Annotated in this window: 45 protein-coding genes, 1 tRNA gene and 1 pseudogene; 24 read left to right on the forward strand and 23 right to left on the reverse strand. The window is 59.1% G+C overall.

Annotated features, from left to right (window positions below; translation table 11 throughout):
• A partial coding sequence (locus WAO69_RS13645; protein WP_422180041.1) for an IS110 family transposase occupies window positions 1-496 on the forward strand: 496 nt, incomplete at its 5' end.
• Window positions 497-822: 326 nt separating this feature from the next.
• Here the strand turns inward: WAO69_RS13645 and WAO69_RS13650 are convergent.
• Window positions 823-1,212 carry a hypothetical protein gene (locus tag WAO69_RS13650; protein WP_422180043.1) on the reverse strand — a complete coding sequence of 130 codons (390 nt, stop codon included), beginning with the start codon at window positions 1,210-1,212 and terminating at the stop codon, window positions 823-825.
• 632 nt (window positions 1,213-1,844) lie between these two features.
• On the opposite strand from WAO69_RS13650, the gene rimP reads away from it, so the two are divergent.
• Genes rimP through infB form a run of 4 tightly spaced genes read left to right on the forward strand, consistent with a single transcriptional unit; the run spans window position 1,845 to window position 7,180 of the window.
• A complete protein-coding gene (gene rimP, locus WAO69_RS13655) occupies window positions 1,845-2,420 on the forward strand; it encodes a ribosome maturation factor RimP (RefSeq protein WP_422180045.1) in 576 nt (191 codons plus the stop codon).
• 2 nt (window positions 2,421-2,422) lie between these two features.
• The gene (gene nusA / locus WAO69_RS13660) at window positions 2,423-4,036 is read left to right on the forward strand and encodes a transcription termination factor NusA (protein WP_422180047.1); all 1,614 of its coding nucleotides are present in this window, start codon (window positions 2,423-2,425) and stop codon (window positions 4,034-4,036) included.
• A gap of 22 nt (window positions 4,037-4,058) precedes the next feature.
• Complete coding sequence (locus WAO69_RS13665; protein WP_422180049.1) at window positions 4,059-4,694, forward strand: RNA-binding protein; 636 nt, start codon at window positions 4,059-4,061, stop codon at window positions 4,692-4,694.
• Window positions 4,691-7,180 carry a translation initiation factor IF-2 gene (gene infB, locus WAO69_RS13670; RefSeq protein ID WP_422180051.1) on the forward strand — a complete coding sequence of 830 codons (2,490 nt, stop codon included), beginning with the start codon at window positions 4,691-4,693 and terminating at the stop codon, window positions 7,178-7,180. Before WAO69_RS13665 ends, infB begins: the two co-directional genes overlap by 4 nt.
• Before the next feature lie 72 nt (window positions 7,181-7,252).
• Here infB and WAO69_RS13675 read toward each other — a convergent pair whose 3' ends face one another.
• The 4 genes from WAO69_RS13675 to WAO69_RS13690 all read right to left on the reverse strand — a co-directional run bounded on the left by WAO69_RS13675 (window position 7,253) and on the right by WAO69_RS13690 (window position 10,014).
• The gene (locus tag WAO69_RS13675) at window positions 7,253-7,387 is read right to left on the reverse strand and encodes a hypothetical protein (RefSeq protein ID WP_422180053.1); all 135 of its coding nucleotides are present in this window, start codon (window positions 7,385-7,387) and stop codon (window positions 7,253-7,255) included.
• Window positions 7,388-7,536: 149 nt separating this feature from the next.
• A complete protein-coding gene (gene mutT / locus WAO69_RS13680) occupies window positions 7,537-7,935 on the reverse strand; it encodes an 8-oxo-dGTP diphosphatase MutT (protein ID WP_422180055.1) in 399 nt (132 codons plus the stop codon).
• Window positions 7,935-9,161 (reverse strand): bifunctional glutamate N-acetyltransferase/amino-acid acetyltransferase ArgJ, encoded by a 1,227-nt coding sequence (gene argJ / locus WAO69_RS13685; RefSeq protein WP_422180058.1) that lies wholly within the window; start codon window positions 9,159-9,161, stop codon window positions 7,935-7,937. Before argJ ends, mutT begins: the two co-directional genes overlap by 1 nt.
• A 1-nt stretch (window position 9,162) precedes the next feature.
• The gene (locus WAO69_RS13690) at window positions 9,163-10,014 is read right to left on the reverse strand and encodes a foldase protein PrsA (protein ID WP_422180060.1); all 852 of its coding nucleotides are present in this window, start codon (window positions 10,012-10,014) and stop codon (window positions 9,163-9,165) included.
• A gap of 173 nt (window positions 10,015-10,187) precedes the next feature.
• Between WAO69_RS13690 and secA the strand changes: the two genes are divergently transcribed.
• Entirely contained in the window at window positions 10,188-12,884 is a 2,697-nt protein-coding gene (gene secA, locus WAO69_RS13695; protein ID WP_422180062.1) for a preprotein translocase subunit SecA, read from the forward strand.
• A 93-nt stretch (window positions 12,885-12,977) separates the two neighbouring features.
• Entirely contained in the window at window positions 12,978-13,373 is a 396-nt protein-coding gene (locus tag WAO69_RS13700; RefSeq protein WP_422180064.1) for a hypothetical protein, read from the forward strand.
• A 423-nt stretch (window positions 13,374-13,796) separates the two neighbouring features.
• On the opposite strand, the gene WAO69_RS13705 is transcribed toward WAO69_RS13700, so the two are convergent.
• The 7 genes and pseudogenes from WAO69_RS13705 to tsaD form a co-directional block, all read right to left on the reverse strand.
• Window positions 13,797-14,426: a polysaccharide biosynthesis protein gene (locus WAO69_RS13705; RefSeq protein WP_422180066.1), complete on the reverse strand. Its 630-nt coding sequence runs from the start codon at window positions 14,424-14,426 to the stop codon at window positions 13,797-13,799.
• 230 nt (window positions 14,427-14,656) lie between these two features.
• Window positions 14,657-15,262, reverse strand: a pseudogene (locus tag WAO69_RS13710) (sugar transferase); the annotation flags it as partial.
• The gene (locus WAO69_RS13715; protein ID WP_422180068.1) at window positions 15,259-16,086 is read right to left on the reverse strand and encodes an NAD-dependent epimerase/dehydratase family protein; all 828 of its coding nucleotides are present in this window, start codon (window positions 16,084-16,086) and stop codon (window positions 15,259-15,261) included. The gene WAO69_RS13715 and the pseudogene WAO69_RS13710, both read right to left, overlap by 4 nt.
• Before the next feature lie 156 nt (window positions 16,087-16,242).
• Window positions 16,243-17,487: a glycosyltransferase family 4 protein gene (locus WAO69_RS13720; RefSeq protein WP_422180070.1), complete on the reverse strand. Its 1,245-nt coding sequence runs from the start codon at window positions 17,485-17,487 to the stop codon at window positions 16,243-16,245.
• 18 nt (window positions 17,488-17,505) lie between these two features.
• The gene (locus tag WAO69_RS13725) at window positions 17,506-17,778 is read right to left on the reverse strand and encodes a YciI family protein (protein WP_422180072.1); all 273 of its coding nucleotides are present in this window, start codon (window positions 17,776-17,778) and stop codon (window positions 17,506-17,508) included.
• A gap of 2 nt (window positions 17,779-17,780) precedes the next feature.
• Complete coding sequence (locus tag WAO69_RS13730) at window positions 17,781-18,743, reverse strand: NAD(P)H-dependent glycerol-3-phosphate dehydrogenase (protein ID WP_422180074.1); 963 nt, start codon at window positions 18,741-18,743, stop codon at window positions 17,781-17,783.
• Window positions 18,740-19,837 carry a tRNA (adenosine(37)-N6)-threonylcarbamoyltransferase complex transferase subunit TsaD gene (gene tsaD / locus WAO69_RS13735; RefSeq protein WP_422180076.1) on the reverse strand — a complete coding sequence of 366 codons (1,098 nt, stop codon included), beginning with the start codon at window positions 19,835-19,837 and terminating at the stop codon, window positions 18,740-18,742. Before tsaD ends, WAO69_RS13730 begins: the two co-directional genes overlap by 4 nt.
• A gap of 72 nt (window positions 19,838-19,909) precedes the next feature.
• Here tsaD and WAO69_RS13740 point away from each other — a divergent pair, with 72 nt between their 5' ends.
• The 4 genes from WAO69_RS13740 to WAO69_RS13755 all read left to right on the forward strand — a co-directional run bounded on the left by WAO69_RS13740 (window position 19,910) and on the right by WAO69_RS13755 (window position 23,718).
• Window positions 19,910-20,626: a uroporphyrinogen-III synthase gene (locus tag WAO69_RS13740; protein ID WP_422180078.1), complete on the forward strand. Its 717-nt coding sequence runs from the start codon at window positions 19,910-19,912 to the stop codon at window positions 20,624-20,626.
• A gap of 106 nt (window positions 20,627-20,732) precedes the next feature.
• Window positions 20,733-22,040 carry a COG4223 family protein gene (locus tag WAO69_RS13745; protein ID WP_422180080.1) on the forward strand — a complete coding sequence of 436 codons (1,308 nt, stop codon included), beginning with the start codon at window positions 20,733-20,735 and terminating at the stop codon, window positions 22,038-22,040.
• A gap of 14 nt (window positions 22,041-22,054) precedes the next feature.
• A complete protein-coding gene (locus WAO69_RS13750) occupies window positions 22,055-23,584 on the forward strand; it encodes a heme biosynthesis protein HemY (RefSeq protein WP_422180082.1) in 1,530 nt (509 codons plus the stop codon).
• Between the two features lie 58 nt (window positions 23,585-23,642).
• Window positions 23,643-23,718: transfer RNA gene (locus tag WAO69_RS13755), tRNA-Thr, on the forward strand.
• 80 nt (window positions 23,719-23,798) lie between these two features.
• On the opposite strand, the gene WAO69_RS13760 is transcribed toward WAO69_RS13755, so the two are convergent.
• From WAO69_RS13760 to WAO69_RS13790, 7 genes are all read right to left on the reverse strand, one after another.
• The gene (locus tag WAO69_RS13760) at window positions 23,799-24,467 is read right to left on the reverse strand and encodes a sugar transferase (protein ID WP_422180084.1); all 669 of its coding nucleotides are present in this window, start codon (window positions 24,465-24,467) and stop codon (window positions 23,799-23,801) included.
• A 132-nt stretch (window positions 24,468-24,599) separates the two neighbouring features.
• Window positions 24,600-25,325, reverse strand: a complete 726-nt coding sequence (locus WAO69_RS13765; RefSeq protein WP_422180086.1) for a metallophosphoesterase family protein — start codon at window positions 25,323-25,325, stop codon at window positions 24,600-24,602.
• Window positions 25,326-25,585: 260 nt separating this feature from the next.
• The gene (locus WAO69_RS13770; RefSeq protein ID WP_422180088.1) at window positions 25,586-26,683 is read right to left on the reverse strand and encodes a tyrosine-type recombinase/integrase; all 1,098 of its coding nucleotides are present in this window, start codon (window positions 26,681-26,683) and stop codon (window positions 25,586-25,588) included.
• Window positions 26,684-26,931: 248 nt separating this feature from the next.
• Entirely contained in the window at window positions 26,932-27,534 is a 603-nt protein-coding gene (locus tag WAO69_RS13775) for an amino acid synthesis family protein (RefSeq protein ID WP_422180090.1), read from the reverse strand.
• A gap of 13 nt (window positions 27,535-27,547) precedes the next feature.
• Window positions 27,548-28,489 (reverse strand): flavin reductase family protein, encoded by a 942-nt coding sequence (locus tag WAO69_RS13780; protein WP_422180092.1) that lies wholly within the window; start codon window positions 28,487-28,489, stop codon window positions 27,548-27,550.
• On the reverse strand, window positions 28,486-29,286 hold the full coding sequence (locus WAO69_RS13785) for an alpha/beta fold hydrolase (RefSeq protein WP_422180094.1): 801 nt from the start codon (window positions 29,284-29,286) through the stop codon (window positions 28,486-28,488). The genes WAO69_RS13780 and WAO69_RS13785 overlap by 4 nt, the downstream gene beginning before the upstream one ends.
• Window positions 29,283-29,687, reverse strand: a complete 405-nt coding sequence (locus WAO69_RS13790) for a RidA family protein (RefSeq protein WP_422180096.1) — start codon at window positions 29,685-29,687, stop codon at window positions 29,283-29,285. Before WAO69_RS13790 ends, WAO69_RS13785 begins: the two co-directional genes overlap by 4 nt.
• A gap of 140 nt (window positions 29,688-29,827) precedes the next feature.
• Here WAO69_RS13790 and WAO69_RS13795 point away from each other — a divergent pair, with 140 nt between their 5' ends.
• From WAO69_RS13795 to WAO69_RS13815, 5 genes are read left to right on the forward strand one after another with little or no spacing between them, the layout of a single operon-like run.
• Window positions 29,828-31,309, forward strand: coding sequence for an aldehyde dehydrogenase (locus WAO69_RS13795; protein ID WP_422180098.1), 1,482 nt, complete (start codon window positions 29,828-29,830; stop codon window positions 31,307-31,309).
• 56 nt (window positions 31,310-31,365) lie between these two features.
• A complete protein-coding gene (locus tag WAO69_RS13800; protein WP_422180100.1) occupies window positions 31,366-32,448 on the forward strand; it encodes an aromatic ring-hydroxylating oxygenase subunit alpha in 1,083 nt (360 codons plus the stop codon).
• Window positions 32,449-32,473: 25 nt separating this feature from the next.
• Complete coding sequence (locus WAO69_RS13805; protein WP_422180102.1) at window positions 32,474-33,514, forward strand: LLM class flavin-dependent oxidoreductase; 1,041 nt, start codon at window positions 32,474-32,476, stop codon at window positions 33,512-33,514.
• A 4-nt stretch (window positions 33,515-33,518) separates the two neighbouring features.
• Window positions 33,519-34,322 carry a carnitinyl-CoA dehydratase gene (locus WAO69_RS13810; RefSeq protein WP_422180104.1) on the forward strand — a complete coding sequence of 268 codons (804 nt, stop codon included), beginning with the start codon at window positions 33,519-33,521 and terminating at the stop codon, window positions 34,320-34,322.
• Window positions 34,322-35,269: a 3-hydroxyacyl-CoA dehydrogenase NAD-binding domain-containing protein gene (locus WAO69_RS13815; protein ID WP_422180106.1), complete on the forward strand. Its 948-nt coding sequence runs from the start codon at window positions 34,322-34,324 to the stop codon at window positions 35,267-35,269. The genes WAO69_RS13810 and WAO69_RS13815 overlap by 1 nt, the downstream gene beginning before the upstream one ends.
• Here the strand turns inward: WAO69_RS13815 and WAO69_RS13820 are convergent.
• On the reverse strand, window positions 35,251-36,297 hold the full coding sequence (locus WAO69_RS13820) for a GlxA family transcriptional regulator (protein WP_422180108.1): 1,047 nt from the start codon (window positions 36,295-36,297) through the stop codon (window positions 35,251-35,253). The genes WAO69_RS13815 and WAO69_RS13820 overlap by 19 nt on opposite strands.
• Before the next feature lie 146 nt (window positions 36,298-36,443).
• Here WAO69_RS13820 and WAO69_RS13825 point away from each other — a divergent pair, with 146 nt between their 5' ends.
• From WAO69_RS13825 to WAO69_RS13860, 8 genes are all read left to right on the forward strand, one after another.
• Window positions 36,444-37,334: a 3-keto-5-aminohexanoate cleavage protein gene (locus WAO69_RS13825; protein WP_422180110.1), complete on the forward strand. Its 891-nt coding sequence runs from the start codon at window positions 36,444-36,446 to the stop codon at window positions 37,332-37,334.
• Entirely contained in the window at window positions 37,327-38,328 is a 1,002-nt protein-coding gene (locus WAO69_RS13830; protein WP_422180112.1) for an ABC transporter ATP-binding protein, read from the forward strand. Before WAO69_RS13825 ends, WAO69_RS13830 begins: the two co-directional genes overlap by 8 nt.
• Before the next feature lie 80 nt (window positions 38,329-38,408).
• Entirely contained in the window at window positions 38,409-39,515 is a 1,107-nt protein-coding gene (locus WAO69_RS13835) for an extracellular solute-binding protein (protein WP_422180114.1), read from the forward strand.
• Window positions 39,516-39,576: 61 nt separating this feature from the next.
• Window positions 39,577-40,425 carry an ABC transporter permease gene (locus WAO69_RS13840; protein WP_422180116.1) on the forward strand — a complete coding sequence of 283 codons (849 nt, stop codon included), beginning with the start codon at window positions 39,577-39,579 and terminating at the stop codon, window positions 40,423-40,425.
• Window positions 40,422-41,219 carry an ABC transporter permease gene (locus tag WAO69_RS13845; protein WP_422180118.1) on the forward strand — a complete coding sequence of 266 codons (798 nt, stop codon included), beginning with the start codon at window positions 40,422-40,424 and terminating at the stop codon, window positions 41,217-41,219. The genes WAO69_RS13840 and WAO69_RS13845 overlap by 4 nt, the downstream gene beginning before the upstream one ends.
• 17 nt (window positions 41,220-41,236) lie before the next feature.
• Window positions 41,237-42,391: an acyl-CoA dehydrogenase family protein gene (locus WAO69_RS13850; protein WP_422180120.1), complete on the forward strand. Its 1,155-nt coding sequence runs from the start codon at window positions 41,237-41,239 to the stop codon at window positions 42,389-42,391.
• Window positions 42,388-44,481 (forward strand): acetate--CoA ligase family protein, encoded by a 2,094-nt coding sequence (locus WAO69_RS13855; protein ID WP_422180122.1) that lies wholly within the window; start codon window positions 42,388-42,390, stop codon window positions 44,479-44,481. Before WAO69_RS13850 ends, WAO69_RS13855 begins: the two co-directional genes overlap by 4 nt.
• Entirely contained in the window at window positions 44,478-45,614 is a 1,137-nt protein-coding gene (locus tag WAO69_RS13860; protein ID WP_422180124.1) for a serine hydrolase domain-containing protein, read from the forward strand. Before WAO69_RS13855 ends, WAO69_RS13860 begins: the two co-directional genes overlap by 4 nt.
• 121 nt (window positions 45,615-45,735) lie before the next feature.
• On the opposite strand, the gene WAO69_RS13865 is transcribed toward WAO69_RS13860, so the two are convergent.
• From WAO69_RS13865 to WAO69_RS13875, 3 genes are all read right to left on the reverse strand, one after another.
• Window positions 45,736-46,770 (reverse strand): adenylate/guanylate cyclase domain-containing protein, encoded by a 1,035-nt coding sequence (locus WAO69_RS13865; protein WP_422180126.1) that lies wholly within the window; start codon window positions 46,768-46,770, stop codon window positions 45,736-45,738.
• A complete protein-coding gene (locus tag WAO69_RS13870) occupies window positions 46,763-47,110 on the reverse strand; it encodes an Hpt domain-containing protein (protein WP_422180128.1) in 348 nt (115 codons plus the stop codon). Before WAO69_RS13870 ends, WAO69_RS13865 begins: the two co-directional genes overlap by 8 nt.
• Window positions 47,107-47,574, reverse strand: a 468-nt coding sequence (locus tag WAO69_RS13875; protein ID WP_422180130.1) for a response regulator, incomplete at its 5' end; no start/stop codon positions are given. The genes WAO69_RS13875 and WAO69_RS13870, both read right to left, overlap by 4 nt.

Raw genomic sequence — 47,574 nt, forward strand, 5'->3', positions numbered from 1 at the left:
AACTCTGGCAAAACAAAACTTCAACGCACTCATCGCCGAGTTCGAAGCGCTGGACGAACGTATTACCGAGATCGACCGAAAGCTCGTTGCGATCTGCCGAACCGATGAACGGTGCAAACGCCTGGCAACTCTTCCCGGCGTCGGGCCGGTAATCGCTACCGCCTTGATTGCCGCTGTCGATGATGGACAACACTTCTCGTCAGGCAGGGCTCTTGCGGCTTGGATAGGGCTGGTTCCCAGGCAATATACGACGGGAGGCAAACCTCGGCTTGGTGGCATCGGCAAAAGAGGGAACCAATACTTACGCCGCCAGCTCATCCACGGTGCCAGATCGGTGTTGATCAGGATATCCGCGCGCAGTGACCGGCATGCCAAATGGGCCCAAGAACTACTTGTTCGCGCGGGTCACAACAAAACGCTCGTGGCAATTGCCAACAAAACAGCACGCATGGCCTGGGCGGTGTTGCGCAGCGGAGAAAGCTACAAAGCGGCATAGCTGGGGCGCAGGGCGCTTCGGCTTTCAAGAATGCGAGGTGGATGACGATGGTGTAACGGCAGGGGCCGCCTATTCACAGCCTGTAAGGAGCGATGGCCATCAAAGGCCGGTCATCTTAAAAGGCAATGAAATCAGCGGATCCCATCGAGGCCAGGAGCGAACGTGCTTCAAAGAAAGGCCGGATAGATTCACGCATCCAATGCCGTCAATGCTATCGTGAAAAACACCTTGCGCAGGGGGCGTCCATAGATTCGCTCCTTGGTGGCTGCGATGAACCAGAAATCCTCCGTTACGAAAACCTCAAATCTGTCCCACAGGCGCTGACGTCAGACACCCAACATGGTCATGCCGCCAGTGTTTTCCAGTGATCCGTTGTCGCCGATCACCAGGTTGCCATTTCCAGACAACGTCGTGGTGGTCACAGTCGTCGTGGTGGACAGTACAGTATCGTTGGGCAGTCCTCCTGCGGCACCATCGTTGATCACAACATTGTCGCCAGCTCCCGGGGCCGCGTCGCCAACCCAGTTGGTACCGGTTTCCCAAGCGTCGCTATCCGATCCGTCCCATTGCTGTGCTTGTGCTGTGCCGCCAATGGTCAGCATCACGCCCGAGGCCAGGACAAACACAAGCTCGGTGGCGCGCCCCAATCGGCAATGTTTGCGAAGACTACGTTGACGAATTCCAGCTTGTGCGACTGCTGTTCCAGATTTGATCATGAGGATACCCATTTAAACTTGTTCACTTCATTGAGGTGCGAAAACATCATTTTGCACCCGCTGCGAGAGCCACGCCTTAGGACGCGGTGAGTGTCTGGCAATTGCAAATGCTCGACTCAATACGAGTCAGGCCGCGCCAGCGGAAATTCATGCATTCGACAATCATGTTAACTGTCCCCAGGGAAAAAAGAACCGTATTATCTGCGCGAGAAACAACCATGTTCAAATCAATCAGGCAATGAATTCGGGAGATTTTTTCGTCTTTTACCAATTTATGTGTTGCGATTCCGCCATTTTTGCGCCGCATTTCCAGGGTTCGTTTGCTTTGGTTGAGGTTCTCTTTTTGTGACCCACAAGATATTGATCTGACGCGTACAGGTTTTCACGAAGCCAAAGGATGACTTCTTGCGGCTTGTTCAGTGTGGCGAAAAAATGCAAACGCATAGACCCTTGAGCAGCCACAAGCGTGCCTGTCCGCCCGATCGTTGAACAATCGACTTGCAGACTCGGGCTGCGCTGCGTATATCGTCCTCAACAGCGGCGCATCGGGGTCCAAACCTGATGCTCCACCGAAAGTCGAAACGGGCCGCGCGCCCGTTTTTTTGTGCTTTGATTTCTGAACTGAAAGACTGATGTCAAACGACCAGATCCCCAAATCCGCTATGGATCGCCGGATGGCCGAGATCATTGCCCCTGTCATCGAGGACATGGGGTATGAATTGGTGCGTGTGCGTCTGATGTCAGGTCAGACCAGTACGCTGCAGGTGATGGCGGACAAACCGGCCGGCGGGATCGAAGTGGATGATTGCGCCCATATCTCGAACGCCATCAGCGCTGTTCTCGATGTCGAAGATCCCATTCTGGATGCCTATACTCTTGAGGTGTCCAGCCCGGGTATTGATCGCCCGCTGACGCGGCTGAAGGACTTTGACATGTTCGAAGGCTATGAAGCCAAGCTGGAAACGGCCGAATTGCAGGGCGGGCGGCGCCGGTTCAAAGGCGTTCTCGCCGGGATCGAGGGTGACGAAGTGCTGATCAATGTCGAAGAAGGCACCATCGGGCTGCATTTTGACTGGCTGAGTGATGCCAAGCTGGTGCTTACCGACGATCTGATCAAGGAAATGCTCCGTCAGCGCAAAGCTGCCGGAACGCTTAACGAAGACGCATTTGACGAGATTGAGACAGATCAGTCTCAGCAGGAGGACTAACAATGGCAATTACCTCTGCAAATCAGCTTGAGCTGCTGCAAACAGCCGAGGCCGTGGCGCGCGAAAAGATGATCGAGCCCGGTCTGGTGATCGAGGCGATGGAAGAAAGCCTCGCCCGGGCGGCCAAGTCCCGCTATGGCGCGGAAATGGACATTCGCGTGTCGATCGACCGCAAGACAGGTCGCGCGACCTTCACGCGTGTGCGCACCGTGGTTGCCGATGACGAGCTGGAAAACTATCAGGCGGAATTCACCGTCGATCAGGCCAGGCAGTATCTGGAAGATCCCAAGGTCGGCGATCAGCTGATCGAAGAAGTGCCTCCTGTTGAAATGGGCCGGATCGCGGCACAATCAGCCAAGCAGGTGATCCTGCAGAAGGTGCGTGAGGCCGAACGCGAGCGCCAGTACGAAGAGTTCAAGGATCGCGCCGGCACGATCATCAATGGTCAGGTCAAGCGCGAGGAATACGGCAACGTCATCGTCGATGTGGGCGCGGGCGAAGCAATCCTGCGCCGCAACGAAAAGATCGGACGCGAAAGCTATCGCCCGAACGATCGCATCCGCGTCTACATCAAGGATGTGCGCCGCGAACCGCGCGGCCCGCAGATCTTTCTGTCGCGCACCGCGCCTGAATTCATGGCCGAGCTGTTCAAGATGGAAGTCCCCGAGATTTACGATGGCATCATCGAGATCAAGGCGGTCGCCCGTGATCCGGGCTCGCGTGCCAAGATCGCCGTGATTTCCTATGACAGCTCCATCGATCCGGTTGGTGCCTGTGTGGGTATGCGCGGCTCTCGGGTGCAGGCTGTTGTGAACGAACTGCAGGGCGAAAAGATCGACATCATCCCGTGGAATGAAGATCAGCCCACGTTCCTCGTAAACGCGCTGCAACCGGCCGAAGTGACCAAAGTGGTTCTGGACGAAGAAGCAGGCAAGATCGAAGTCGTGGTCCCCGAAGAGCAGCTGAGCCTGGCCATCGGTCGTCGCGGTCAGAACGTGCGACTGGCGTCGCAACTGACCGGTCTGGATATCGACATCATGACCGAGGAGGAAGAAAGCGCGCGTCGCCAGAAGGAATTCGAGGAACGCACCGGTCTGTTCATGGAGACACTGGATCTGGACGAGTTCTTTGCACAGCTTCTGGTTTCGGAAGGCTTCACCAGTCTGGAAGAGGTGGCCTATGTCGAACGCGACGAATTGCTGGTGATCGACGGCGTCGATGAAAGCACGGCCGAAGAGCTGCAGGCGCGGGCGCGTGATTACCTCGATGCCCGTAACAAAGCCGCTCTTGAAAATGCCAAAGCGCTTGGTGCCGAGGAAAGCCTTATTGAATTCGAGGGTCTGACACCCCAGATGGTTGAAGCGCTGGCGAAAGACGATGTCAAAACGCTGGAAGACTTCGCCACCTGTGCAGACTGGGAACTGGCCGGTGGCTGGACCACGGTAAACGGCGAGCGCGTCAAGGACGAAGGCCTGCTTGAGCCCTTCGATGTGTCTTTGGAAGAAGCGCAAAACATGGTAATGACTGCGCGTATCCTTCTTGGCTGGGTCGACCCTGCCGATCTTGAGGCCGATGAGGCCGACAGCGAAGAAACAGAAGAGGAGGCCGGGGCCTGATCTCAGGCCCTGGTGGTTCCTGATGGGACGCGGTGGCGCCTCGAAAGACCGGATAGACGGTCCTCACCGCAAGTGCATTGCGACAGGCGAGGTGCAGCCGAAATTCGGCCTGATCCGCTTTGTGTTGGGGCCGGATGCTCTGGTGGTTCCCGATGTGGCAGGAAAGCTGCCCGGTCGTGGTGTATATGTGGCTGCTGATCGAAGCGCGCTGGAAACGGCGGTGAAAAAGAAGCTTTTTGCGCGCGCTTTCAAGGCACCGGTTCAGGTGCCTGACGGGTTGGTGGACGAAGTCGAGCGTCAGTTGACGCGCCGGGTGATCGAATTGATTTCGTTGGCGCGCAGATCCGGTTCTGCGGTCGCCGGATATGAAAAAGTGAAAGACATGCTGGCCAAGGAAGAGGGTCAGGTTCTGATCCAGGCAGTTGATGGGTCAGCACGCGGAAAAACAAAACTTAGCACGCCGCATTTTGGCACCTATATCGGGTTCCTGACCGCGGATCAGCTGGGCATGGCCTTTGGCCGGGAAACTGTGATACATGCTGCGCTCGCCTCTGGTGGACTCACTAAACGTGTTGTAGAGGAAGCCCAAAGACTTAAAGGCGTGCGTCAAAAAGACGACGATGGCAGCGGCCATCGGGAAGGAAAAAGAGCTTTATGAGCGATAGTGACGGCAAAAAGACATTGGGTTTGCGCGGTGGCGCGCGTCCGGGAAGCGTAAAGCAGAGCTTTAGCCATGGGCGGACCAAAAGTGTCGTTGTGGAAACCAAGCGCAAACGCGTTGTGGTGCCCCAGCCGGGTGCCGGAAAACCTGCCGGTGCGGGCGCTGGTTCTGCGCAGTTTGGCGACCCGTCCAAGCGCCCCGCAGGGATTACCGATGCCGAGATGGATCGTCGCCTGAAGGCTGTTCAAGCCGCCAAGGCACGTGAAGTCGAAGAAGATGCGCAACGCGCCGCTGATGAAAAGGCGCGGGCAGAAGATCGTGACCGCCGCCGGGCCGAGGCAGAAGCCAAGGAACGCGAAGAGCGCGAACGCGAAGAAAAAGCCAAAGCCAAGGCCGCCGAGGAAGAGCGTCAGCGCGCCGAAACCGAAGAAAAAGCCCGCCTGGCAGCGACCGCTCCCGTGGCGGAACCCGCTGTGGAAAAGGACAGCCGGACCAAGACTGCACCCGCTCCACGTAAGGTCGAACGTGAGCGTGATGATCGCACGCGTGCCACGAAAGCACGTGCAGATGATGCCGGACGCCGGGCTGGCAAGCTGACCCTGAACCAGGCTTTGTCCGGTGGTGAGGGTGGGCGTCAGCGCTCGATGGCGGCCATGAAGCGCAAGCAAGAGCGTGCGCGTCAGAAAGCCATGGGCGGCGCGGTCGAACGTGAGAAGATTGTGCGCGATGTGCAGCTGCCGGAGACCATCGTGGTCTCTGAACTGGCAAACCGCATGGCCGAGCGTGTGGGCGAGGTTATCAAAGCGCTCATGCAAATGGACATGATGGTCACGCAGAACCAGACGATTGATGCGGACACTGCCGAGCTGATCATCGAGGAATTCGGCCACAAGGTTGTTCGTGTTTCGGATGCGGATGTGGAAGACGTCATTCAACATATCGAAGACGACCCAAGCGATCTGAAGGACCGTCCGCCAGTGATCACTGTCATGGGCCACGTTGACCACGGCAAAACGTCTCTTCTGGATGCGATCCGCAATGCGAACGTCACCGCAGGCGAGGCCGGCGGAATTACTCAGCACATCGGTGCCTATCAGGTCACGGCCAAAGACGGCCAGGTTCTGACGTTCCTCGATACGCCGGGTCACGCCGCGTTCACGTCCATGCGTGCGCGTGGTGCACAGGTGACAGATATCGTTGTTCTGGTGGTTGCAGCGGATGATGCCGTTATGCCCCAGACCATCGAAGCCATCAACCACGCGAAAGCGGCCAATGTGCCGATGATCGTGGCGATCAACAAGATCGACAAACCATCGGCCAACCCCGACAAAGTGCGCACCGATCTGCTGCAGCATGAGGTTGTCGTCGAAAAGATGTCCGGCGACGTGCAGGATGTCGAAGTTTCGGCCACGACTGGCCAGGGCCTTGATCAACTGCTTGAAGCCATCGCGCTTCAGGCTGAGATCCTTGAACTGAAAGCCAACCCCGATCGCGCCGCCGAAGGTGCCGTTATCGAGGCTCAGCTGGATGTTGGCCGCGGACCGGTTGCCACGGTATTGGTGCAGAACGGTACATTGCGCCAGGGCGATATCTTTGTCGTCGGCGAGCAGTGGGGCAAAGTCCGCGCGATGGAGAATGACCATGGCGAACGGGTCAAGATCGCCAGCCCGTCAGTTCCTGTCGAAGTTCTGGGTCTGAATGGAACGCCCGAAGCCGGTGACGTGCTGAACGTTGTGGCTACCGAAGCGCAGGCGCGTGAGATCGCGGAATACCGTCATCAGGCCGCCAAGGACAAACGTGCGGCTGCTGGCGCTGCGACCACGCTTGATCAGTTGATGGCCAAGGCAAAAGCGGACGAAACCGTTTCGGAACTGCCCATTCTGATGAAAGCGGATGTGCAGGGTTCTGCCGAAGCGATCGTTCAGGCGATGGAGAAGATCGGCAACGATGAGGTGCGTGTTCGCGTCCTGCATTCGGGTGTCGGTGCGATCACCGAATCTGACATCGGCCTGGCAGAAGCATCTGGTGCTCCTGTCATCGGGTTCAACGTGCGGGCCAATGCGTCGGCGCGGAACTCGGCCAATCAGAAGGGTGTCGAGATCCGTTATTACTCGGTCATCTATGATCTGGTGGATGACATCAAAGCGGCGGCCTCTGGTCTGCTCTCTGCCGAAGTCCGTGAGAACTTCATCGGCTACGCGTCGATCAAAGAGGTCTTCAAGGTCTCGGGCGGCGTGGGCAAAGTTGCCGGCTGTCTTGTCACCGAAGGTGTGGCCCGCCGCTCGGCCGGTGTGCGCCTGCTGCGTGACAACGTGGTCATTCACGAAGGCACGCTGAAGACCCTCAAGCGCTTCAAAGACGAAGTGTCCGAGGTTCAGTCTGGTCAGGAATGCGGAATGGCGTTTGAGAATTACGAAGATATCCGCCCGGGCGATGTCATCGAGATCTTTGAGCGTGAAGAGGTCACACGGACCCTCGCGTGATTGCAGCCGACAGTCTCCAAATGAAAAAGGGCAGCCCGCCGGCTGCCCTTTTTTCGTTATGCTCGTTTCATGTCAGGCCGCTTTGGCGACAGGATATCCTTTGTAGATCGTGTCACCCACCTGAACGACAACGCGACCGTCAGGAAGCTCCTTAACAAAGGTGCCCTGAACCGACACGCAGCTTCCTACTGTGATTGTCTTGAGCATGAAACTCCCCCCGGAATCAAAATCTGACTCCATAATACATCAAGAAATGTAAACAATTAACCACAATTTTTGAACAATCCGGTGGCGAGATGCACGAAAAACGGTCGATCTTGGCCGTAGCCTGCTTCAAATTGGCGAAATGCCGCCGGTCAGAGCCAATCCCGCAAAATCGGAATCAGAGGAATATCCGCTTCTGGCATGGGATATTCACGCAAGTCTTGAGCGCGCACCCATTTCAACGCCTGATTCTCGCGCGAGATCGGCGTTCCCTCCCATTTGCGGCAGGCAAAGAGAGGCATGAGCAGGTGAAAATCAGCATAGCTGTGGCTGGCAAATGTCAAAGGCGCAAGGCAGGAAGACCAGGTGTTGATGCCCAGTTCTTCCTCCAGCTCGCGGATCAGCGCGGCCTCGGGCGTCTCTCCCGGCTCGACTTTGCCTCCCGGAAATTCCCACAGCCCGGCCATGGATTTTCCTTCCGGTCGTTGCGCCAAAAGCACCCGACCGTCCACGTCTATCAAAGCCACCGCTGAGACCAGAACGACCTTCATCACGACCGGTAATCTGCGTTGATATCAATGTATCCGTGGGTCAGATCGCAGGTCCAGACAGTCGCTTGTCCAGACCCCAGGCCCAGATCCACGCGAATTGAGATCGCGTCGTTCTTCATATGCGCGGCTGCGTCTTCTTCGCGGTAGGTCGGGCTGACCCAGCCGTTCTCAGCCACAAGAGTGTCGCCGAACCAGATGCTCAGAAGATCGCGATCGGCAGTTGCCCCCGACTTGCCGATTGCCATGACCACGCGGCCCCAGTTGGGGTCTTCCCCGGCAATGGCCGTCTTGACCAGGGGCGAGTTTGCAATCGCCATCCCATGCACATGGGCTTCGCGGTCATCCTGCGCGCCGGTTACGCGTACTTCCACGAATTTCGTGGCACCTTCGCCATCGCGAACGACCTGATGGGCGAGGTCCTGCATGATGTTGTGCAATGCCTCTTCAAAGGCAGCATTCCCAGCGACATCGCAGCCAGAAGCCCCGGTGGCGCAGGCCAGCAGCGAATCCGAGGTCGAAGTATCGCTGTCTACCGTGATGCAGTTGAACGTCCGGGCATTCAGCCGACTGACCAGATTTTGCAAGTCAGGCTGGGCGATCTGAGCATCCGTAAAGATATAGACCAGCATCGTCGCCATATCAGGCGCAATCATCCCACTGCCCTTGGCGATCCCGGCGATGGTAATGACGGTTCCCTCGATCTCGACGGTCGCGCATGACCCTTTCGGGAAAGTGTCGGTCGTCATGATCGCTCGCGCTGCGGCTTCGATCCCCTGATCTGTCTGCCCGGCTTTCAGATCCGCGATCTTGGCGACGATCCGCTCATGGGGAAGCGGTTCTCCGATCACTCCGGTTGATGCCGTGAAAACGCGTTGGGCGGGAACGCCCACAGCCTCGGCCACTGCCGATGTCAGAACCTCGACCGATGTTTGCCCGTAATGGCCTGTAAACGCGTTGGAGTTCCCCGAGTTCACCAGGATTGCAGCCCCTTGGGACGGATCCGAGCCGAGCTTGGCCTGACAATCCAGAACCGGCGCGGACCGCGTCGAGGACCGCGTGAACACACCCGCGATGGATGTGCCCGGCTGCAACACGGCCAGCATGACATCCGTGCGCCCGGAATAGCGCACTCCGGCGCTGGCCGCGGCGAAGGTAACGCCTGAAATCCGGGGTAAATCCGGGAACCGCTCGGGTGCCAGCGGAGAGACTTTGTCGATCTTGGCCAAGTCAGTTTCTCAACAAATCTAGGTTCATGATTGATGCCGGATCCAGATCGCTCAGATCGGGGAGAACGACGTCTGCAGACGCCACCAGGGCCTCGATATGTTCGGTCACTGCGATCTGCTGCAATTCCAGCTGGATCTCATCACGCACCTCTTCCAACGCAGGCGCATCCACCACACGGGTTTCATTCAGGCGGATCACATGCCAGCCGAATTCCGTCTGAACCGGCCCCGAAATGGTTTCAGGTTGCAATGAAATCACCGCCGCTTCGAAGTCTGGTACCATGCGCCCTGGTCCAAACCAGCCCAACGCCCCACCGTTTTCACGGCTTGGGCCGATGGATTTTGCCTTTGCAACTTCTACAAAATCCGCCCCGCCATTCAATTCTTCGACAATGGCCAAGGCCTCTTCTTCGGTTTCCACCAGAATATGCGAGGCGTTGTATTCTTCACCGGCCGTGCCGTCAGCAAAGCGCGAGTCATAAGCGGCTTGAATATCGGCGTCGGATACCGCGGTGGCCATTGTCGCTTCGACCGCTTCACCGGCCATCACCGAGCGTTCCTCGTTCTCCAATGACAGGCGCGCGGCACGGCTTGGCTCACCCTCAAAGGATTGCGCAAGGGCGGTCTGGCGTACCAGCTGGTCGATGATCCCGGGCAAAAGCACATCGGGACCCAGCTGCTGATACTGGGCTGGCAGGGTTGAAAAGGCCACAATCACATGCCCAAGAGTAATGTCCGTGCCGTCGACGGATGCGACGACTGTATCGGCAGATGGGGTGTCCTGAGCGGTCACTGGGAGGGTTAATACTCCGGTCAGAGCCAGAGTTGTCAGGAATGTGACACCTTTGCGCATAGAAACGTCCTGTTTGAGGGCCATACAAGGGCACGGCGTTGACACTGTTTCGCCCGGCCCTTACATCGCTGGGAGGCTTGGGCAGAGCCGTCTTCACCAACGTTTCTACGGGCTGTGTGCGGGGGCGGCAAGATGGGCCCACGCAAGAATAAGTCAGATCGGCTGGAGAGAGCATGCTCGGATTAGGGACTATCGCCAAGAAGGTGTTCGGCACCCCCAATGACCGCAAGGTCAAGGCGACGCGGCCGCTGGTCGAAAAGATCAATGCACTGGAGCCGGAATTCCACGCGCTGAGCGATCAGGGTCTGATCGACAAGACGGCTGAATTGAAGAAACGCCATGCGGATGGCGAGAGCCTTGACGCTCTTCTGCCCGAAGCCTTCGCCAATTGTCGGGAGGGGGCCAGACGTACCCTTGGACTGCGGGCCTTTGATACGCAGCTGATGGGTGGGATTTTTCTGCATCAGGGCAATATCGCCGAAATGAAGACCGGCGAGGGCAAAACCCTTGTGGCGACGTTCCCGGCCTATCTCAATGCCCTGAGTGGCAAGAGCGTCCATGTGGTGACGGTGAACGAATACCTTGCCAAACGAGACAGCGAGTGGATGAGCAAAGTCTTTTCCGCCTTGGGAATGAAGACGGGCTGTATCTATTCCGACATGCCCGGCGATCTGAAACTGGACGCCTATAACAGCGATGTCGTCTATGGGACGAACAACGAATTCGGGTTTGACTACCTGCGCGACAACATGAAGTCAGATCTGTCGCAGGTGATGCAGAAGGATCATTACTTTGCGATCGTCGACGAGGTCGACTCGATCCTTATCGACGAAGCGCGTACGCCGCTTGTCATTTCGGGCCCCGCTCAGGACCGCAGCGAGCTGTATGTCTCGATCAATGCGCTGATTCCGCTGGTGGCAGACGATCATTTTGAGATCGACGAAAAGCAACGCAGCGTGAACTTTTCCGACGAAGGCAACGAGTTCCTTGAGGCCAAGCTTTTTGAGGCCGGGCTGCTGGAAGAGGGCCAATCGCTGTATGATCCCGAAAGCACGACCATCGTGCATCACGTCAATCAGGGTCTGCGCGCACACAAGCTGTTCCAGAGAGACAAGGATTACATCGTCCGTGACGGCAGTGTTGTTCTGATCGACGAGTTTACGGGCCGTATGATGCCGGGTCGCCGTCTGGGCGATGGTTTGCATCAGGCCATCGAGGCAAAGGAAGGTGTGTCGATCCAGCCCGAGAACGTGACTCTGGCCAGTGTGACATTCCAGAACTTTTTCCGCCTGTATGAAAAGCTTTCGGGCATGACGGGTACAGCGGCGACCGAAGCGGCCGAATTCTCCGAGATCTATGGCCTTGGCGTGGTCGAAGTGCCCACCAACAAGCCCATCGCCCGAGTGGATGAAGACGACAAGGTCTACAGCTCTGTGCGCGAAAAGTACGAGGCGATGATCAAGGAGATCCAGAAGGCCAACAAGAAGGGCCAGCCGGTTCTTGTCGGGACCACCTCGATCGAAAAGTCCGAACTGCTAAGCCAGATGCTGACCAAGGAAGGCATCCCGCACAACGTTCTGAACGCGCGCCAGCACGAGCAGGAAGCGCAGATCATCGCAGATGCAGGCAAGCTGGGTGCCGTCACCATTGCGACGAACATGGCAGGCCGTGGCACGGATATTCAGCTGGGCGGAAATGTGGAGCTGAAGGTTCTGGAGGCGCTGGCAGAGAATCCGGATGCGGATCCCGAAGCATTGCGCGCCGCAGAAGAAGCCAAGCACGCAGAAGAAAAGCAAAAAGTGCTTGAGGCGGGCGGGTTGTTTGTTCTGGCGTCTGAACGTCACGAAAGCCGCCGCATCGACAACCAGTTGCGTGGCCGTTCCGGTCGTCAGGGTGATCCGGGCCGCACGGCGTTCTATCTGTCGCTTGAAGACGATCTGATGCGTATTTTCGGCTCGGAACGGCTGGACAAGGTGCTCAAGACACTGGGCATGAAGGAAGGCGAAGCCATCATCCATCCGTGGGTGAACAAGTCTCTGGAACGTGCGCAGGCCAAGGTCGAAGGCCGCAACTTTGACATGCGCAAGCAGATCCTGAAATTCGATGATGTCATGAATGATCAGCGCAAGCTGATCTTCAACCAGCGTCGCGACATCATGGCCGCGGATGATATCTCGGAAATCTCAACCGATATGCGCCATCAGGTGGTCGAAGATCTGGTTGCGCAATACATGCCGCCAAACACCTATGCGGATCAGTGGGACACCGCCGGACTTGGTGAGGCTGTCAGCAACCAGCTTGGTCTTGATCTTCCCATCGTGGAATGGGCCGATGAAGAGGGCGAAGATGACGAGCATATGATCGAACGTCTGGTCAAAGCCAGCGATGAGCATATGGCCAAGAAGGCAGTCGATTTCGGCATCGAGAACATGCGTAGCATCGAAAAACAGGTGTTGCTCAATACGCTGGATACCAAGTGGCGCGAGCATCTTCTGACGCTGGAGCATTTGCGCTCGGTTGTGGGGTTCCGGGGCTATGCGCAGCGTGATCCTCTGAACGAATACAAGAATGAGTCCTTCCAGCTTTTCGAAGGCCTGCTGGACAGTCTACGTGCGGATGTCACGCGCGATCTGTCCCGGATCAGACCGTTGAGCGAAGAACAAAGGCAGGAAATCATCGCCCAGATGGCGGCCGAGCAAGCCCGTCTGCAGGCACCGGCCGCACCGTCTCAAGTTGAAGAACTGGCTGAAGATCCGCTGCCCGGCTTTGTTGAGGATGATCAATCGACCTGGGGCAACCCGGGCCGAAATGAGAAATGCCCCTGTGGATCAGGCAAGAAGTTCAAGCACTGTCACGGTAAGCTAATTTAACAAGCTAAATCAAAGGCTTACGTTTCACTTGCAAAGTATAAAATGTTATGCAAATGTTCTGCAAAACGGTGTTTTGCATAGGGTGTTGAGCATTTGTTAGGCGAAAAAGACGTTGGTTTTGAAGAGAAACTGATGGAAGGAAAGGTGCTGTTGTTCCTACGCAACGGCATCTTCCAAGTGCGTCTGTACAAAGGCAATCGCCAATACATCTATAAAAGCCTCAAAACACGCGACTTAGCCAAAGCAAGAGACTTGGCTATTCGAGCCTACTACGAGTTAGAGTTTCGTAAAGAAGAACAGCTGCCGCTGCAGATTAAACGATTTAGTGATGTGCTTAACGAGTATGAGCGACTGCGTGAGAGCCAAAACGCACGTGGAACATATCGCCACAGTAACAAGGCTAACCAACAGCAAACCAGCGACTTTAGGCGGCGATTTACAAGCACTGTGCCAGTGTCGTTGCCTTTCGTCTGTGCTGCACTCAAGTAAATAGTGTCACGTGGTTCACCGTTGGCTTCAAATACGTCTCCAATACGTAGTGCAGCTATTTCGCAAGCACGTAGTCCTGCGTAGAAGCTGAGTGCGACGGCTGTGTGGTTGCGTGTGCTGTGACGTAGACTATTGACGACAGCCGTTAAGCGTCGAAATTCCGTGTCAGTTGACAACTTGGCTTGTTTCACGTCTGTGCCCCATAATGTGTGGTTTTACTGCGTTTAAGTATAAACCCACACAATAGTTTGGACGACTGAAAATGCAGTCTCAGTTAACCAATTGAAATCGAATGCGATTGGGTGAAAATGTTAGAGATTACTAATTCTATAACATTTATACTTCAGCAAGTGCCAAGTGCTGTTCACGTAGGTAGCTACTGAGCAGGGCACTTACATGTGACAGTGAACGCTGTTGTTGAGGCTAAACTGTGGGAGCGTTTGCCAGCTTGGCGATTGTTCGTAAGCAATTTGCAGCTGTCAGAACGCTGAAATCTCTGCCCATGTGTCTTTGATAACTGTACCAGTTTGAGTTCTTGCCCACATAATCAGTGCTGAACTGCTCACGTGTGCGAACCAAGCCAGCTTCAGTGAAGCACCAACGCTCTACGCACACACCTTTGTCAGCTGCACGTCCAAACAGCACTCTGTCCAACTTGTGCCAATATGCACCGTACAGTGCTTCTGCTGTGCAGGCACCTATGGCTGTGCCCTTGTTGAACTTAAGAACACCAACTGTGTCGTAGTTGCCCTTCGCTAGTTCCTGCTGCAGATCGGTCATGATCTTGAACAGAGCGGTCTCACTCAGCTCATAAAGGATCAGACGCGAAGGACGGCAAGCCAGGATCTGGCGGGACAGTTCGGATCCGATTGAGCCGCCGGCCCCGGACACCAGAACACAGCGGTTTTCATATTCGGCCCGGGTGACCCGAGACTCCATCCTGCAAATCTCGCGAACGAGGAACATATGCTCGGGGTTGGGGTGTGGATCCTTGTCCGGGTTCCCTGGCCCTGATCGCGCGCCCGTTGACAGGGTGGTACCCGTCAGAAACATGGCCGCGCGATGATATGCCGATGCAAGGCGGCGCGCGCAAAGATGGCACTGGCGCGACCGCGCCGTGATGAACCGCCCAAGTGCCGCCCGAACACTGCCCGAACCGTTCATGCCTTCGCTTTCAAAGATTGATGTCCAAGCACCCGCCTGACGCGCAGTGGTTGTGGAAGCCTGAAGACATCACGGGGTCGGTACCGCGACACGCGGATTTGCGGATCCCTGGAATTGACGCGCGATGCCAGCTCTCCGATCGTTTGAAATGCCAGCGCGAAATCGTAGGCCAGCGACCAGTTTCGCTGATAGATGATGTCAAGCCGCGCCTTCCTCGGGATGCAGAGCCGGCGATAGACATCATCAGTCTGGCGAGCCGTGCGACAGTGCCGCAACAGATTTCCCTCATGTTTGTGAAAGGTGAGCGTCGCAAGCCCGGTCACACCGGGCCGTGAGGCCAGAACATCACGCTAAAGGTCGGGAAACTGGTCGACATACATGCGCAGGGGCGGACGCGGGCCGACAAAGCTCAGATCACCCATGAGAATGTTCCAAAGCTGGGGAAGCTCATCCAGCCGCTTGGCGCGCAGCCTTGCGCCAAGCCGGGTGATGCGCGCAGATTTGTCCGCACCCGAGACCCCTGAATCATTCTGCGCCAGGGTCATTGTTCGAAACTTGATCAACCCGAAGCTGTCAGTCGGGGTTTTCATACGTTCCCCCACATAAAAGATCGGGCGTCCCTGCATCACCAAAAGCAGCAGGGCAACCACCGCGATAACCGGAGCCAGGATCACCAAAAGCAGGGCGGCAAAGACCACATCCATGATGCGTTTGGCCGCTGTCATGCCCATGGCCTGACATGGTTTTTCCAATCCTGCACAATCGCCTGTGCCGGGTTTTCCAGGCTAGGCAGGGCGAGGATGCGGTTCAGTCTGCTTGTATCCAGCGTGACCTTTGGAATGATGGTTTCGCAGGGCCGTCGCGGCGACCAGGTCAGATCGGCCGCCCGCAACAGTGCACCCATGCGCACCGGCTCGGGCTGGGCGATGTTCAAAACCTCGGGCAGGGTGTCCTGACGCGACAGCAATGTCGCAAGGACATGGGCCAGATCATTCGGTCCGATATAGCTGCGCAAGGGTGTTTGACCGTCGGGCATTTGATCCAGTGCAAAACCCGGTACCCAGCCACCCAGTATAGCATCCGCTCCGGCGACGTTCCCTATCCGCAGGACACACAAACGCACCGAAAGCGCCCGGGCGAGCGCGATCGCGGCACGCTCCATCCGCAGTTTGGCAAGCCCATAGGCACTGATCGGATGGGTTGGACTGGTTTCGCGCCACATCCCGTCCCCAAGACCGTAGACAGCCGCCGAGGAGCACAAAAGCACCGTTGAAACACGCGCCGAGGCCGCTGCGCGAATGGCTGCCAGCGCAAGTTCTGAATTCAACGCCAGATCACCGCGACATTCCGTGACCCCGGCAAGAGATAGAATTGCGCGATGGCCCATGGCAGCTTCGGCAAGCCGCCCCTCCTCCCGCAGGGGATCAAGGCAGACAAGACCTGGTTTGCGCTGCCGCGATGCCCAGATCACGGGTCGGTCGATCCAGATGCGCTGTAACGCACGACCCAGTCGACCGGATGACCCCAGAACCAGAGTCAGGGGGAACATGTCATGGCCAGATGATGGGCCAGATGATGGGCCAGATGATGGGAATGAAGGCATGGAACCCGCAGATCAAGAAACATCTGCGACTCCTGCTAACAGCAAAGCTCTTATCGTTTGATTAAACCACGACGAAATTCAACAAGCACCCGAATGAAAATCCTAGAGGGTTATGGCTTTGTCCGGTGGTACCAATGCGTTGATATGATCCACCAAACCAGGCAGCGATTTGGTCAGGAAATCATAGTTTTCAACGACATGGTTGCGGGCAGCCGGGCCAAGGTGGGCATAAGCCTGCGGATTTTCCAATACCTCTGCAACCTGGGCGGCAAGTGCATCAGGGTCAAAGAAATCGACCAGAAGCCCTGTCTTGCCATGCGTCATGACCTCTTGCACGGGGGCGACATCGGCCGCCACAATGGTGGCTTGCATGGCCATGGCCTCCATCATGGACCAGCTGAGCACGAAAGGCATCGTCAGATAGATATGGCAGCGGCTGACCTGGATGATCTTGCAGAATTCGGGATAGGGCACGCGGCCAACGAAATGCACGCGGCTCCAGTCTATCAGGTGACCGACCTCGGCTTCCATCTCACCGCGCAATCCGCCGGGATGATCGCTGGCCTTGCCATAGGACGTCTCGCTGCCGCCAATCGCAATCACACGTGCATTGGGTCGCGCGTTGAGGATCTTCGGTAAAGCCCGCATGAATTGATGAAAGCCGCGCGTGCGCTCCATGTTGCGCGCGATATAGGTGATGATCTCATCATCGCGGCTCACATGGTGCTCCAGACGGCCAAGGCGCAGGCGCACGTCAGGATCGGGGAGAAGCTGATCGGTACGGATGCCATCGTGCAGAACATGCAGCTTGTCCTGAAAGCCCGGCGGAAAGCGGTCGTGCTGCCACTGTGTCGGCACGATTCCTCGATCCACCTGGTGCAAGGCCGCATAGGGAACGGCATTGCGCGCCTCAAGCAGGAAGGGCGCGTGCGCGTTCACGGGTTCTTCGGGGTCGAACCCGACAGGCCCGCCGGTCGCGCGATAGAAATATTCAAACAGCCCAAGAATCGGAACATCCGGCCAGATCTGTTTGAGGAACAGCATCTCGCCCCATCCGGTATGGCCGATGATGATATCGGGGCGAAACCCCTCGTCATCAAGCTTGCGCGCCGCGCTGGCGGCTCCGAATCCGGCACCGGTGGCCTCTTCCCATACCTTGCTCAGGCCAAATGCGTCCTGGGCGGGCTTGTGATGCGGCGCGTATTGGACTGTTCTGACGCCCCCGATCTTGGGGTTGTTGCGTCGCTGGGTCAGGAAGACGATCTCATGCGTGCCCTTGGCTCCAAGCCAACTGGCAAACTCCCGGTACTGGCCGGGCATGTTCTGATGGACAAAAAGAACCTTCACTGTACGTGCGCCCTGTGCCTAACCAATCACTTTGTTCCATGCATTGATCGCGACGCTCTGAAAGAGGTCTGCCTTGTTATATGGATCGTTTTTGGCCCAGCCTTGTGCCGTGGCCAGATCCTCGACCTCAAGCACGATAAGCGAGCCCGCCATGGCCCCCTCGGCATTCAGAAGCGGGCCTGCCATTTCGACGACGCCTGTCTCGCTTATATAGGCCAGATGCGCGTCGCGATTGGCTTTGCGCACCTCAAGGTGGTCGGGTTTGTCTGTGCAGATTAGGGCAAATAGCATTGTTATTCCTCTTTCAACGGGCGCGCCATGAGACCCGCTACGGCAGATTGCAGGTCTATCTCACCCGATACCAGTGCGGCGACGGTTTGTGTCAGCGGTAAATCCAGACCCTGTTCAATGGCAAGTTCGGCGACAGAGCGCGCAGTTGCAACGCCTTCCACAGTTGCGCTGGGCAGATCGCTGGAGCCCGCACCCAAAGCCAGCCCCATTCGATAGTTGCGCGATTGTGGCGATGTGCAGGTCAGCGCAAGATCTCCGAAACCGGACAGCCCTGACAGGGTGCGCGGATCTGCACCCTGAGTTTGTGCAAACCGGACCATTTCCGCAAAACCCCGCGTCATCAGCGCCGCCCGCGCGCTTTCCCCAAGCCCTGCGCCCATGACCGCACCGCAAGCGATGGCCACGACGTTCTTGAGCGCCCCGCCAAGTTCCGCGCCTATCGTGTCCGAGGTGGTGTAGAGCCGCAGATTCGCGCTTGTTAGAGCCTGTTGGATGGTTTTCGCCAGTGCGCCATCCGCGCAGGCAAGCGTCAGAGCGGTGGGCAAGCCCTGCGCGATGTCGCGGGCAAAGCTTGGGCCTGTCAGCAGGGCCGCGCGCGCTGTGCTGGCTTCATCCGAGAGAATGCGCATCGGGCCATGATGGGTGCCAAGTTCGACGCCTTTGCAGCAGGCGACCAGGGTTTTGTCTGCAAATGCTGCGCGATAAGTTTGCAGAAGCGCACGCAGCTGTTGCATGGGAACAGCCAGCAATATCGTGTCGGCCTGTGTCGCGATGTGAATATCATCCGTCACCGATACCGCGTCCGGCAGGGCGATTCCGGGCAGTCTTTCGGAGTTTTCGCGGGTTTGCTGCATCTGCCGGGCCTGATCGGCGCGACGAGACCACAGCGTCACTGGCCCGTTGCCGGACAGTGAAATAGCCAGCGCCGTTCCGAAAGCCCCAGATCCGATGACCGAGATGCTCATGCTTTGGCTCCTTTGCGACCTGATCCCAAAAGCGCCGGCTGTGAGCGATCCAGAGGCCAGCGCGGGCGTGCAGACAGCGTCAGATCGTCAGACTGCCCCGCCAGAAATTGCAGACCGCCAGCATATGCGATCATGGCCGCATTATCCGTGCACAACGCCAGCGGCGGCGCGACAAACCGGGTGCTGAATTCAACACAAACAGACTCTAATTTGGACCGAATTGCCCTGTTGGCTGCTACACCACCGGCGACCGCAAAGCTTGGCTCGCGAGGTGCTTCGTCACGGTAAATGGCCAGCGCCTTGCGCGTTTTCGCGGCCAGCACATCTGTAACGGCGGCCTGGAAGCCCGCACAGAGATCTGAGCGATCCTGCCGGGTCAGACCTTGTTTTTGCGCCACCAGACCATCCCGGGCCCGCAAAACCGCAGTCTTGAGGCCGCTGAAGGACATGTTGCAATCATCCCGGTCCAACAGCGGTCGTGGCAGGGTAAACCGCGCCGGATCGCCCCTGGCTGCTTGGGCTTCAACCGATGGGCCGCCCGGTTGTGGCAATCCCAACAGGCGCGCGGTCTTGTCAAAGGCTTCGCCCGGCGCATCGTCAATCGTGCCGCCCAACCGCGAGAAATCCTGATGCGAGCGAACGATCAGGAACTGGCAATGGCCGCCTGAAACCAGCAGCATCAGGTAGGGATAGCTCAGCCCATCCGTCAGCCGTGGCGTCAGTGCATGGCCTGCAAGATGGTTCACGCCGACCAGTGGCTTGCCAATTGCCGCGCTAAGCCCCTTGGCACACATCACCCCAGCCAGCACGCCCCCGATCAGGCCGGGACCTGCGGTAACCGCGATCGCGTCCACATCGGAAAGACGAATTTCAGCCTTTGTTAGAGCCTGTTTTATGCAGCTATCCAGCTTTTCCGTATGCGCCCGTGCGGCGATCTCTGGCACGACGCCGCCATAGGGTGCGTGCAGTTGATCCTGACCCGCCACAACCGACGACATGATCTGAGCCGGACCGGCGGCAGTCACCCGCACCACAGCGGCCGCCGTATCGTCGCAGCTGCTTTCCAGCCCAAGGATGATCGCCTGTTTGCCCACCAGACCCGCCGTTGCATCGCTTTGACCTCGCAGGTAACACCGTAAGGGTGCGCAAACAATCCCGGCGGCCCGATGTCTTTACCCAAACCAACGCTGTTGCTGACCCGTCCCGAGGCGGCCTCCCGGCGGTTCATAGGGCAGTTGGATCAGGAGATCATGGTGCAGGTAGAGGTCGTGATCTCCCCCTTGATTCGGATTGCTTGCCGCACAGATCCGATTTCCTTTGAAGGCATACGTGGCCTGATCTTTAGCTCGGCCAATGGTGTTTTGTCCGCAAAGAGCGTGACAGATCGGCGCGATCTGCCCTGTTTTTGCGTCGGGCCAGCCACAACGCGGGCTGCCCGGCAGGCGGGGTGGACGGCCCATCAGGCGGGTCAGGACGCTGATACACTGGTCGCGGCATTGTGCCGGGACAAGCCGGACGCTCCCTTGCTGCACCTGAGAGGCGAACATGGGAGGGGCGATGTTGCGCAACGCCTGACAGAACGGGGCCTGATCACGCGGGAACAGGTGATTTATGAGCAGCTTGCCGAACCGCTGACGCCGGAGGCGCAAAAGGCCCTGCAAGGATCCGGGCCTGTGATCGCTCCGCTTTTCTCACCGAGAACGGCCCAGTTGTTCGCCGCGCAGACCCCGCGGCGTGCCGTTACCGTGGCCGCCCTCAGCGCCGCGGTGGCGCAGGAGGTTGCGGGCAATGCATCAGTACGTGCGCATGTGGCCGCACAGCCCGATGCTCAGGCAATGGGCCAGTTGGTTGAAAAACTGCTGCAATCGACTCTGGCGGGTTGAGAGCCTTGTTTTGGGGCTCTAAAGTCGTGCAATGCGCAGCTGCGCAGAGATCAAGAATCAAGAGGGGTTCTGCGAGGTGTCTGGAAAGAAAACCAAAACCGATAGCGTGGAAAAAGACGACCAGGCCACGCTGGCGGACTCGGCAGCAGACACAGCGCTGTCCGGTGCCGACAGTATCGAGGCGGTTGAGACATCCGAACCTATGGAAGATACCGTTCCGGCGGAACCCTCTGAAGCGACTCCCGACCCCGGGGACGACACGATCACAGCCGACGACGCCGATCCTGTTTCGACCCAAGAGCCGGCGAACGATGGCGACGCCGCGCGCAATTCCGAAGATGCGGATGCCCTTCACGGCGACGACAGTGTCATCAGCGACGACAACATCCTGACTGAGATTGCAGAAACAGCCCCCGAGACGCCCGAACGCGTTGTCGAGCGGATCATCGAAAGGCGCAGCGTTTTTGTTCCTGCGGTGTTTGGTGGTGTGCTTGCCGGTCTTTTGGGCTTTGCAGCAGGTTCCAGCGATGTCCTGTCGTCGTATTTGCCGAGCCGCGCCGCGGCAGTGGATTACAGCGGCGATATCGACGCGCTGCGCGCTCAGGTCGGCGAGTTGCAGGGACAGCTCTCTGTTGTCCCCGCTGCACCGGATTTTTCAGCCGTGGAAACCCAGTTGGAGAACCGGATCGCGACGGTCACTGCGGCCTCTGTTGATGCGCAGACTGCTCTGATTGCAAGAGTGGATGCTTTGGAGGCGCGGCTGGGTGAGATGGCTTTGGCACCCGCAACCGGTATCGTGTCCGAAGAGGCTGTTGCGGCCTATGAAAAGGAACTGGCCGCCGCTCGGGCAGCGCTGGCGCAACAGCGCGCCGAAGTGGAAACGATGATTGCTCAAGCTGCGCAGATGGAGGCGGACGCCTCTGAAAGCGCGCGGCAGGCGCGGGCCCAGGCGGCGGCGACGCGGCTGTTCACGGCTCTGGACACTGGCAGCGGTTATGCGTCCGAGGTGAATGAGCTTCAGTCTCTGGGTGTCACCGTACCCGAGGCCCTGATGGGCGCATCCGGCGGCCTGGTGTCCTTGGCGGTCCTGCAGGCGGATTTCCCGCCGCTGGCCCGGGAGGCCCTGTCGGCGGCGCGAGAGGCCGAAGGGGGTGCCGGAGGTCTGGGTGGTTTCCTGCAGCGCCAGTTGGGCGCGCGATCCCTGACGCCGCGTGAGGGCGATGATCCGGACGCGATTCTGTCCAGGGCCGAAGCAGCCTTGGCCGTGGGCAATCTGGAGCAGGTCCTGGCCGAACTGGCCAGCCTGCCTGAAGCGGCCCAAGCGCCTCTGACCGATTGGGCAACTCAGGCCCAGGCAAGACTTTCCGCTTTGAATGCGGCTGAAGAGCTCGCGCAAAATCTGGCGAGCAACTGAAAGGATCACCCCTGATGCTCTGGTCTCTGTTCAAGATCCTTTTCTTTGTCGTCGCTGTCGGGGCACTGACCCTTGGCGCGGAATACCTGCTGGAGTCCGAAGGCGGTGTGCAACTGACCATGGCGGGTTGGGAAATCACGCTGGGCCCGCTTCAATCGGTGATTGCAGGCATAGTCTTGCTGGTCGTCGTCTGGCTGTTTCTGAAACTGTTGTCGCTTCTTGTGGCGGTATGGCGTTTCCTGAACGGCGATGAAACCGCGATTTCGCGGTACTTCAATCGCAACCGCGAGCGGAAAGGCTTTCAGGCGCTGTCCGAAGGCATGATGGCGCTGGCATCCGGCGAAGGGCGGGTGGCGCTGGCCAAGGCCGCCAAGGCCGAGAAATACTTGCAAAATCCAGAGCTGACCAACCTGCTGACCGCGCAGGCCGCCGAGCTGTCCGGTGACCGCAAGAAAGCCGAAGAGACATACAAGAAACTGATCGCCAGCGACGCGACCCGCTTTGTCGGTGTGCGTGGAATCATGAAACAGCGGCTGTCGGAAGGTGACATGGAAACCGCCCGCAAGCTGGCCGAGAAGGCCTTTGAGCTCAAACCCAAACATGAAGAGACACAGGACGTTCTGTTGACCCTTCAGGCGCAGGCGCATGATTGGGCTGGTGCGCGCCGGACACTTAGCGCCAAACTCAAACATGGCAGCCTGCCGCGCGATGTGCACAGACGTCGCGACGCGGTTCTGGCGCTGTCGGAAGCCCGCGACGTGCTGGCTGAAGACAGCTCGATCGAAGCCCGTGAGGCGGCCATCGAAGCAAACCGCATGTCGCCTGATCTGATCCCGGCAGCGGTCATGGCAGCGCGGTCCTATATCGAAAAGGGCAAGCCGAAACTGGCGGTGCGCGTGCTGAAGAAAGCCTGGGAGGTGCATCCGCATCCAGAACTCGCCTCGGCCTTTGCCGAGATCGTTCCCGACGAAACCCCGAAAGAGCGTATCAAGCGCTTTGTTGCCCTGACCCGGATCAAGCCCGACCACCCGGAAACACGATTGGTGCTGGCTGAACTGAACCTTGCTGCGGAGGACTTCCCCGAAGCACGCCGGAGCCTGGGTGATCTGGTAGACAGGCTTGGCGATGCGCGCGCTCTGACGATCATGGCCGCCATCGAGCGCGGCGAAGGAGCCGAAGACGCCGTTGTCAAAGGCTGGCTGGCGCGCGCCCTGAACGCACCACGCGGCCCGCAATGGGTCTGTGACAACTGCCAGACTGTGCATTCGGACTGGACTCCGATTTGCGAAAACTGCAACAGCTTCGACACACTCAGCTGGCGCGCCCCGGCCACGGCGGAAGTCTCAAGTGCCACCGGTTTTCAGATGTTGCCGCTGATTGTCGGCAGTCTCGAGGACAAATCAAAGCTCGAAGACATCCCCGAGGCCGAGATCATCGACGAGCCAGAGATCACCGAAGCCAGCGCAGAAACCGACACAGCCGCACCGGCAGTGGAAGAGGTGACGACTCCCGTTGCTGAGGTTTTGACGGACGACAAGAAATAGCCTCTTCCGGTTCACGCATCCCGATGCTAAATCGCCGCGCGAACCAAGGATGGTCGAGGCCGCTGTAGCTCAGATGGTAGAGCACGTCATTCGTAATGATGGGGTCGGGGGTTCGAGTCCCTTCAGCGGCACCACCTTTTGTTGGCTTACCGCCTCAGGTCACTTGAGGCTGGTTTGGTTCATGGTTTCCTCTTCACGTGCACCATGCATATGTCTAGCGCCCTGTGGGCCTGAAGGGGACCAGCGCGGTTTTCAGGATCAGTGCTGCGTCTGAATAGAGCCCCAGCGTGGCGGCATAGGATCGGTCCATGCCCAAACGCTCTTCATAACAGCCATTGCTGCGTCCCTTGATCTGCCAGAGACCCGTCACGCCGGGGCGCAGGTTGAGATAGATCGAGCGGTGCGCACCATAGCGGCTGAGTTCGCATTCGGTCACCGGGCGGGGGCCGACCAGCGACATGTCTCCGCACAGGACGTTCCATATCTGAGGGAGTTCATCCAGACTGGTGCGTCTCAGGATACGACCAAGCCGTGTCACGCGTGGGTCATCTGTCAGCTTGTGCGCCCGGCTCCACTCATGCGCTGCCTGTGGATTGTTGGCGATGTGCCGCGCCAGGTGCGCTTCTGCATCTGCGACCATCGTGCGGATCTTCCAGCATCGAAAAGGGGTACCGTTCCGCCCGATCCTGGTGTGGGCGAACAGCCCCGGTTGGCCATCGCAGCGTGTGATGATCCACAAAAGCGCAATGATCGGTGCCAGAACCGGAAGCAGAAGGACGGCAAGGCACAGGTCAACCATCCGTTTTCCGCGTCTTTCATAGAACAGGTGGATCGCGCGACGTTGGACGTCAGGTTGCGCTGTCGTAAACTCGAGATGCGCCATGGGCAGGCTCCGTCATGTGATCCCACCCACATGTTCGGTAACCTGGCTTTAACCATCTTTTCAGTTAACAGTCCGTAAACGAACGGAACTAAACTGATCCAAGCACTGTCTGTTGCGCCCGGCCGGGCAGGATCAGACCAATTCGAACTCGAAATGGCCGTTTCCGATCAGCGCGGAAGTGAGCCGGCCTGTTGCATAGGCACCTGTGTCGATTGCGATCCTGCCCTGTTCCTCATGGGCCTCATCGACGATCGTGTGGCCATGCACCACCCACAAGCCATCGCTTCGCGGCGTCTTCTTGAAATCGGGATGACCCCAGTGAAGATGCCGCGCCGACTGTTCTTCTGGTGGCAAGGAAGGGTCTGCGCCGGCATGCACGATGCAGACATTCCCGGAGCGCCAATACATTGGCATGCGGTTCATCCATGCAAGAAGGTCCTGGCCCATCGCATCCACCAGATCATTTCGTGCCCGGGTCAGGGCCTTGCCGGTCGTTGACTCGGAAACACCGGCTACTCCAAAGCTGGCGAGGGTCTGAAGCCCGCCAAAGCGCAGCCATCTGGGTCCTGAGTCCTGAGGGTTCGATATGAACGCCATCATCATCTCTTCGTGATTGCCGGATAGGCAGGTGATGTCTGGCCTTTCATGAAGAAGGCGCAGAACGTCAGCACTGTGTTCACCGCGATCTATGTAATCGCCCACGAAGATCATCGGTACATCAGGGGCAGTGCGCAGAAGTCTTTCCACGAGATCCGCGCGGCCGTGTATATCCCCGACCGCCAGAATTGGTGTCTCGGGCGCGACGGGGTCAAACTGCGCATTGGGGCGCTTTTTTCTGGTTAACCATGATCGAATCATACTTGATTCTGATAGCCCAGAAACTGTTGCAAGGGCACCGCAATTTCGCACAAACGCTGTTATTGTCCGTCGGGTAATTTAACGCGCATCTTTGGTCTGCTCGGTAAGGAGCGGCCATCCGCTCACCCGGCGGTTACCAGCGATCTTTGTCCGGCAAGGTGGTCCGCGGTGAGTTCTCCTGCGGACCCATGATCATGGCGCTCATGCGAAAGGACGCTGCATGAAAAGTTTACAGCTGTGAACTTCTTGCTCGGACGTTGCTACAACCCGGCCGCCTTGGTGAGGTTCACGCGGAAGCGGTCCCGACGGCGTTGATAGCGGCGGGTCATTTCCGCCGAGCTGTGGCCAAGCTGTTTCTGGATGTAGCGCTCATCGACCTCGGCAGAACTGGCCAGACCCGCGCGCAGGGAGTGGCCCGAGAAAAGGGCGACGCGCTCGGCTTCGGGAAGATCGGCGCGCAGGCCGGCGTCCAGCACGCAGCTCTTGATCAGACGGGCGACATGCTTGTCCGAGAGCCGCGCTTCAAGTGCTCGTTTGCCGTCGCGCGAGGTGCGCACGAACACGGGCCCAAAGCTGACTTTGGCAAAGTGCAGCCATTGTTCCAGGGCATGAACCGGGCAGGTCTGGTCGGTCGAGCCGCGTCCGATTTCGACCTCGCGCCAGCCGGTCTTGCCGCGCAGGGTCAGCAGTGCTCCGTCCTCCAGCAGGGTGATCCAGCCGCCGCTGTCGAGCGTGTCGTCCTTGCCCACGTCAAGGCTCACGATCTCCGAGCGGCGCAGGCCGCCGGCATAGCCCAGCAGCAGGATCGCGCGATCCCTGAGGCCGCGCAGATCGAAGGGCAGGGTGGTGATCATGGCGATGATGTCCTCGGCCAGGATCGCCTCTTTCTGGACGGGCGGGCGGGCGTGTTTGCGCCGGATTCCCGCGAGAACCGTGGCGATGTGGCGATCCTTGCGATCCAGAACAAAACCGCGCTGCTGGGCGTGCCAAGCAAGGCCCGACAGGCGCCGCTCGATGCTTGAGACCGAGAGGGGCCGCGCGGTGCCTCGGGGGGCGGCCAGGTCTGCAAGGTAGAGGCCGATCAGCTCGGGCGCGGGGGGCAGGGGCTCGGTGCCTGACATGCGACACCAGCGGGTGAAATGCGCCCAGTCCTTCGCATAGGCCCGCAGCGTGTTGTCCGACGCTGCAGCGCGGGCATAGTCGCGGGCGGTATCGACCAGTCGGTCGAGCGTGCCGGAGCCGGCCACAGAGGAAGGCAGTGTGAGAGCCTCACTGGGCACGGTGTCTCTCTCGTTGTCCTCGTTGACCGAAGACCCGTTTGGCGCGGATGAGCTCGATTTCTCGTTGTTTTCTGGCATGGCGTAGAGCATATCTTTTTACGTCCGATAATGCAAACGTATTGGACATAGGTAATGGGTGCAGTGCGGGACGCTTCATGTCCATTCGGACCGCAGTAAGCGCCGTCGGCATTTTGGTCTGAAACCTCGCTTTTGCCCGCGTGGGCATCCGCCGGATGCGCGCAGGGCCACCTCGGCGCGGGTTGGAACCCGTTATGATGTGGCGGCGCGGGCTTGGGATCCAGTGTTCCCGCGCCACACGCCAGACCCTACACGCCGGCTGGATTTTCCACGTCACGCCCGATGGCTGCGAGATCGGAATACCGATCCCCGATCCGGTGATGCGGGCGCCCACGTGTGGCCGCACCCAAGGCCACGACCAATTCGTCAACCGCAGGCGCGTCATAGATCGAGAACTGAACCGTCAGATAATGCGAGCGGCGCCCCGTATCGTGCTTGTCCATCAGGGGTATCTGGATCTGGGTGTTCGCCGGGCCACGGGTGTTGGTAAAGCCAAGGTAGCTTTTGGCACCGACGGCCTCGCGATAGAAGTTGCCGAAATGCAGGGTGTGGATCAGGGCCGAGGCATGTTCGACCTCGCAGCTGGTGCCGGCGATGCAGGCCTTGCCATAGGCCTCGATGGCGTCGCCTGAGCCTGCCAGCGCAATCAGCCGGTCGGTCAGCAGTGAGCCCAGAATAGGCGCCATGCGGGTGATCTCGGGGGACAAGTCTTCGACAAATCCGCGACCGGCCCAGGGGTTTGCCACCACAGCCGCCACCCCGATCATACGCAGGACAGGGTCAGAGGCACGGCCGCCTTCCGTATGAATGTCCTCGTCAAAGGTCACTAGTTTTCGCAACTCGGGAAGCATGGGGTTTCTCCTGTCAGATATGATAGCTGCGGTGTCCGGTGACGGCATGAACCACCCCTTCGACCTCGGTTCCGTGATAGATGCCAAAGGCTCCGTACTGGTTTTCCTGAATGTACCGGCGCAGCATCGCGCGTTCTGCCTCGTCGATGACTTGCTCAAGGGGCAGGTCGGTCAGATCAAAATAGCGCATCCCGTCGGGCGCATCACCGGCGACTGTTCCATGATAGATGATGCGCTGAGAACCGTTCCGGGTGTTCTGGTACACCGCGTAGAGATGATCCAGCGCAGGGGTCAGGCCAAGCCCGGTCAAATAGTCAGACAGCCCGTCAACGGAATTGGTCCGGCTTGGCGCGATGGGGATACCGATGCCGCCTGAGCTGAGTTCGTGCAGCAGGACACGGGTGTCGCATGTCAACACAGCCCCAAGTGATATGCCCGCAACCGAGGCTGCGGCCCTGGTCAGATCTGCTTCCAACCCGATGTCGAAATAGGCACCTTTGAAGTAGCCAAGCGGCGCTTTCTCGGAGGTTTGAAATTCCAGCACGCGGCCGATCAGGATCAGGTGGTCGCCTGCATCGACCACCTCGTGGCGCGCGCAACTGAAGCTGGACAGACACCCGTCGATCAGCGGCACATCCTGCGCATCGACGCCCCACTGGGCGAGGTCGAATTTCTCGGCTGATTGTGATGCAAACAGGCCCGAGATGTCCTTTTGGTCATCTGCCAGAATGTTGACGGCGAAATGGTCAGCCTGTGCGAATGCATCGCAGGAATGGGCCGATTTGGCGATGCAGATCAACAACAGCGGCGGGTCCAGCGACACAGAGGTAAAGGAGTTGGCGGTAAATCCACGTGGCGTCCCGTCTGCCTGGCGCGTTGTCACGACCGTAACGCCCGTGGCGAAAGTGCCGAAGGCATTGCGCAGGGCAGGTTTGGTGTCCGGGTGCGTGCTCATGGGGACAGGCTCGACGCGTCTAGGAATTCCCGGATCGGCCTGTTCACCGCATCGGGCGCTTCGGCCAAGGCCATGTGCCGCAGCCCTGTCAAGATCACGGTCTGGGCACCCGGAATCTCGGCGGCAATGGCATGGGTCATTTCGGGGCCATTGCCGTAGTCTTCATCGCCCGTGATGACCAGCGCCGGGCAAGAGATCGCCGGGTCGGGGGCCACGATTTCGTCGATGCCGGTGGCCAGAACACGATAGATCGTGTGGTAGATCGGCTTTTGGTTGGCCGTCACCCAGCCCCGGACGGTCTGCATCATCTTTGGATTGGCCGCGCGGAAGTCATTGGTGAACCACCGTTCAAGCGCGGCTTCAACGGTGGAGTCGGGGCCCAGTTCGCGGGCCTGTTCCACGCGTTTGAGGATTGCGTCCTGCGCGGCTTCCGTTCGTTTGTGCGGGGAATGAAGAATGATCAGCGCCTGCGCGCGGTCAGGATCATCCTGCGCAAAGCGGCGCGCGATCATCCCACCCAGAGAGAATCCGGCGATCACGGCGCGATCGATGCCACAGTGGTCCAGCAAACCCGCCAATTGTCTGGAGAACAGCGACAGGCTGGGGGTCGCGGGCGGCGCAACAGACTGGCCATGACCGTAAAGATCGTAAGCCAGAACGCGGTAGGCGTCGATGAGAGCAGGGGAGGTCCACTGCCAGCAGTCCCGGTTCAGGCCAAGGCCGTGGATCAGGACGACAACCGGAGCATGCGCGGGGCCGGTCAGTTCATACTGCGTGCCGTCAGGCGCCGTGCTCATCGTGCGCCCGTCTCCAGCGGGCGATAGGCGACAACCTCGACCTCGACCCGCGCGTCCACCAGCAGATCGCTGACAATGGCCGATCGCGTTGGTGGCTCAACCGGGAAATACTCTCCGTAGACTTCGTTGAAGCCGCCAAAATCCGCGCGCTCGCGCAGCCAGACCATGGCCTTGACCACGTCATCGCGGGTGCAGCCCGCCTCGGACAGCGTTGCTGTGATGTCATCCAGCACGGCGCGGGTTTGCTGCTGGATGGTGCCATCGGTCATTGGCACGCCATCACGCATGGGGATTTGTCCCGTGAGAAAGACAAAATCACCCGCACGGATGGCCCGCGACAGGGACAGAACCCGTCCGCCAATTTCCAGCGGCCCACCGATGACTTGCTTTTTGTCTACCATTTCGCGGCTCCCTTTTTCGACATCGTGCCCCGATCTCAAAATGGGCGTTCTGGATTTTTCGACGGTGTGTGTCGTTTTTTCCAGAACGCCGATTGTGAAACCGGCCTTGTATGGGAATCAAGCAACGGAGGACTTCTGAGATGGGCGACATCAAGAACTATCAAATGTTGATCAATGGTGATTGGGTCGATGCATCCGATGGCGGCACGTTTGACAGTGTGAACCCAAGCACCGGTGACATCTGGAGCCGGGTGCCCGAAGCGACGGAAGCCGATGTGAACCGCGCGGTCGAGGCCGCGCATCATGCCTTTACCAAGGGGCCATGGTCGAAACTCACGCCGACAGAACGGGGCAAATGTCTGCGCAAGCTGGGCGATCTGCTTGCCGAGCAGTCAGAGGGACTGGGCCGGACAGAGTCGATCGACACGGGCAAGATGCTCAAGGAAACCCGGTGGCAGGCCAAATACATCGCGGAGTTCTTCCACTTTTTCGCCGGGTGCGCGGATAAGGTCAGCGGCGAGACCCTGCCTATCGACAAGCCCGATATGTTCGTTTTTACCAAGCGCGAGCCTTTGGGCGTGGTCGCGGCCGTTGTGCCGTGGAATTCGCAGTTGTTCCTTGTTGCGGTGAAGCTTGGGCCTGCCTTGGCTGCGGGCAATACCGTGGTTCTCAAAGCCTCGGAGCACGCCAGCGCGGCGATGCTGGAGTTTGGAAAACTGGTCGAACAGGCCGGGATTCCGCCGGGTGTTGTGAATATCGTCACGGGCCACGGCGAACCTTGCGGGCGGGCGCTGACCGGGCATCCAAAGGTGGCGCGGGTGTCCTTCACGGGGGGGCCGAATGCGGCGCGGCATGTGTTGGAGAACGTCAAGCGCAACTTTGCCGAAGTCTCACTGGAACTGGGCGGAAAATCTCCCTTCATCGTGTTTGATGACGCGAATATCGAAAGCGCGGTGAATGCCTCGATTGCGGGGATTTTCGGGGCGACGGGCCAAAGCTGTGTCGCGGGCTCGCGGCTTTATCTGCATGAAGATATTGCCGATGAATTTCTTGAGAAAATGACGGCGCTGGCGCGCCAGATCGTGATCGGTGATCCGCTGGCGGACGAGACCCAGATGGGTCCGCTGTGCACCACCGGGCAGTTGGAGCATATCCAGCGCGAGGTGGCCCATGCGCAGGAACAAGGCGGCAAGGTGCTGGTCGGTGGCAAGCAGCCCGAGGGGATGGCGGGCCTGTTTTATGAGCCCACAATCATTGAATGCCCGCGTCAGGATCTGCGCATCGTGGACACTGAATTGTTCGGGCCTGTCTTGTCGGTGCAGCGTTTCAGGACAGAAGAAGAGGTTCTGGAATTGGCGAACGATTCAGAACACGGGCTTGCGGCGGGGATCTTCACGCAAAATTCGGCGCGCTCGCTGCGGATGGCAAATGCGGTGCAGGCCGGAATTGTCTGGGTGAATACCTATCGTGTCGTCTCGCCCATTGCTGAATTCGGCGGCGTCAAAGGGTCGGGCTATGGCCGCGAAAGCGGGTTTCAGGCGATCTATGATTATACCCGGCCCAAGACCGTCTGGATGAACACCTCGGACGAGCCGATCTCGAACCCCTTTGTGATGCGATGACACCGGACGTTCTGAAATCTGCTTTGCAAGGGTCGATCTGCGCGGTTGAAAGGGCCGTGTCCCTGCCGCCTGCCTGCTATGTGGATGAGACCGTCACGCAGGCCGAGAGGGATCACATTTTCAGAGGCGGCTGGTTTGGTGTTGGTCGTGCCGATCAGGTGAAAGAGGTGGGGGATTTCACCGCGCTGGACGTGGCAGGGCAATCCATCATCCTGGTGCGCGACAAGGATGCGCAGGTGCAAGCCTTTGCCAACAGCTGCCGTCACCGCGCCATGCGCCTGATGGAGGGGACGGGCAATTGCCGGGGCATAAAATGCCCGTTTCATGCCTGGGCCTATCGTCTGGACGGGTCGCTGGTGGCGGCACCGCAGATGGATCAGGCCGAGGGGTTCGACAAGGCCGAGAATGGCCTGATCTCCTATCGCGTCGCCGAGCGGCTGGGCTTCGTGTTCATTTGCTTGAACCCGGACGCGCCAGAGCTGGACAAGATCCTGGGCGATTTTGCCGAAATCCATAGCCCCTGGCCGCTGGACACCCTGGTCAGCACGCGCCGCAGCGAGATCGAGGTCGCCTGCAACTGGAAAGCCTTTCTGGAGGTGTTCAACGAATACTATCATCTGCCCTTTGTGCACCCCGACAGCATCGGCGATGTCTATGCAGCCCCTAATGCACCCGAAGACGTGACAGGCAGCTATGCCACGCAATTCGGTGCCACTGAAGGGACGGGCGGGTTGCTGCAGGACGAACAGAACATGGCGCTGCCGTCGATGCCCGGCCTGACGGGCCGCGCGGGGACCGGCGTGCGCTATACCTGGGTCTTTCCCAACATGACCTTTGCGGCGGGCACCGATGCGCTTTGGGTGTACGAGGCCTATCCGTTGGGGCCGAACCGCTGCAAGGTCGTGCAGACCGCCTGTTTCCCGCCTGAAACGCTTGCGACGGATGGGGCGGACACGAAAGTCGCTGCCTATCACAGCCGTCTTGATGCCGCCTTGGGCGAAGATATCCCCGCGCTGGAGACCCAGCACCGGGGTCTTTCACATCCGGACGCGCGGCAGGGCCGCTTCCAGCCGCTTCTGGAGCCCAATGTGGCCAGCTTTGCCCGGTGGTATGCCACCCAAATGATCGAAATTCTCTGATGACGAGACGCGAAAGGACCCCCAAATGAAATTCCAACTGGCCGTGAACATGGAGCGGATCGACGACAGCTATGAAATGAAGGATGTGGCCCGCCACACGCTGGAAATGGTGCAGATCGCCGAAGAGGGCGGCTTTGACATCGTCTGGTCCGCTGAACACCACGCGCTTGAGATGACGATTGCACCGAACCCGTTCCAGCTGCTGACCTGGTGGAGCAAAGAGACCAGCAATATCCGGCTTGGAACGGCGGTGGCGACCGCGGCCTATTGGCATCCGATCAACCTTGCCGGCGAAGCCGCCTTTGTCGATCTGATCAGCGGCGGACGGCTGGAGTTCGGCATTGGATCGGGCGCATACCAGCGTGAATTCGACCGGATGAAGCCGGGGCTTAAACAGTCGGACGCATGGCGTTACATGCAGGAAATGCTGCCTGCCGTGCGCGCGCTGTGGGGCGGGGATTATGCCCATGATGGCGAGTTTTGGCAGTTCCCGACCGCGACCTCGGTGCCCAAGCCGGTGCAGCCCGAGGTGCCTGTCTGGGTTTCGGCCCGCTCGCCCATTACCTATGACTATGCCATGCGCGAGCGGTGCAATGTGAACTGCTGGCCGCTGACCCGGCCCTTTGCCGAAGCCGAACTGTACAAGCAGCAGTTGGATGAAGCGATCGTGAAGGCTGACAACGGCTGGGTTCCGCGCTTTGCGCTGATGCGTCATGCCTGCATTTATGACAATGACGCCGACCGTCAGGAGGCGTTGGATGCCATCCGCAGGTTGCTGAGCCAGTTCGAGAACCTGTTTCGCAACTCGGGCGATGTGGTCAATGGGTTCCCGGCCTCGATTCCGTTGGATGAACTGGCAGGGCGTGAGCAATACGACCCCGCAATGCTGGAAGAAAATCTGATGTTCGGCTCGCCTGACACGGTGATCCAGAAGCTGAAGCGGTATCAGGCGCTGGGGGTGAACGAGTTCATCTATTACGCCTCGATGGGCCTGAGCCATGAAGCGCAACAGCGATCCTTGCGGCAGTTCTGCACCGAGGTCATGCCTGAGTTCAAAGAAGGATAAGCCGATGTCAGACGGGGTAAGAACGCAGCGCGAGGGCCATGTGCTTGAGGTCACTCTGGAGCGGGGCAAGGTGAATGCCATTGACGTGCCCACGTCTCAGGCGCTGGCCGCCGCGTTTCAGGAATTGCACGAAGACAAGGACCTGCGTTGCGCCATTCTGACGGGTGGCGGTGACAAGATATTCTCGGCCGGGTGGGATCTGAAGGCGCTCAATGATGGCGAGATGCAGCTGGATAACTGGTGGGAGAGCGATGACTATGGCTTTGGTGGCTTTACCGGGTTGACGGAAAACTGGGCGCTGAACAAACCGGTCATCGCGGCCATCAACGGGCTGGCCATCGGGGGCGGGTTCGAGATGGCGATGGCCTGTGATCTGCTGATCGCGGCCGATCATGTGGAGTTCGGGCTGCCGGAAATGCCCTTGGGGATCGTGCCCGATGCGGGTGCCTTGCAACGCCTTCCGCGCCGCATCCCGCATAACATCGCGATGGAGATGTTTCTGCTGGGCCGGCGCATGACAGCCACGGAGGCTGCGCATTATGGCCTGGTCAACAAGGTTGTTCCCAAGGAACAGCTGATGGACGCCGCGCGGGAATGGGCGGCGTCGATCGCGTGGTCGGCACCCTTGGCGATGCAATCGGTCAAGGAAGTGCAGCGCGAGATTGAATGCGTGCCGCTGGAACAGGCCTTTCACAAGATGCGCACCGATCCGATGCCGATCTATCGCAAGATGCTGAAATCGGATGATGCCAAGGAAGGCGTTGCCGCCTTTGTCGAGAAACGCGAACCCAAGTTCAAAGGTGAATGATGTATCCTGATCCACAGTCGGTTACGCGCGTAACAAGTCTGGGCGCCGGCCCCATTGGCGGCGGTTGGAGCGCGCATTTTCTGGCACGCGGGTATGATGTCACGGCTTATCTGCATGATGCAGCCGAGAGGGATGCCTTCATGTCGATCCTCAATACGGCGTGGCGCAGCCTGACCGATCTGGGTCTGGCCCCGGGTGCGTCCCTGGAGCGGTTGCGTATTGTGACCGATCTGGAAGAGGCGCTGGAAGGGGCCGAGTTCGTTCAGGAAAGCGGGCCAGAGCGGCTGGAGATCAAACAGGCGCTTTACCGCCGGATGGGTGAAATCCTGCCGCCTTCGGTTGTGATCGGATCATCCACCTCGGGCCTGATGATGAGCGACATTCAAGCCGATTGCCCGACGCCGGAACGGACGGTCATCGGTCATCCCTTCAACCCGCCCTACCTGTTGCCTCTGGTCGAGATCGTGGGCGGCAAGAAGACTGCGCCCGAAGCCGTGGCCTGGGCGGGTGCATTCTACAAGATTGCGGGCAAGGCACCGCTGATGATGAAGAAGGAAATACCCGGTTTCGTCGCCACCCGTCTGCAAGAGGCACTGTGGCGCGAGGCCCTGCACATGGTGGCGAATGGCGAGGCGACACCCGAAGACATCGACATCGCGCTGATGAATGGCCCTGCACCACGGCTGGTCAGCCAGGGTCAGTGCATGGCCTTTCACGTCGCCTGCGGTGCGGGCGGCATGGCGACCAACCTGGATCAGTTCGGTCCTGCTCTGAAACTGCCCTGGACCCGTCTGGAGGCACCGGAGCTGACCAAAGAGTTGCGCGACCGTATGGTGGATGGGTGCAATGCGATTGCAGGTGATCGCCACTTTGAGGATATGGCCGCCCAACGTGACCGTGAAATCGTGGCTGTGCTGAATGCATTGCGTCAGGTGCGGTCCACCTGATCCTTCGCTTGCGCGCCATTGAGCGTGTTGAGGAAGTCCGAGAGCGAGCCCGGCCAGCTTGGCGCAGGCTCGTTCGCGGGCCATGCCTCGCGGTAATCCGAGGGGCGGCGACCAAAGAACCGACCAAAGGAATAGGCAAAGTGCGACAGGGTGTTGAATCCCGACGCCGTTGCGATCTGGCGAATGCTGAGCTGTGTCGAGATCAGCAACAGACGCGCATTCTGCAATCTTCTGAGCAATCCGAACTGCACCACGGTGCAGCCCACATGCTTTTTGAACTGGCGTTCCAACTGGCGCTGAGACACGTCCAGCATGCGCGCGATCTCGGGGACGGTCAGCGGTTCCTCGATGTTTTGTTCAATCAACGTCATCGCCTCGCGCACAAGCGGCAGCATCGTCTCGGTGCTGCGCCCCATCGTGTTACGTTGCGGGGAGGTGGCCTGGCGGATCGGGTGGTGCAGCATCTGATCGGCGATCTCTCCGGAGAAGCTGCTGCCGTGAAGCTCTTCTATCAGACGTAACATCAGATCCACGCCTGCCAGGCCGCCGGCGCAGGTCATCACTTTTCTGTCCAGTGTGAACAAGCCCTCGCGCACATCGACACGGTCGAAGGTCTCGCGAAAGCCGTTCAGCCAGGACCAGTGGATTGTCGCGGGCTTGGCGTCCAGAAGGCCAGCCCTTGCAACGATATAGCAGCCCAGCTCGACCCCGCAGATACGCGACCCGGACCGGGCCCGTTTGCGAAGCCATGTGATGAGGGTCTTGTTGGAATAATGCTCGGTCCCCCAACTGCCGAGGACAAAGACAAAATCGGCGGCCTGCAAGGTATCATCGGCCAGGTCCACAGTGGCTGTCATCCCGTTGCTTGCGTTGATTCTGGAACCATCAAAAGACGCAATTTCCCACGAGAACATCGGTGTCGTCGCGAGATAATTCGCGATTCGCATCGCTTCGATCATGGTGATCAGAGTGGTGATGTTGAACCTTGGAACAACAATGAACACCGCATGGATCTGTGCCCGCGCCATTTTGGGAGAAACATCAATTTCCAAAGGCCCGGACCTCCTGACCTGAGTGCGATTTTTCGCCATCATAGCCAAATATATGGCGGATAATCGACAAGAATCTTTCCCCTCTCCGCGCCAAGCTGAAAGAAAACGGGGAGCGCGCCGAAATGAACTATGACGTCGTATTGACCTGCGCAGTCACGGGGGCCGGTGACACGACCGGCAAGAGTCCGCATGTGCCGGTGACCCCGAAGGAAATCGCCGATGCCGCGATTGAGGCCGCAAAGGCAGGTGCTTCGATCGTGCACATTCATGCGCGTAATCCTGAAACGGGGCAGGGCTCGCGCGATCCCAAACTGTTCAAGGAAATCGTTGATCGCATCCGCGACAGCGACACCGATGTGGTAATCAACATCACCGCTGGGATGGGTGGCGATTGGATATCTGACCCCGAAAACCCCGCGATGCCCGGTCCCGGTACGGATATGATCGGCCCCGAGGAACGGCTTGCCCATGTCAAGGAGTGCATGCCTGAGATCTGCTCGCTTGATTGCGGAACGCTGAATTTTTCCGACACCGACATGATCTATATCTCGACCCCGCCCGCGCTGCGGCGCATGGCGGCCCTGGTGCAGGAATGGGGCGTAAAGCCGGAGTTGGAGGTCTTTGATCTGGGCCATATCCGCTTTGCCAAGGCAATGGTGGCCGAGGGGCTGATCAACGCGCCGCCCATGTTCCAGCTGTGCCTGGGGATTCCCTGGGGCGCTGATCAGACGGTCGAGACGATGGCCGCGATGAAAGCGCAATTGCCCGACGGGGCAAGCTGGGCCAGTTTCGGCATCAGCCGGGGCCAGATGCCGATGATGGCAGCGGCGGTTGCCCTTGGTGGCAATGTGCGGGTCGGCCTTGAGGATAACATCTATCTGGATCGCGGTGTGCTGGCGACCAACGGGCAGCTTGTCACCCGTGCGCGTGAAATCATCGAACGGATGGGCGCGCGGATCGTGACGCCGCAAGAGGCGCGCAACAAGCTGAAGCTGCGGGGCGCGGATGGCTGATCCCACCGTTACAGGCAGCCTGCAAATCCGTGACGTGACCAAGATGTTCGGGACGTTTCGGGCTGTGGACAGCGTCAATCTGGACATCCGGAAGGGCGAGTTTCTGACCCTGCTTGGCCCGTCCGGGTCGGGCAAGACGACATTGCTGATGATGATCGCGGGATTTCTGGACATTACCCAGGGTGACATTGCGCTGGACGGCAGTTCGATTGCTGATGTGCCGGCCGAGAAACGAAACTTTGGCATGGTGTTTCAAGGCTATGCGCTGTTCCCGCATATGACCGTTCGCGACAATATCGGTTATGCGCTGAGCGTGCGCAAAAAGCCTGAGGCCGAGATCAGGGCCCGTGTCGACGAGATGCTGGAGCTGGTGCAGTTGCAGGATTTTGCAGAGCGCAAACCCGCGCAATTGTCGGGCGGTCAACAGCAACGCGTCGCGCTGGCGCGCGCCTTGTGTTTCGCGCCGCCCGTGTTGCTGCTGGATGAGCCGCTTGGCGCGCTTGACAAGAAACTGCGGGTCGAGGTGCAGGAACAGCTCAAGGACATCCACCGCAGGGTTGGCACGACCTTCATCTATGTCACCCACGACCAGGAAGAGGCGCTGTCGATGTCGGATCGCATCGTGATCATGCGCGATGGCGCAATCGAGCAGGTCGGCACGCCGGAAGAGCTGTATGAACGCCCTGCGACGAAATTTGCGGCCAGCTTTCTGGGTAAATCCAATTTCATCACGCAGGGCGGCAAGACCTATGCATTGCGTCCCGAAAAGATTGACCTGCGGGCCGGGCAGGGTGCTGCCGACGCGCGCACCAGCGGCACCATCCGCTCGATCACCTACTTCGGGTCCATGCAGCGGATCATCGTCGACACCACACTCGGCGACGAGATCGAAGTCGATATCGACGTTTGGCGCAACAAGGAGGCGTTGAGCGAAGGGGCCGCCGTTGATCTGCTTTGGCAGGATGCGGCGGCGGTCGAATTGAAGGACACGTAGCAGAATTCAAAACAGAGCGCCGCAAAGGTGCCCCCGTAAAACCAGCCGGAAGACCTTCGGCCAACCAATAGGAGGACTAAATGCAAGATAAACAGTTCATGAAGGAAATGCTCACCGAGAGTGCGCATGCCTACAAGGAAGGGCGCATGGATCGCCGGACATTCCTCGCACTTTGCGGTGCGTCCGGGGTCGCGTTGAGTGCCGTGATGGCCGGTGACGCAAAAGCCGCCGCAGATCACGTCGTGATGTGGAACTGGGGCGGGCAGTCCGAGGAATGCCACGGCTCGGCCATTGGTGAGGCCTTCACCGCCAAGACCGGCAAGGGCTTGAGATTTGACACATCCGGTCCGCTTGAGGGCAAGATCAAAGAGATGGTGGAAAGCGGCAATGTCACCGCGGACGTCGCAGACGCGGACCTGTTCAACGCGGTCTCGCTTGGGCCGACCGGACATCTTGAGCCGATTGATTATTCCATTGTCTCAAAGGACAAGACACTGCCCGGCTATGCGCTGGAATATGGCGTATCGGTCATTCTGTATGGCTATGCCTTTGTGTATGACACCGAAGCCTATGGCGATAATCCTCCACAAAACTGGGCGGATTTCTTTGACACGGCAAAGTTCCCCGGCATGCGCTCACTCTACAAATGGGCCAATGGCTCGCTTGAGGCAGCCTTGATGGCGGACGGTGTGGCGGGTGATGCGCTCTATCCGCTGGACATGGACCGTGCGCTGGCCAAGATCAAATCCATCAAGGACGACAGCCTCTACTGGGGGTCAGGCTCCGAGGCGCATTCGATGTGTGTGAATGGCGAAGTCTCGATGGGCATGATCTGGCAGAACCGGGGCCGCAATATCGAGAATGACACGGACGGGCGTTACAAGCTGGTGAACAATCAGGCCATGGCGATGCCGGGTGCCTATATCGTGCCCAAGGGAAATCCGGCCGGAGCTGCAGTGATGGAGTTCATCGCAACCGCTCAGGAAATACCTGCGCAACTGGCGCTGCTGGACTGTCTGGGCATGACGCCGTCCAACCCCGAGGCATTCAGCCAGATCCCCGAAGATCAGCAGCCCTATGCCATCACCTCGGCGATGAACATCGACAAGATCGTCTACAACGATCCGACCTGGTGGGGTGAAAACGGTGGTGATGCGGTAAACGCATTCCTTGAAGCGATCAGCTAACTTTTCCTGACTGGCCGCCCGGCACATCCTTGTCGGGCGGTCTTTTTCAAACGGAATTCAGATGCAAACGCTGCGCAAGCATATCCATCCCGGTTGGCTGATCATCGCACCCTTGTTGATCATGGTGATTGGGCTTTATCTGGGGCCAATCCTGAACATCCTGTGGCTCAGCGTGACCGACCCTGAACCGGGTTTTGGCAATTACGCCAGGCTGGTCGAAAGCGATGCGCTGGTGCGCATTCTCTGGACGACGGTGCGGATCTGCATCATCACCACGGTGTTCAGCGTGACACTGGGCTATTCAATTGCTTATGCCATGGTGCACTGCCACCAGCGCCAGAAGAACTATATGCTGACGCTGTTGCTGGTGTCCTTCTGGATATCCATCCTTGTTCGCACCTTTTCCTGGTTGATGCTGCTGGGGCGCAAGGGGTTGGTCAATGTCGCGCTTGAGGACATCGGGCTGATTGCCGAACCGATTGCTTTCATGCGCAATGAACTGGGCGTGCTTATCGGCATGATCCACTACATGATCCCCTATGCGGTGCTGCCGCTTCTGGTGTCGATGCAGGCATTGGACAAACGGGTCATGGATGCCTCGCGCAATCTGGGCGCAACGTCCACCCAGACCTTCTGGCGGATTTATCTGCCACTGACCATGCCGGGGATCGTGGCCTCGACCTTGCTGGTGTTCATCCTCAGCCTTGGGTTTTATGTCACACCTGCCGTGCTTGGCGGGGGCAAGGTGTTGATGGTGGCAGAGTATATCTCGGTCCAGTTGCTGGTCACGCTGAAATGGGGAACAGCCGCGATGCTGGCCGCATGCATGCTGTTCGGCGTGCTGGCGATGCTCTGGATCATGTCGCGGTTCATGAAACTCAGCACGGTCTTTGGGGGGGCAGCGCGATGAAGATCGGGCTTTTCTCGGCCTTCAACCGGGTGGGTGCCTGGGTCTTGCTGTTGTTCCTGGTGACGCCCGCCTTGATCGCGATTCCCGTCTCGCTCACGCCCAAACGGTTCCTGTCGATGCCCTCGGGTGAATTGTCCCTGCGTCATTTCCAGAAGCTTTTCACCAGTGAGGAGTGGCTGTCGAGCTTTTTCCAAAGTGCCGTCATCGCCGTTTCCACCTCGGCACTGGCGACGATCCTGGGCACGCTTTGCGCCATTGGCCTGTGGCGCGTGTCGTCGAAATACAGTGAATTGGTACGGGCTTTCTTGTTGCTGCCGCTGATCATTCCCCAAATCATTTCGGCGATGGCGTTCTATCGCCTCTGGATACCGCTGGGCCTGCTGGACAGCTATGCGGGGCTGATCCTTGCCCATACCATACTTGCGGCGCCCATGGTGTTGATCACTGTCAGCGCGTCACTTGCCACCTTTGATCCCAAGCTGGAACAGGCGTCGAAAAACCTTGGGGCGTCGAACTGGACAACCATGCGCCGGGTGATCCTGCCCTCGATCAAGCCGGGGGTATTTGCCGGGGCGCTTTTTGCCTTTATTCTCAGCTGGGACGAGATCGTCGTGACGCTCTTTATCTCGAAATTCAGCGTCTACACCCTTCCGCGTCGCATGTGGAACGGCATCCGCGAAAATACCGATCCGACCGTGGCCGCTGCGGCCGTGGTGCTGATCGCCATTACCCTTATCGCCTTTGTGATTTTCGCGATCCAGTCGCGCAGAAACGCAAAGACCGAAGCATCCTGAGTGAGGTTCAGATGAACATGGAAACCAACGTTGAGACCGATCTTCTGGTGAGCACGGTGCGTCGCTTTGTCGAGGAAGAGATGTTCCCCCATGAGGAAGAGGTAGACAGTCTGGGATATGTGCCCGAAGAGATCGGTCGGGCGATTGAGGCAAGGTCTCAAGAGCTGGGCCTTTACGCCTGCAACCTGCCGGAAGAGGTTGGTGGCGGCGGCTTGGGCATCTCGCAGATGGCGCTGATCGAGCGGGAATACGGGCGCACCAGCCACGCGTTGCAAAGCTGGGCGGCGCGGCCGACCGAACTTCTGATGGCCTGTGACGCCGAGCAGCGCGAGCGGTATCTGTTGCCCGCCGTGCGCGGTGAAAAGCGCGAGCTCTTTGCCCTGACCGAACCGGGTGCGGGGTCGGATGTGATGGGCATGAAGACCAACGCGCGCCGTGACGGCGATGACTGGATCCTGAATGGTTCCAAGCATTTTATCTCGGGCCCCTGCATGCCCGATTTCGCCATCGTTTTTGCGGCCACCGGGGAAGACGACACGCCACGCGGGCCGCGCAAGAGGATCACGGCCTTTCTGGTCGATGTGGGCATGCCGGGTTTTGACTGCCGCGAAGGCACGAAATGCGTCAGTTATCGCGGCTACAAGACGTTTGAACTGCATTTCGACAATGTGCGTCTTGGACCTGAACAGGTGCTGGGTGAAGAGGGTCGCGGGTTGGAGCTATCCGGCAAATGGCTGGGAATGGGGCGCATATGGGTCGGGGCCACCTGTTGCGGCAAGGCGGAGCGTATTCTTGAGTTGGCGACCGATTGGGCCGCAACGCGCAAGCAGTTCGGCAAACCCATCGGAACGTTTCAGGCCACGGGGTTCCGTCTGGCGGATGGGGCGATCAATCTGCGCGCAGCCGATCTGATGGTGAATGACGCGGTCGCCCGTGCCGAGCAGGGCGTGATGAGCGATGCCGATGCCGCGATGATCAAGGTCTTTTGCTCGGAGATGCTGAACAAGATCGCCGATGATGCCGTGCAGATCTTTGGCGGCATGGGATTGATGGAGGAAATGCCCATCCAACGCTTCTGGCGCGACAGTCGGCTTGAGCGGATATGGGATGGAACCTCTGAAATCCAGCGCCACATCATCACACGTTCCATCTTGCGGCCGCTGGGTGCATGACCCCTGAACGGCGCGCCAATTTCCAACGGCTGCTGAAGCCGCGTCACATAGCCTTTGTCGGCGGGCGCGACGCCACAATTGCGATCAACGAAGCGCGCAGGCGTGGGTTCCAGGGGCAGATGTGGGCGGTGAATCCCAAGCGGGCGGATCTGGCTGGCTTGCCCTGTATCGCGTCAATCGACGACCTGCCTGAGGCACCCGATGCGGTCTATCTTGCCATTCCGGCGGCGGGTGTGGTCGAGGCCTTGGGCAGTCTTGCACAGATGGGTGCGGGTGGCGTGGTGTGTTTTTCGGCGGGCTTCAAGGAAACGGGCGATGCGGTGGCCGAACAGGCGCTGATCGAGGCCACGGGAAATATGGCGCTGATCGGTCCCAATTGTTACGGGCTTATCAACTATATCGACAATGCCGCCTTGTGGTCGTTTGAACATGGCGGCTGGTCGCCCGGCTATGGTGCCGCGATCATCACGCAGTCGGGCATGTTTTCCTCGGACATCACCATGAGTCAACGCTCCCTGCCGCTGGCCTATATGGTGTCGGCGGGCAATCAGGCGGTGCTGGGGCTGGAGGATTTTCTGGATGTCTTTGCAGATGATCCCGCCGTGCGCGCCATTGGCCTGCATATCGAAGGGTTGCAGGATATTGCGCGCTTTGAACGTGCAGCGTCAAAGGCCTTGTCCAATGGCGTACCCGTCGTGGCGCTCAAGACCGGAAGTTCACAAATTGGGTCGGCATTGACCGTCAGCCATACCGGATCATTGTCCGGCTCGAGCGAGCTTTACGAGGCGCTGTTTGCGCGCACAGGTGTCATCAGCGTGACCAACCCCTCCCAGTTGCTGGAAACACTCAAGTTTCTGTGCGTGGTCGGTGCGCCCAAGGGCGTGCGTGTGGCGGGGTTCACCTGCTCGGGCGGGGGGGCCACGATGCTGGCGGATTACGCTGAAAAGATCGGGCTGGAGTTTCCCGCTGTCGATCCGGCGCAGGAACCTGCGTTGACGGCGCTGTTGCCAGAGATTGCGACCGTGTCGAACCCGTTGGACTATACCACCCCGATCTGGGGGCAAGGGGAACGGACATATCCGGTCTTTGCAAAGGCCATGGAAGCGGTTGGTGCGGATAGCACGGTCCTTGTTCAGGATTATCCCGCTGCGGGGCTGGATGCTTCCAAGGTGTATTACCAACAGGATGCGGCGGCCTTTGGACGCGCGGCCCGGGAACAGGGTCTGCCCGCTGCGATCTGTGCGACTTTGCCGGAAAACATGGACGTAGAAACCCGTCAGTTCCTGATCTCTGAAGGGGTGGCTCCGATGCAGGGTATACACGAGACATTGAATGCCATCGGGCAGGCTGCGCATTGGGCGCAGATGCGCGCACGCAGCGCCTTTGCTGGCTCGGTCGGGTTGCTTTCGGCAGAGCCGGCAGGTGCGCTTGAGATGTTGACGGAAGATGCCGGCAAACTCTGGCTGTCAGGCAAGGGCGTTGGCGTTCCAGAGGGCAGGGTGGTGGCTGCCGGACAGTTGGTAGAGGCGGCGACCGAAATTGGTTTTCCGGTCGCGCTCAAGATGATGAGCCCGCTTTTGGCCCACAAGTCCGAAGCGGGCGCTGTCGCTCTCAATCTGGACAGCCCCAAAGCCGTGAGTGAAGCGGCCGCGCGAATGAAAGCGGACGTGGCTGATCACAATCCGCACGCGGTCACAGACCGGTTTCTGGTTGAGGCAATGTCGCCGCCGCCTCTGGTGGAACTGATCGTCACCTTGCGCGGTGATCCCCAGTTTGGAGTGGCGCTGGTTCTGGGTAGCGGCGGTGTTCTGGTCGAGTTGGTGGGTGATGCGGTGACGCTGCTTTTGCCCGCAACCCCGGATGATATTGCGCGCGCCCTGCAAAGCCTGCGGGTCACGCGGTTGCTTGATGGATATCGGGGTCGCCCAAAGGCGGATGTGTTCGCGATAGCGGGTCGGATACATGACCTGTGCGAGGCCTACCTGCACGAGCGCTCGATCATGGCCGAGATCGAGATCAACCCGCTGTTTGTCTATTGCGACCGTTTATGCGCCGTAGATGCATTGCTTCACCGCAGGGCTGCTCGATGACCGGCTCACGCATCATTTCCAATCCCGATCTGACCGTTGGCGCGGACAACAAGCAACGCTGGAACCAACCGGCGCATCGACGACATGGGTTTCACAACGCGCACCGGCTGTTTCGGCGCACGATGATGGTCAGGTCGCGCAATGTCTTGATGTTGGAGCCGGCATCACAGGGGCTGTCCGATCCGCCTCCGGGCCTGCGTGAGTTGCTGGCCCATCCGGCCTTCTCGGCAATCTGTTGTGTTCGGGGCGACCGGATCCTGATGGAAGGAGCCGCTGATGATTTTGCAGTGACTTCCCCTCATTCCATCCAATCCGTCTCAAAGCTGCATATTCATCTGATCATCGGGCAGCTTCTGGAACAGGGTCTGGTTTTTCTGGATGCCAAAGTGGCCGACTATCTTCCAGACATCGGAACGGGCTATGCCGATGCGACGGTTCAATCGCTTCTGGATATGGCTGTGAGCAACGATTTCTCCGAAGACTACAGCGACCCGGAGTCTGACTGCTATACCGAGGAGATTGCCTTGGGATGGCGCTTGCCAGCCGATGATCTGGCTGAAACCTCGCTGGTGGATTTCACCAACGCGATCACGGGTTTCTCGCCGAATGCGCGGCGTGAACATGCGCTGTACAAGTCCGCCAACACGGATGTCCTGACCCGCATCGCGGCGACGGTCTCTCCCAAACCATTGGCGCGGCTTGTCGAGGACATCGCGGATGCCGCCGGATATGAGGGGGCGTTTCACATCAGCCTCAGCCCCGACGGGTATCTTGCCTTTTCCGGAGGAGGGTGTCTGAGCGCACGAGACCTTGCGCGATTTGGTTTGCTGTTCGCGCGCCGTGGGCAGGACATATCCGGAAAGCCCTTTGCCAACGCCTCGTTCATGGCGCACAGCCTGTTGCGCGATGCGCTCAGGCTGACGCCGCCAAAAGACTGGCTGAAGTATTCAAACCACCTGATGACAGATGGTCGGTTTGTCGGACATGCCGGATACGGTGGGCAGTTCCTGATGGTTGATACGCATTCCGGCACGTCCTGCGCGTTTCTCAGTGTCCTGGAAAACGCGGCCGGGTATGACGACGACTATATGGGTATGGTTGCAGACGTCTTGCGACAGGTCTGTGACCGATGAAGGTTCTTCAACGACGGGCCATGAGCAGCGCAAAGCCACGCTGGCGGCCGATGAGGTTCGGAAAACCCCGGCATCCGGCCCCTTGATGATTTGGCTGATACAGCCCCCGCGACCGGTAACTTCAGGATGTCTGTACGGCGAAGACCGGGACCGGATTGGAAAAGCCGTCGAACTCTACCGGGCCAATCAGATCGCATGCATGGTTGTCGCAGACAGCGGCATGTGTGGCCTCGTCGATCAGGATCGGGTGGGACACCTGTTTGGTGTGGCTTTCAAGCCGGGATGCGAGGTTCACCTTGTCGCCGATGCAGGTATAGGTCGCCCGCTGCTGGGTCCCTGCGTAGCCGGCCACGACTTCGCCTGTTGCAATGCCTATGCCCAGTCGGATTTCGGGTCTCTGAGCCGCCGCTTGTTCCTGGTTGAATTGCTGGATGATCGCCAGCATGTCCTGTGCGGCGGCCACTGCACTTGCGGCCGGGTTCTCCAGAGGTTGCGGGGCTCCGAACAGCACCATCAGCCCGTCGCCAATCATCAGCGTGACGATCCCTTTGCGGTACTCAATCGCATCGAACATCAATGTATAGTACATGTTGAGCAGTTCGATCGTGTCTTCGGGCGACTGGCGTTCGGAAATGGCCGTGAAGCCGCGAATGTCACAAAAGAGGATGGTGGCGTGCACCCGCCGCCCGCCCAGTTTGAAGCCGGATTCCTGCAGATCCTGTACAACCTCGCTGGTGGCAAATCGTTTCAGCAGGGTCTTTTGCTCGTCTCGCAGCCGCTTCTTTTCAAGACTCGAGGACAGGCGCGCCTTGAGAAGAACGGGATTGACCGGTTTGGGCAGATAATCCTCGGCCCCCAGATCAATGCAGCGCACGATGTTGTTCACGCCCTCGACGGAGGAGGTGACGATGACCGGCAGACCGTGCAGGGAGGGGTCCTGCTTGATGGCTTCCAACACCTCGAACCCGTCCATCTCGGGCATTTCAATGTCCAGCAGCATCAGATCGAACGGGCGTTCGCGCAACATCTCCATCGCCGAGCGGCCGTTTTCGGCCACCGTGGCCCTATAGCCCAAAAGCTCGACGCTGCGTGTCATGAGCAGGCGATTGACCCTGTTGTCGTCAACGATCAGCACATGTGCGGCTTGTTCAGTCATTCTGCAGGCTCGCAAGGGCTGCGGCTGCGCGGGAAAACTCGCTATCCACCTGGTCCAACAGGGCCAGAACCTCGGGCGTGGCCCTGGCGTCTGACGTCAGCTCCAGATCTCTGGCAGGCTCGGCCAGAGCATGTGCGCCGAACACGTTCGCATTGGACTTGAGCGAATGCGCGGCACGGCGAAACCCGTCGGTATCCGCTGTTTCCAAAGCCGCGCGCAGGTCGGCGATCATGCCTGGGGCTTCGTCCAGAAAGGTCGCGACCAGTTCCACCACGAACTCGGCACCCGCTGCATCCTTGAGGTCATCAAAGACAGTCTGATCAATCGCATCTTGTGTCATTCTGTGTTCCTTGTGCGGATTGGCACTTGTCTGAGCGCCTCGATCAGTTTCGGGACCCGGATGGGTTTGGCGATATAGTCGTCCATACCCGCCTCAAGGCACATCTCACGGTCGCCTTGCATGGCGTTGGCCGTCATGGCGATGATGTAGGGCCGCGCACCTGCTGCGGTGTCCCTGGTGATGCGGCGCGATGCTTCCAGCCCGTCCATTTCAGGCATCTGAACGTCCATCAGCACCACGTCATAAGTCTGGCGCGCGACGCTTTCCAGCGCCTCCAACCCGTTGCTGGCCAGATCAGCACGATAGCCCATCTGCTCGAGCAGACGCAAAGCCAGTTTCTGGTTCACCAGGTTGTCCTCTGCCAGCAGGATGCGCAGCGGATGCTGTTTTGCCATGTCGGTATCGCTCTGTGCAGCGGCTGCTGCGGGTTCGGCGGGCCGTCGCGTATCTGTTAGATCAAAGAC

The organism is Aestuariivita sp., assembly GCF_049276915.1.
Classification (GTDB): Bacteria; Pseudomonadota; Alphaproteobacteria; order Rhodobacterales; family Rhodobacteraceae; genus Aestuariivita.

Coding starts and splice junctions, on each gene's coding strand:
- WAO69_RS13795 (WP_422180098.1), top strand. CDS start 29,828: ATGGGCGACATCAAGAACTATCAAATGTTGATCAATGGTGATTGGGTC.
- WAO69_RS13730 (WP_422180074.1), bottom strand. CDS start 18,743: ATGAGCATCTCGGTCATCGGATCTGGGGCTTTCGGAACGGCGCTGGCT.
- infB (WP_422180051.1), top strand. CDS start 4,691: ATGAGCGATAGTGACGGCAAAAAGACATTGGGTTTGCGCGGTGGCGCG.
- WAO69_RS13855 (WP_422180122.1), top strand. CDS start 42,388: ATGACCCCTGAACGGCGCGCCAATTTCCAACGGCTGCTGAAGCCGCGT.
- WAO69_RS13705 (WP_422180066.1), bottom strand. CDS start 14,426: ATGTTTCTGACGGGTACCACCCTGTCAACGGGCGCGCGATCAGGGCCA.
- WAO69_RS13865 (WP_422180126.1), bottom strand. CDS start 46,770: ATGACTGAACAAGCCGCACATGTGCTGATCGTTGACGACAACAGGGTC.
- WAO69_RS13780 (WP_422180092.1), bottom strand. CDS start 28,489: ATGAGCACGCACCCGGACACCAAACCTGCCCTGCGCAATGCCTTCGGC.
- WAO69_RS13850 (WP_422180120.1), top strand. CDS start 41,237: ATGGAAACCAACGTTGAGACCGATCTTCTGGTGAGCACGGTGCGTCGC.
- mutT (WP_422180055.1), bottom strand. CDS start 7,935: ATGAAGGTCGTTCTGGTCTCAGCGGTGGCTTTGATAGACGTGGACGGT.
- WAO69_RS13840 (WP_422180116.1), top strand. CDS start 39,577: ATGCAAACGCTGCGCAAGCATATCCATCCCGGTTGGCTGATCATCGCA.
- rimP (WP_422180045.1), top strand. CDS start 1,845: ATGTCAAACGACCAGATCCCCAAATCCGCTATGGATCGCCGGATGGCC.
- WAO69_RS13665 (WP_422180049.1), top strand. CDS start 4,059: ATGGGACGCGGTGGCGCCTCGAAAGACCGGATAGACGGTCCTCACCGC.
- WAO69_RS13870 (WP_422180128.1), bottom strand. CDS start 47,110: ATGACACAAGATGCGATTGATCAGACTGTCTTTGATGACCTCAAGGAT.
- nusA (WP_422180047.1), top strand. CDS start 2,423: ATGGCAATTACCTCTGCAAATCAGCTTGAGCTGCTGCAAACAGCCGAG.
- WAO69_RS13815 (WP_422180106.1), top strand. CDS start 34,322: ATGTATCCTGATCCACAGTCGGTTACGCGCGTAACAAGTCTGGGCGCC.
- WAO69_RS13770 (WP_422180088.1), bottom strand. CDS start 26,683: ATGCCAGAAAACAACGAGAAATCGAGCTCATCCGCGCCAAACGGGTCT.
- WAO69_RS13775 (WP_422180090.1), bottom strand. CDS start 27,534: ATGCTTCCCGAGTTGCGAAAACTAGTGACCTTTGACGAGGACATTCAT.
- WAO69_RS13790 (WP_422180096.1), bottom strand. CDS start 29,687: ATGGTAGACAAAAAGCAAGTCATCGGTGGGCCGCTGGAAATTGGCGGA.
- WAO69_RS13750 (WP_422180082.1), top strand. CDS start 22,055: ATGCTCTGGTCTCTGTTCAAGATCCTTTTCTTTGTCGTCGCTGTCGGG.
- WAO69_RS13690 (WP_422180060.1), bottom strand. CDS start 10,014: ATGCGCAAAGGTGTCACATTCCTGACAACTCTGGCTCTGACCGGAGTA.
- WAO69_RS13860 (WP_422180124.1), top strand. CDS start 44,478: ATGACCGGCTCACGCATCATTTCCAATCCCGATCTGACCGTTGGCGCG.
- WAO69_RS13675 (WP_422180053.1), bottom strand. CDS start 7,387: ATGCTCAAGACAATCACAGTAGGAAGCTGCGTGTCGGTTCAGGGCACC.
- WAO69_RS13805 (WP_422180102.1), top strand. CDS start 32,474: ATGAAATTCCAACTGGCCGTGAACATGGAGCGGATCGACGACAGCTAT.
- WAO69_RS13760 (WP_422180084.1), bottom strand. CDS start 24,467: ATGGCGCATCTCGAGTTTACGACAGCGCAACCTGACGTCCAACGTCGC.
- WAO69_RS13845 (WP_422180118.1), top strand. CDS start 40,422: ATGAAGATCGGGCTTTTCTCGGCCTTCAACCGGGTGGGTGCCTGGGTC.
- secA (WP_422180062.1), top strand. CDS start 10,188: ATGCTCGGATTAGGGACTATCGCCAAGAAGGTGTTCGGCACCCCCAAT.
- WAO69_RS13810 (WP_422180104.1), top strand. CDS start 33,519: ATGTCAGACGGGGTAAGAACGCAGCGCGAGGGCCATGTGCTTGAGGTC.
- WAO69_RS13725 (WP_422180072.1), bottom strand. CDS start 17,778: ATGCTATTTGCCCTAATCTGCACAGACAAACCCGACCACCTTGAGGTG.
- WAO69_RS13830 (WP_422180112.1), top strand. CDS start 37,327: ATGGCTGATCCCACCGTTACAGGCAGCCTGCAAATCCGTGACGTGACC.
- WAO69_RS13740 (WP_422180078.1), top strand. CDS start 19,910: ATGTCTTTACCCAAACCAACGCTGTTGCTGACCCGTCCCGAGGCGGCC.
- WAO69_RS13650 (WP_422180043.1), bottom strand. CDS start 1,212: ATGATCAAATCTGGAACAGCAGTCGCACAAGCTGGAATTCGTCAACGT.
- WAO69_RS13825 (WP_422180110.1), top strand. CDS start 36,444: ATGAACTATGACGTCGTATTGACCTGCGCAGTCACGGGGGCCGGTGAC.
- WAO69_RS13715 (WP_422180068.1), bottom strand. CDS start 16,086: ATGTTCCCCCTGACTCTGGTTCTGGGGTCATCCGGTCGACTGGGTCGT.
- WAO69_RS13785 (WP_422180094.1), bottom strand. CDS start 29,286: ATGAGCACGGCGCCTGACGGCACGCAGTATGAACTGACCGGCCCCGCG.
- WAO69_RS13765 (WP_422180086.1), bottom strand. CDS start 25,325: ATGATTCGATCATGGTTAACCAGAAAAAAGCGCCCCAATGCGCAGTTT.
- WAO69_RS13820 (WP_422180108.1), bottom strand. CDS start 36,297: ATGGCGCGGGCACAGATCCATGCGGTGTTCATTGTTGTTCCAAGGTTC.
- WAO69_RS13835 (WP_422180114.1), top strand. CDS start 38,409: ATGCAAGATAAACAGTTCATGAAGGAAATGCTCACCGAGAGTGCGCAT.